At 71.8% G+C, this 46,674-nt stretch carries 47 protein-coding genes and 1 pseudogene; 27 read left to right on the top strand and 21 right to left on the bottom strand.

Annotated elements, in window-relative coordinates:
* Positions 1–85: gas vesicle protein GvpJ (gene gvpJ, locus ABZ318_RS18850; RefSeq protein WP_356903584.1), on the bottom strand; the 85-nt coding region annotated here is incomplete at its 3' end.
* A gap of 372 nt (positions 86–457) precedes the next feature.
* Between gvpJ and glyA the strand changes: the two genes are divergently transcribed.
* The 12 genes from glyA (at position 458) to ABZ318_RS18790 (ending at position 11,777) form a co-directional block, all read left to right on the top strand.
* The gene (gene glyA, locus ABZ318_RS18845) at positions 458–1,705 is read left to right on the top strand and encodes a serine hydroxymethyltransferase (RefSeq protein ID WP_356903582.1); all 1,248 of its coding nucleotides are present in this window, start codon (positions 458–460) and stop codon (positions 1,703–1,705) included.
* Positions 1,706–1,812: 107 nt separating this feature from the next.
* Positions 1,813–3,138, top strand: a complete 1,326-nt coding sequence (locus ABZ318_RS18840; RefSeq protein WP_356903581.1) for an MraY family glycosyltransferase — start codon at positions 1,813–1,815, stop codon at positions 3,136–3,138.
* 264 nt (positions 3,139–3,402) lie between these two features.
* On the top strand, positions 3,403–3,816 hold the full coding sequence (locus ABZ318_RS18835) for a hypothetical protein (RefSeq protein ID WP_356903579.1): 414 nt from the start codon (positions 3,403–3,405) through the stop codon (positions 3,814–3,816).
* A gap of 222 nt (positions 3,817–4,038) precedes the next feature.
* Positions 4,039–4,848, top strand: a complete 810-nt coding sequence (gene atpB / locus ABZ318_RS18830) for a F0F1 ATP synthase subunit A (protein WP_356903578.1) — start codon at positions 4,039–4,041, stop codon at positions 4,846–4,848.
* A gap of 89 nt (positions 4,849–4,937) precedes the next feature.
* Positions 4,938–5,171, top strand: a complete 234-nt coding sequence (gene atpE, locus ABZ318_RS18825; protein WP_010474382.1) for an ATP synthase F0 subunit C — start codon at positions 4,938–4,940, stop codon at positions 5,169–5,171.
* Between the two features lie 41 nt (positions 5,172–5,212).
* The gene (locus ABZ318_RS18820) at positions 5,213–5,758 is read left to right on the top strand and encodes a F0F1 ATP synthase subunit B (protein ID WP_356903577.1); all 546 of its coding nucleotides are present in this window, start codon (positions 5,213–5,215) and stop codon (positions 5,756–5,758) included.
* Positions 5,755–6,570 carry a F0F1 ATP synthase subunit delta gene (locus ABZ318_RS18815; RefSeq protein ID WP_356903576.1) on the top strand — a complete coding sequence of 272 codons (816 nt, stop codon included), beginning with the start codon at positions 5,755–5,757 and terminating at the stop codon, positions 6,568–6,570. The genes ABZ318_RS18820 and ABZ318_RS18815 overlap by 4 nt, the downstream gene beginning before the upstream one ends.
* 151 nt (positions 6,571–6,721) lie before the next feature.
* Positions 6,722–8,317, top strand: a complete 1,596-nt coding sequence (gene atpA / locus ABZ318_RS18810; protein WP_356903575.1) for a F0F1 ATP synthase subunit alpha — start codon at positions 6,722–6,724, stop codon at positions 8,315–8,317.
* Positions 8,318–8,337: 20 nt separating this feature from the next.
* A complete protein-coding gene (locus ABZ318_RS18805; protein WP_356903574.1) occupies positions 8,338–9,255 on the top strand; it encodes a F0F1 ATP synthase subunit gamma in 918 nt (305 codons plus the stop codon).
* Complete coding sequence (atpD, locus tag ABZ318_RS18800) at positions 9,255–10,697, top strand: F0F1 ATP synthase subunit beta (RefSeq protein ID WP_356903573.1); 1,443 nt, start codon at positions 9,255–9,257, stop codon at positions 10,695–10,697. The genes ABZ318_RS18805 and atpD overlap by 1 nt, the downstream gene beginning before the upstream one ends.
* A 112-nt stretch (positions 10,698–10,809) precedes the next feature.
* Positions 10,810–11,184 carry a F0F1 ATP synthase subunit epsilon gene (locus ABZ318_RS18795; protein WP_030688905.1) on the top strand — a complete coding sequence of 125 codons (375 nt, stop codon included), beginning with the start codon at positions 10,810–10,812 and terminating at the stop codon, positions 11,182–11,184.
* 146 nt (positions 11,185–11,330) lie between these two features.
* Positions 11,331–11,777: a DUF2550 domain-containing protein gene (locus ABZ318_RS18790; protein WP_030688906.1), complete on the top strand. Its 447-nt coding sequence runs from the start codon at positions 11,331–11,333 to the stop codon at positions 11,775–11,777.
* Positions 11,778–11,834: 57 nt separating this feature from the next.
* On the opposite strand, the gene ABZ318_RS18785 is transcribed toward ABZ318_RS18790, so the two are convergent.
* The 3 genes from ABZ318_RS18785 to ABZ318_RS18775 form a co-directional block, all read right to left on the bottom strand.
* The gene (locus ABZ318_RS18785; protein ID WP_356903583.1) at positions 11,835–13,595 is read right to left on the bottom strand and encodes a glycoside hydrolase family 18 chitinase; all 1,761 of its coding nucleotides are present in this window, start codon (positions 13,593–13,595) and stop codon (positions 11,835–11,837) included.
* A 209-nt stretch (positions 13,596–13,804) separates the two neighbouring features.
* On the bottom strand, positions 13,805–14,443 hold the full coding sequence (locus ABZ318_RS18780; protein ID WP_356903572.1) for a response regulator transcription factor: 639 nt from the start codon (positions 14,441–14,443) through the stop codon (positions 13,805–13,807).
* Positions 14,440–15,621, bottom strand: a complete 1,182-nt coding sequence (locus ABZ318_RS18775) for a histidine kinase (protein WP_356903571.1) — start codon at positions 15,619–15,621, stop codon at positions 14,440–14,442. Before ABZ318_RS18775 ends, ABZ318_RS18780 begins: the two co-directional genes overlap by 4 nt.
* A 162-nt stretch (positions 15,622–15,783) precedes the next feature.
* Here ABZ318_RS18775 and ABZ318_RS18770 point away from each other — a divergent pair, with 162 nt between their 5' ends.
* Entirely contained in the window at positions 15,784–16,407 is a 624-nt protein-coding gene (locus ABZ318_RS18770; RefSeq protein ID WP_356903570.1) for a hypothetical protein, read from the top strand.
* Here ABZ318_RS18770 and ABZ318_RS18765 read toward each other — a convergent pair.
* From ABZ318_RS18765 to ABZ318_RS18755, 3 genes are read right to left on the bottom strand one after another with little or no spacing between them, the layout of a single operon-like run.
* A complete protein-coding gene (locus ABZ318_RS18765) occupies positions 16,324–16,896 on the bottom strand; it encodes a cob(I)yrinic acid a,c-diamide adenosyltransferase (protein WP_356903569.1) in 573 nt (190 codons plus the stop codon). The two genes, ABZ318_RS18770 and ABZ318_RS18765, sit on opposite strands and share 84 nt — an antisense overlap.
* Positions 16,897–16,909: 13 nt before the next feature.
* Positions 16,910–17,659, bottom strand: a complete 750-nt coding sequence (locus ABZ318_RS18760) for an ABC transporter permease (RefSeq protein WP_356903568.1) — start codon at positions 17,657–17,659, stop codon at positions 16,910–16,912.
* Positions 17,660–17,681: 22 nt separating this feature from the next.
* Positions 17,682–18,455, bottom strand: coding sequence for an ATP-binding cassette domain-containing protein (locus ABZ318_RS18755; RefSeq protein ID WP_356903567.1), 774 nt, complete (start codon positions 18,453–18,455; stop codon positions 17,682–17,684).
* A gap of 71 nt (positions 18,456–18,526) precedes the next feature.
* Between ABZ318_RS18755 and ABZ318_RS18750 the strand changes: the two genes are divergently transcribed.
* The 4 genes from ABZ318_RS18750 (at position 18,527) to ABZ318_RS18735 (ending at position 23,418) form a co-directional block, all read left to right on the top strand.
* Positions 18,527–19,162: a TetR/AcrR family transcriptional regulator gene (locus tag ABZ318_RS18750; protein ID WP_356903566.1), complete on the top strand. Its 636-nt coding sequence runs from the start codon at positions 18,527–18,529 to the stop codon at positions 19,160–19,162.
* Positions 19,163–19,304: 142 nt separating this feature from the next.
* Positions 19,305–20,153, top strand: coding sequence for a 3-hydroxyacyl-CoA dehydrogenase family protein (locus ABZ318_RS18745; protein WP_356903565.1), 849 nt, complete (start codon positions 19,305–19,307; stop codon positions 20,151–20,153).
* A 126-nt stretch (positions 20,154–20,279) separates the two neighbouring features.
* Complete coding sequence (locus ABZ318_RS18740; RefSeq protein WP_030210572.1) at positions 20,280–20,603, top strand: STAS domain-containing protein; 324 nt, start codon at positions 20,280–20,282, stop codon at positions 20,601–20,603.
* A gap of 217 nt (positions 20,604–20,820) precedes the next feature.
* Positions 20,821–23,418, top strand: coding sequence for an ATP-binding protein (locus ABZ318_RS18735; RefSeq protein ID WP_356903564.1), 2,598 nt, complete (start codon positions 20,821–20,823; stop codon positions 23,416–23,418).
* A 79-nt stretch (positions 23,419–23,497) separates the two neighbouring features.
* Here ABZ318_RS18735 and nucS read toward each other — a convergent pair whose 3' ends face one another.
* Positions 23,498–24,169 (bottom strand): endonuclease NucS, encoded by a 672-nt coding sequence (nucS, locus tag ABZ318_RS18730; RefSeq protein ID WP_356903562.1) that lies wholly within the window; start codon positions 24,167–24,169, stop codon positions 23,498–23,500.
* 248 nt (positions 24,170–24,417) lie between these two features.
* On the opposite strand from nucS, the gene ABZ318_RS18725 reads away from it, so the two are divergent.
* Entirely contained in the window at positions 24,418–24,810 is a 393-nt protein-coding gene (locus ABZ318_RS18725) for an SCO5389 family protein (RefSeq protein ID WP_015036224.1), read from the top strand.
* A 115-nt stretch (positions 24,811–24,925) separates the two neighbouring features.
* Here ABZ318_RS18725 and ABZ318_RS18720 read toward each other — a convergent pair whose 3' ends face one another.
* Positions 24,926–25,960 carry an LLM class flavin-dependent oxidoreductase gene (locus ABZ318_RS18720; RefSeq protein ID WP_093874055.1) on the bottom strand — a complete coding sequence of 345 codons (1,035 nt, stop codon included), beginning with the start codon at positions 25,958–25,960 and terminating at the stop codon, positions 24,926–24,928.
* A gap of 198 nt (positions 25,961–26,158) precedes the next feature.
* Here ABZ318_RS18720 and ABZ318_RS18715 point away from each other — a divergent pair, with 198 nt between their 5' ends.
* Positions 26,159–26,485, top strand: a complete 327-nt coding sequence (locus tag ABZ318_RS18715; RefSeq protein ID WP_356903561.1) for an ATP/GTP-binding protein — start codon at positions 26,159–26,161, stop codon at positions 26,483–26,485.
* A 4-nt stretch (positions 26,486–26,489) separates the two neighbouring features.
* Here ABZ318_RS18715 and ABZ318_RS18710 read toward each other — a convergent pair whose 3' ends face one another.
* From ABZ318_RS18710 to mce, 7 genes are all read right to left on the bottom strand, one after another.
* Positions 26,490–27,323, bottom strand: coding sequence for an ABC transporter permease (locus tag ABZ318_RS18710; protein ID WP_356903560.1), 834 nt, complete (start codon positions 27,321–27,323; stop codon positions 26,490–26,492).
* On the bottom strand, positions 27,320–28,531 hold the full coding sequence (locus ABZ318_RS18705; RefSeq protein WP_356903559.1) for an ABC transporter ATP-binding protein: 1,212 nt from the start codon (positions 28,529–28,531) through the stop codon (positions 27,320–27,322). Before ABZ318_RS18705 ends, ABZ318_RS18710 begins: the two co-directional genes overlap by 4 nt.
* Before the next feature lie 121 nt (positions 28,532–28,652).
* A complete protein-coding gene (locus ABZ318_RS18700; protein ID WP_356903558.1) occupies positions 28,653–29,432 on the bottom strand; it encodes an ABC transporter permease in 780 nt (259 codons plus the stop codon).
* Positions 29,433–29,435: 3 nt separating this feature from the next.
* Complete coding sequence (locus ABZ318_RS18695) at positions 29,436–30,404, bottom strand: ABC transporter ATP-binding protein (RefSeq protein ID WP_356903557.1); 969 nt, start codon at positions 30,402–30,404, stop codon at positions 29,436–29,438.
* 76 nt (positions 30,405–30,480) lie between these two features.
* Positions 30,481–31,416: a cellulose-binding protein gene (locus ABZ318_RS18690; protein ID WP_030694501.1), complete on the bottom strand. Its 936-nt coding sequence runs from the start codon at positions 31,414–31,416 to the stop codon at positions 30,481–30,483.
* 114 nt (positions 31,417–31,530) lie between these two features.
* Positions 31,531–36,288 (bottom strand): polarized growth protein Scy, encoded by a 4,758-nt coding sequence (gene scy, locus ABZ318_RS18685; protein WP_356903556.1) that lies wholly within the window; start codon positions 36,286–36,288, stop codon positions 31,531–31,533.
* A gap of 185 nt (positions 36,289–36,473) precedes the next feature.
* The gene (gene mce / locus ABZ318_RS18680; protein ID WP_189799831.1) at positions 36,474–36,926 is read right to left on the bottom strand and encodes a methylmalonyl-CoA epimerase; all 453 of its coding nucleotides are present in this window, start codon (positions 36,924–36,926) and stop codon (positions 36,474–36,476) included.
* A 137-nt stretch (positions 36,927–37,063) separates the two neighbouring features.
* Here mce and ABZ318_RS18675 point away from each other — a divergent pair, with 137 nt between their 5' ends.
* The gene (locus ABZ318_RS18675; RefSeq protein ID WP_356903555.1) at positions 37,064–38,272 is read left to right on the top strand and encodes an acetyl-CoA C-acetyltransferase; all 1,209 of its coding nucleotides are present in this window, start codon (positions 37,064–37,066) and stop codon (positions 38,270–38,272) included.
* A 29-nt stretch (positions 38,273–38,301) separates the two neighbouring features.
* On the top strand, positions 38,302–39,258 hold the full coding sequence (meaB, locus tag ABZ318_RS18670; protein WP_356903554.1) for a methylmalonyl Co-A mutase-associated GTPase MeaB: 957 nt from the start codon (positions 38,302–38,304) through the stop codon (positions 39,256–39,258).
* Between the two features lie 74 nt (positions 39,259–39,332).
* Here the strand turns inward: meaB and ABZ318_RS18665 are convergent, their stop codons facing one another.
* From ABZ318_RS18665 to ABZ318_RS18650, 4 genes are all read right to left on the bottom strand, one after another.
* On the bottom strand, positions 39,333–39,809 hold the full coding sequence (locus ABZ318_RS18665) for a MarR family transcriptional regulator (RefSeq protein ID WP_356903553.1): 477 nt from the start codon (positions 39,807–39,809) through the stop codon (positions 39,333–39,335).
* 130 nt (positions 39,810–39,939) lie between these two features.
* Positions 39,940–40,725, bottom strand: a complete 786-nt coding sequence (locus ABZ318_RS18660) for an AIM24 family protein (RefSeq protein ID WP_356903552.1) — start codon at positions 40,723–40,725, stop codon at positions 39,940–39,942.
* Positions 40,722–41,372, bottom strand: coding sequence for an AIM24 family protein (locus ABZ318_RS18655; protein WP_356903551.1), 651 nt, complete (start codon positions 41,370–41,372; stop codon positions 40,722–40,724). The genes ABZ318_RS18660 and ABZ318_RS18655 overlap by 4 nt, the downstream gene beginning before the upstream one ends.
* Before the next feature lie 88 nt (positions 41,373–41,460).
* Positions 41,461–42,099: an AIM24 family protein gene (locus ABZ318_RS18650; protein ID WP_041662875.1), complete on the bottom strand. Its 639-nt coding sequence runs from the start codon at positions 42,097–42,099 to the stop codon at positions 41,461–41,463.
* A 114-nt stretch (positions 42,100–42,213) separates the two neighbouring features.
* Here ABZ318_RS18650 and ABZ318_RS18645 point away from each other — a divergent pair, with 114 nt between their 5' ends.
* From ABZ318_RS18645 to ABZ318_RS18625, 5 genes are all read left to right on the top strand, one after another.
* Complete coding sequence (locus ABZ318_RS18645) at positions 42,214–42,564, top strand: DUF3817 domain-containing protein (RefSeq protein WP_356903550.1); 351 nt, start codon at positions 42,214–42,216, stop codon at positions 42,562–42,564.
* Positions 42,561–42,854, top strand: coding sequence for an MTH1187 family thiamine-binding protein (locus ABZ318_RS18640; protein WP_356903549.1), 294 nt, complete (start codon positions 42,561–42,563; stop codon positions 42,852–42,854). Before ABZ318_RS18645 ends, ABZ318_RS18640 begins: the two co-directional genes overlap by 4 nt.
* Before the next feature lie 155 nt (positions 42,855–43,009).
* Entirely contained in the window at positions 43,010–43,729 is a 720-nt protein-coding gene (locus ABZ318_RS18635) for a hypothetical protein (protein WP_356903548.1), read from the top strand.
* Entirely contained in the window at positions 43,726–44,409 is a 684-nt protein-coding gene (locus ABZ318_RS18630; protein WP_356903546.1) for a DUF4166 domain-containing protein, read from the top strand. The genes ABZ318_RS18635 and ABZ318_RS18630 overlap by 4 nt, the downstream gene beginning before the upstream one ends.
* Positions 44,406–45,080 (top strand): TetR/AcrR family transcriptional regulator, encoded by a 675-nt coding sequence (locus ABZ318_RS18625; RefSeq protein WP_356903545.1) that lies wholly within the window; start codon positions 44,406–44,408, stop codon positions 45,078–45,080. The genes ABZ318_RS18630 and ABZ318_RS18625 overlap by 4 nt, the downstream gene beginning before the upstream one ends.
* Positions 45,081–45,083: 3 nt before the next feature.
* Here ABZ318_RS18625 and ABZ318_RS18620 read toward each other — a convergent pair whose 3' ends face one another.
* Positions 45,084–46,076, bottom strand: coding sequence for a DUF5937 family protein (locus tag ABZ318_RS18620; RefSeq protein ID WP_356903544.1), 993 nt, complete (start codon positions 46,074–46,076; stop codon positions 45,084–45,086).
* A gap of 82 nt (positions 46,077–46,158) precedes the next feature.
* Here ABZ318_RS18620 and ABZ318_RS18615 point away from each other — a divergent pair.
* A pseudogene (locus tag ABZ318_RS18615) lies at positions 46,159–46,674 on the top strand (hypothetical protein); the annotation flags it as partial.

Here is a 46,674-nt window from a genome sequence, read left to right as displayed (position 1 = left end):
CCAGGTCGACGTCCGCGACGGACAGGACGAGGTCGCCGGTGAGCACCGCTCCCCCGTTCAGGAGCCGGTCCAGGAGATCGATCAGGGCGACGGGCCGGCCCGGGTGGGCGCCTCGGCCGGCACTGACGGCCCGGGCCCCGGCCGCGTCCGGCGGTCGGAGGCCGCCGCAGCGTGCCGATGCCCGGGAGGCCCCTCGGGGCCGAGCGGTGCGAGGGGCGCGTCGGGAGTGGGGCTCAACCAGGCGCTGGACCCGGTGGTGACGGCTCTGACGGGCGTCTCGGCCAAGCGCTGACGGCCCGGGCGGGCGCCTCGGCCGGCGCTGACGGCCCGGGCCCCGGCCGCGTCGGGGAGGGGGTGGGCGCCTCGGCCAAGCGCCGAAGGGCGTCCGCGTCAACGGGCGGGGGCGCCGGGGCGCGCCTACATTGGTGCTGACATCCCTCCACGTCCGGAGTCAGCCATGTCCGTCACCGCGCCGCCCGATGAGGAGCTCGACGTCCTGCGTCGGCAGGACCCCGAGGTCGCCGACGTGCTGCTCGGCGAGGCGCGGCGGCAGGCCGACAGTCTGCAGCTGATCGCGGCCGAGAACTTCACCTCGCCCGCCGTCCTCGCCGCCCTCGGCTCCCCGCTCGCCAACAAGTACGCCGAGGGCTACCCCGGCGCCCGGCACCACGGCGGCTGCGAGTACGCCGACGCGGTCGAGCGGATCGCCGTCGAGCGGGCCATGGCGCTCTTCGGAGCGGACCACGCGAACGTGCAGTCCCACTCCGGCTCCTCGGCCGTCCTGGCGGCGTACGCGGCCCTTCTCAGGCCCGGTGACACGGTCCTGGCCATGGGGCTCGGCCACGGCGGGCACCTCACGCACGGGTCGCCCGCCAATTTCTCCGGACGGTGGTTCGACTTCGTGCCCTACGGCGTCGACGCCGAGACCGGGCTCGTCGACTACGAGCAGGTCGCCGCGCTCGCCCGCCACCACCGGCCCAAGGCGATCGTCTGCGGCTCCATCTCGTACCCCCGTCACCTCGACTACGCGGTCTTCCGCGAGATCGCCGACGACGTCGGGGCGTATCTGATCGCCGACGCCGCCCATCCCATCGGCCTGGTCGCCGGGGGAGCGGCCCCCAATCCCGTCCCGTACGCCGACGTGGTCTGCGCGACCACCCACAAGGTGCTGCGCGGGCCGCGCGGCGGAATGATCCTGTGCGGCGAGGAGCTCGCGGGCCGGGTCGACCGGGCGGTGTTCCCGTTCACGCAGGGCGGCGCGCAGATGCACACGATCGCGGCCAAGGCGGTGGCCTTCGGAGAGGCGTCCACGCCGGCGTTCACGGCGTACGTCCATCAGGTGGTCGAACACGCGAAGGTCCTCGCGACCGCGCTCGCCGCCGAGGGCTTCGCGGTGACCACCGGCGGGACGGACACGCATCTCATCACCGCCGATCCCGCGCCGCTCGGCGTCGAGGGCCGCACCGCCCGCGCCCGCCTCGCCGCCGCCGGCATGGTGCTCGACACCTGTGCCCTGCCGCACGGGGAGGGCCGCGGGATCCGCCTCGGCACCGCGGCCGTCACCACGCAGGGGATGGGCACACCGGAGATGGCAAGAATTGCCGCGCTGTTCACCGTCGCGTTGCGGGACGACCCCGGGGAAACGGCCCGGGTACGCGCGGAGGTACGGGAGCTGACCTCCCGATTTCCCCCGTATGGGCGCTGACGGGAGCCCGAGCGCAACCGTTCGGACGGCCCCGGTGTCTCAAACCACATGGACGGCACGGCTAGGGTGTGGGGCTGAGATGGCCAGCGATTCCTGTGGGGCAGCCCGTGCGTGATTACCTGCTGACGCTCTGTGTCACGGCCGCGGTGACCTATCTGCTCACCGGTCCGGTGCGGAAGTTCGCCATCGCGACCGGGGCGATGCCGGAGATCCGCGCCCGCGACGTGCACCGAGAACCGACTCCGCGGCTCGGTGGCATCGCCATGTTCTTCGGGCTGTGCGCGGGACTGCTCGTCGCCGACCACCTGCAGAACCTGAACAGCGTCTTCGAGCAGTCCAACGAGCCCCGCGCGCTGCTCTCCGGCGCCGCCCTGATCTGGCTGATCGGCGTCCTCGACGACAAGTTCGAGCTGGACGCGCTCATCAAGCTGGGCGCGCAGATGATCTCGGCGGGCGTGATGGTCGCGCAGGGTCTGACGATCCTGTGGCTGCCGATCCCCGGTGTCGGCACGGTCGCCCTCACCCCCTGGCAGGGCACGCTCCTCACGGTCGCCCTGGTGGTCCTCACCATCAACGCCGTGAACTTCGTCGACGGCCTCGACGGCCTCGCCGCCGGCATGGTCTGCATCGCCGCCGCGGCCTTCTTCCTGTACGCGTACCGCCTCTGGTACGGCTACACGATCGAGGCGGCCGCCCCCGCGACCCTCTTCGCCGCCATCCTCATGGGCATGTGCCTGGGCTTCCTGCCGCACAACATGCACCCGGCGCGCATCTTCATGGGCGACTCCGGCTCGATGCTGATCGGCCTGATCCTCGCGGCCTCCGCCATCTCGATCACCGGCCAGGTCGACCCCGACGTGCTGCGGCTCTTCGAGGGCTCGACCCGTGAGGCCACCCACGCCGCCCTGCCGGTCTTCATCCCGCTGGTGCTGCCGCTGACCATCATCGCGATCCCGATGGCGGACCTGGTCCTCGCGATCGTGCGCCGCACGTGGAAGGGGCAGTCGCCGTTCGCGGCCGACCGCGGCCACCTGCACCACCGGCTCCTGGAGATCGGGCACTCGCACAGCCGGGCGGTGCTGATCATGTACTTCTGGTCGGCGCTCATCGCCTTCGGCACGCTGGCCTACTCGGTCCACTCGACCTCGATGTGGATCGTCCTCGGCGTCGTCGCGCTGAGCGCGATCGGCCTGGTGCTGCTCCTGCTGCCGCGCTTCACGCCGCGCGCCCCGCGCTGGGCCCAGTCCGTGGTGCCGCCGCGCTACCGGCGCCGCAAGCCGGCCGCCGTGACGACGGAGTCCCTCGGCCCCGTCGACCCCGCCGGGTCCGCCGAGGGGGAGCGGGAGCCCGTGCCCGCCGGGGTCAACGGAGCGACCGCCCTCGGTCACCGTTCGCGCTTCACCGACAGAAGTAAGGCCGGGGCGCGCGGTTGACGAAAGCCCCAGTCGGGGCCAATACCAGACAAGGTGCCCTACTGTCGCGCACACACGCGCGGAGTAACTCTCATGTGTGACCACTGGCACACCTTCTGGGTAAAGACCTATTCAAATAGTTTGTGATACGGTTCACGAGACCCGGCGACAGTGCCGAAAGACCGTAGTGCGACGGTCTGTTGGCCCCGAGACCCACCTCGGACCGGGCTTACGCTCGTCCCTGACGACACCATCGCCCCCTCCAGAGCAAGCGGAGACACCGCCATGCCGTCGAACGACGCACGCATCCTTCTGCACGCCGCCGTACCCGCCGCGGCCGTCGGCGCCATCGCCACGGTCGTCGCCGGGGTGGTCGCCGGCGGCAAGGGTGCGATCGGTGCCGTCGTCGGCACCCTGGTGGTCCTTCTCTTCATGGGCATCGGGCTGGTGGTCCTGCAGCGGACGGCGAAGAAGTTCCCGCAACTTTTCCAGGCCATGGGGCTGATGCTCTACGCGGCCCAGCTTCTGTTGCTCTTCATCTTCCTGGCCTTGCTCAAGAACACCACGCTGTTCGACTTCAAGGCCTTCGCATTCACGCTTCTCGCGACGACCGTCGTGTGGGTCGCCGCACAGGCCCGGGCCTACATGAAGGCCAAGATCACGTACATCGACCCCGGAAACACGGGGTCCGGGTCGTGATGGGTAGGGCCGGGATAAAGCCGCGTTCGGCTTCCTGCTATCGTCCGGTGCCAACTGCGGCACTGCGGGCGCGGGCATCCGAGACGCCTGTCCCAGCGCGAGGCTCGATGCCGAACCGCCGCCCCCTTATCCGTAAGACCAGTCCAGTGCCGACCCGCGGCTGCGCGCCGCGCCGACACAACGAGGTTGCCGTACCTATGCGCCACGCTGAAGGAGCCCGCGGTGAGTGCTGACCAGACGCTTGCCTTCGACCCGGATTGCCACATCTTCAGTGGATGTGGCTTCCCGGCGCCGGGCCTGCACACGTTCATGTACGAGCCGATCGCCACGTGGGGAAGCTTCGAGTTCACGAAGCCCATGCTGCTCGCGATCCTGGGCTCGCTCGTGGTCGTCGGGTTCTTCTGGGCCGCCTTCAACAAGCCCAAGCTGATCCCCGGCAAGATGCAGATGGTCGGCGAGGCCGGTTACGACTTCGTGCGCCGCGGCATCGTCTACGAGATCATCGGCAAGAAGGACGGCGAGAAGTACGTCCCCTTCATGGTGTCGCTGTTCTTCTTCGTCTGGATCATGAACCTCTGGTCGATCATTCCGCTCGCCCAGTTCCCGGTCACCTCGCTGATCGCCTTCCCGGCGGCCCTCGCACTGATCGTCTACGTCATGTGGGTCTCGCTGACGTTCAAGAAGCACGGCTTCGCCGGCGGCTGGAAGAACATCCTCGGGTACGACAAGTCCCTGGGTGCGATCCTCCCGCTCATCATGCTGCTCGAGTTCTTCTCGAACCTTCTGATCCGGCCCTTCACGCACGCGGTGCGACTGTTCGCGAACATGTTCGCCGGTCACCTGCTGATCGTGATGTTCTCGCTGGCCACCTGGTACCTCATGAACGGCCTGGGCTTCGTCTACGCCGGCGCCTCGTTCGTGATGGTCCTGATCATGACTGCCTTCGAGCTCTTCATCCAGGCCGTCCAGGCGTACGTCTTCGTCCTCCTGGCCTGCAGCTACGTCCAGGGCGCGCTCTCCGAGCACCACTGAGCCGGCCCGGCAGCAGCACCACACCCCAAACCAACAGTCGTCCGGTGGCCAACCCCCACCGGGTCCTTGAAAGAGAAGGAAGAACCGGCATGTCCGCTCTCGAGACTCTCGCCGCCGTCAACGGAAACGTCGCGTCCATCGGCTACGGCCTCGCGGCCATCGGCCCCGGCGTCGGCGTCGGCATCATCTTCGGTAACGGCACCCAGGCCCTCGCCCGTCAGCCCGAGGCGGCCGGCCTGATCCGTACCAACCAGATCATGGGTTTCGCCTTCTGTGAGGCGCTCGCCCTCATCGGCATCGTCATGGGCTTCGTCTACAAGTAAGCCGGACCGACTGCCCGATTCTTTTTACGGAAGGCACTGATGTGAACGCTCTGCTTCTTGCGGAAGCGGCGGAGGAGCAGCCTCCGCTTATCCCGCATCTCGATGAGCTCGTCATCGGCCTGATCGCCTTCGTCATCGTCTTCGGCTTCCTCGCCAAGAAGCTCCTCCCGAACATCAACAAGGTTCTGGTCGAGCGTCGCGAGGCCATCGAGGGTGGCATCGAGAAGGCCGAGTCGGCCCAGATCGAGGCTCAGAGTGTGCTGGAGCAGTACAAGGCCCAGCTCGCCGAGGCCCGCCACGAGGCCGCGCGTCTTCGCCAGGAGGCGACGGAGCAGGGCACCGCGATCATCCAGGAGATGAAGGCGGAAGGCCAGCGCCAGCGCGAGGAGATCATCGCCGCCGGCCACGCGCAGATCGAGGCCGACCGCAAGGCCGCGTCCGCGTCGCTGCGCCAGGACGTGGGCAAGCTCGCCACCGACCTGGCCGGCAAGCTGGTCGGCGAGTCCCTCGAGGACGCCGCCCGCCAGAGCCGCACCATCGACCGCTTCCTCGACGAGCTCGAGGAGAAGGCCGAGGCTGTCCGATGAACGGAGCGAGCCGCGAGGCACTGTCCGCCGCCCGTGAGTCCCTCGACGCGCTGACCGACAACACCCCGGTCGACGCGAAGAAGCTCGCGGACGAGCTGGCCGCCGTCACCGTGCTGCTCGACCGCGAGGTGTCGCTGCGCCGGGTCCTGACCGACCCTGCCCAGTCGGGTGAGGCCAAGGCCGAGCTCGCGCAGCGACTCCTGCGTGGACAGGTGGGCGGCGAGACCGTCGACCTGGTCTCCGGCATGGTGCGTTCCCGCTGGTCGCGCTCGCGTGACCTGGTCGACGCGACCGAGGAGCTGGCGAACACCGCCGACCTCACCGCGGCGCAGAAGGCGGGCGCCCTCGACGACGTCGAGGACGAGCTGTTCCGGTTCGGCCGGATCGTGTCCTCCAGCACCGAGCTGCGCTCGGCGCTGACGGACAAGGCCGCCACGGCCACCGCGAAGGGCACGCTGCTGCGTGACCTGCTCGGCGGCAAGGCCCACGCGACCACCGAGCGTCTGGTCGTCCGTCTGGTGACCCAGCCCCGGGGACGTAGCCTGGAAGCGGGACTCGAGTCCCTGTCCAAGCTCGCCGCGGCGCGCCGGGACCGGATGGTCGCCGTCGTCACCTCGGCGGTGCCGCTGTCGGACCGGCAGAAGCAGCGCCTCGGTGCCGTACTGGCGAAGCTGTACGGCCGCGAGATGCACCTGAACCTGGACGTGGACCCCGCGGTCCTCGGCGGGATCACGGTGCGCGTCGGTGACGAGATCATCGACGGCTCCATCGCGGAGCGCCTCGGCGAGGCGACCCGTCGACTCGCCGGCTGACGGCAGCGACCACAGCAGCACAAGGCAGCACAGCAACACAGCATCACCAGCGGCCCGGTTGGGCCGTGCAGAGATTGCAGAAGATTCCTGGGGGTCGGCCCCCAGACCCCTTAAGAAACTTCGGGCCCAACAAGGAGAGCAGGGAACCCAGATGGCGGAGCTCACGATCCGGCCGGAGGAGATCCGGGACGCACTGGAGAACTTCGTCCAGTCGTACCAGCCGGACGCGGCCTCGCGCGAGGAGGTCGGCACGGTCAGCCTGGCCGGTGACGGTATCGCGAAGGTCGAGGGTCTTCCCTCGGCCATGGCGAACGAGCTGCTGAAGTTCGAGGACGGCACCCTCGGCCTCGCCCTCAACCTCGAGGAGCGCGAGATCGGTGCCATCGTCCTCGGCGAGTTCAGCGGCATCGAGGAGGGTCAGTCGGTGCAGCGCACCGGCGAGGTCCTCTCCGTAGGTGTCGGTGAGGGCTACCTGGGTCGCGTCGTCGACCCGCTCGGTAACCCGATCGACGGTCTCGGCGAGATCGCGACCGAGGGCCGCCGCGCCCTCGAGCTGCAGGCCCCGGGCGTTATGGCCCGTAAGTCGGTGCACGAGCCGATGGAGACCGGCTACAAGGCCGTCGACGCCATGACGCCGGTCGGCCGTGGTCAGCGTCAGCTGATCATCGGTGACCGTCAGACCGGCAAGACCGCGCTCTGTGTCGACACCATCATCAACCAGCGCGACAACTGGCGCTCGGGCGACGTGAACAAGCAGGTCCGCTGCATCTACGTCGCCATCGGCCAGAAGGGCTCGACCATCGCGTCCGTTCGCGGCGCCCTGGAAGAGGCCGGCGCGCTCGAGTACACGACGATCGTCGCCGCCCCGGCGTCCGACCCGGCCGGCTTCAAGTACCTGGCGCCGTACACCGGTTCCGCCATCGGTCAGCACTGGATGTACCAGGGCAAGCACGTCCTGATCGTCTTCGACGACCTGTCGAAGCAGGCCGACGCCTACCGCGCCGTGTCGCTGCTGCTGCGCCGCCCGCCGGGCCGTGAGGCCTACCCGGGTGACGTCTTCTACCTGCACTCCCGTCTCCTCGAGCGCTGCGCGAAGCTCTCGGACGAGCTGGGTGCCGGTTCGATGACCGGTCTGCCGATCGTCGAGACGAAGGCCAACGACGTCTCCGCGTTCATCCCGACCAACGTCATCTCCATCACCGACGGCCAGTGCTTCCTGGAGTCCGACCTGTTCAACGCCGGCCAGCGTCCGGCCCTGAACGTCGGTATCTCGGTCTCCCGAGTCGGTGGCTCCGCCCAGCACAAGGCGATGAAGCAGATCTCCGGTCGCCTCCGTGTCGACCTGGCCCAGTTCCGTGAGCTCGAGGCGTTCGCCGCCTTCGGTTCCGACCTGGACGCCGCGTCGAAGGCGTCGCTGGAGCGCGGTCAGCGCATGGTCGAGCTGCTCAAGCAGGCTCAGTACCAGCCGATGCCGACCGAGAACCAGGTCGTCTCGGTCTGGGCCGGCACCACCGGCAAGATGGACGACGTTCCGGTCGCCGACATCCGTCGCTTCGAGGCCGAGATGCTGGCGTACCTGCGCCAGAACCACTCGGGCCTCATGACCTCCATCCGTGAGGGCGGCAAGATGTCGGACGACACGCTGCAGTCCGTCGCCGACGCCATCGCGGAGTTCAAGAAGCAGTTCGAGACCTCTGACGGCAAGCTGCTCGGCGCAGACGCTCCCGCCGTCAACGTCTCGAAGTGACGACGGAAGGGACCTGACTCATGGGAGCGCAGCTCCGGGTCTACAAGCGTCGCATCAAATCCGTCACCGCGACGAAGAAGATCACCAAGGCGATGGAGATGATCGCCGCCTCGCGTGTCGTCAAGGCGCAGCGCAAGGTGCAGGCGTCGACTCCGTACGCGACCGAGCTCACGCGCGCGGTCACGGCGGTGGCCACGGGTGCGAACGACAAGCACCCGCTGACCACCGAGGCGGAGAACCCGAGCCGTGCCGCGGTCCTGCTCCTCTCGAGCGACCGCGGTCTGGCCGGTGCCTTCAACTCCAACGCCATCAAGGCGGCGGAGCAGCTCATCAGGAAGCTGGAGGGCGAGGGCCGGGCGGTCGACATCTACGTCGTCGGTCGCCGCGGTGTCTCGCACTTCAACTTCCGTGAGCGGAAGCTGACCGACACGTGGACCGGCTTCACGGACGAGCCCACGTACGCGGACGCCAAGAAGATCGCGGCACCGCTGATCGAGGCGATCGAGAAGGACACGGCCGAGGGTGGTGTGGACGAGCTCCACATCGTCTACACCGAGTTCGTCTCGATGATGACCCAGACGGCGATCGAGGCCCGGCTGCTGCCCCTCAGCCTCGACGAGGTGGCGAAGGAGGCCGGCGAGCCGGACACCCTCCGTCCGCTGTACGACTTCGAGCCGTCGGCGGAGGACGTCCTCGACGCCCTTCTGCCGCGCTACGTCGAGAGCCGGATCTACAACGCGCTGCTCCAGTCGGCTGCCTCCAAGCACGCCGCCACGCGCCGCGCGATGAAGTCGGCGACCGACAACGCGGGAGACTTGATCAACAACCTCTCCCGACTTGCCAACGCGGCCCGCCAGGCCGAAATCACCCAGGAAATCAGCGAGATCGTCGGTGGCACCGCAGCCCTGGCCGACGCGACCGCGGGGAGTGACAAGTAATGACGACCACTGTTGAGACGGCCGCCGCCACGGGCCGCGTCGCCCGGGTCATCGGCCCGGTCGTCGACGTGGAGTTCCCCGTCGACGCGATGCCGGAGATCTACAACGCCCTGCACGTCCAGGTCGCCGACCCGGCCGAGGAGGGCGCGCTCAAGACGCTGACCCTCGAGGTCGCGCAGCACCTGGGTGACGGCATCGTCCGCACCATCTCGATGCAGCCCACCGACGGTCTGGTCCGCCAGGCCCCCGTGGTCGACACCGGCGACGGCATCACGGTGCCCGTCGGCGACGTCACCAAGGGTCGCGTGTTCAACACGCTGGGCCAGATCCTGAACGAGCCCGAGGCGGAGGCGGAGGTCGGCGAGCGCTGGTCCATCCACCGCAAGGCCCCGGCGTTCGACCAGCTCGAGTCGAAGACCGAGATGTTCGAGACCGGCCTGAAGGTCGTCGACCTTCTCACCCCGTACGTCAAGGGTGGAAAGATCGGTCTGTTCGGTGGTGCCGGTGTCGGCAAGACCGTTCTGATCCAGGAAATGATCATGCGTGTGGCGAAGCTGCACGAGGGTGTTTCCGTGTTCGCCGGTGTCGGTGAGCGTACGCGTGAGGGCAACGACCTCATCGCGGAGATGGAGGACTCGGGCGTCCTCGACAAGACCGCCCTCGTCTTCGGCCAGATGGACGAGCCCCCGGGCACCCGTCTCCGTGTGGCCCTCGCCGGTCTGACCATGGCGGAGTACTTCCGCGATGTGCAGAAGCAGGACGTGCTGTTCTTCATCGACAACATCTTCCGCTTCACCCAGGCCGGTTCCGAGGTGTCGACCCTGCTCGGCCGCATGCCCTCCGCGGTGGGCTACCAGCCGAACCTGGCCGACGAGATGGGTCTCCTCCAGGAGCGCATCACCTCGACCCGTGGTCACTCGATCACCTCGATGCAGGCGATCTACGTCCCCGCCGACGACCTCACCGACCCGGCGCCGGCGACCACCTTCGCCCACCTCGACGCGACGACGGTTCTCTCCCGTCCGATCTCCGAGAAGGGCATCTACCCGGCCGTGGACCCGCTGGACTCCACGTCCCGGATCCTGGACCCGCGCTACATCGCGCAGGACCACTACGACACCGCCTCGCGGGTCAAGGGCATCCTGCAGAAGTACAAGGACCTCCAGGACATCATCGCGATCCTCGGTATCGACGAGCTGAGCGAGGAGGACAAGCTCGTCGTCCACCGCGCCCGCCGTGTCGAGCGCTTCCTGTCCCAGAACACCCACGCGGCGAAGCAGTTCACCGGTGTGGACGGTTCGGACGTTCCGCTCGACGAGTCGATCGCCGCGTTCAACGCGATCTGCGACGGTGAGTTCGACCACTTCCCGGAGCAGGCGTTCTTCATGTGCGGTGGTCTTGAGGACCTCAAGAACAACGCCAAGGAGCTCGGCGTCTCCTGAGCCCCGTGCTCGCCCGAGGGGGACGGGATCCGTCCCGTCCCCCTCTCCACGCCCCCTAGAATTGACCCCAACACCCGGCACGACCGCCGGGTGGTGACCCGAGGAGCCACCCTTGGCTGCTGAGCTGCACGTCGAGCTGGTCGCCGCGGACCGGAGTGTCTGGTCCGGCGAGGCCACCCTGGTCATCGCGCGTACCACCTCCGGCGACATCGGCGTCATGCCCGGCCACCAGCCGCTGCTCGGTGTGCTGGAGTCGGGCCCGGTGACCATCCGTACGTCGGAGGGCGGCACGATCGTCGCCGCCGTCCACGGCGGATTCATCTCGTTCGCCGACGACAAGCTGTCTCTGCTCGCGGAGATCTGCGAGCTGGCGGACGAGATCGACGCCCAGCGCGCCGAGCGCGCGCTGGAGCGTGCGAAGACGGATTCCGACGCCGCCGCCGAGCGGCGCGCCGAGGTCCGGCTGCGCGCGGTAGCGGTCCGCTGACGGTCCGCGCCGAGCAGGAGTGCCCTCAGCCGCGGCACGGTCCGGAATACTCCGGAGCGTGTCGCGGCTGAGGCGATGCAGATGCAGGTCGTATTCGGTTCTGCCGGCGGTGCCGGCTACGGGACGCAGCGAGGAGGTCGGTGAAGATGTTCCTCGCTCTGCTCGTGTGCGGCCTGGTCGTCGCACTGGTGGTGATCGGGCTCTTCGTCTTCGGCTTGCGCCGCAGACTCATCCAGCGCGCCGGCGGCACCTTCGACTGTTCGCTGCGCTGGGACGTCCCCGACGAGCCGGATCCGACCGGCAAGGGCTGGGTGTACGGCGTCGCCCGCTACAGCGGTGACGAGATCTCCTGGTTCCGTGTCTTCTCGTACGCGCCCCGCCCGCGCCGGGTCCTGGAGCGCTCCTCCATCGTGGCCCTGGAGCGCCGGATGCCGGAGGGCGAGGAGGAGCTCGCGCTGCTCTCCGACGCCGTGATCCAGCCCTGTATGTACGAGGGCGTCCGCCTGGAGCTCGCGATGAGCGAGGACGCCCGGACGGGCTTCATGGCCTGGCTGGAGGCGGCGCCTCCGGGGCAGAGGGTGAACGTCGCGTAAGGCGTGAAGAAGCGGGGGACGGCGTGCTGCGCCGTCCCCCGCTTCGTCGTGGGCCGCCTAGCTCAGGCCGCTGTTGATGGCGCCGACCAGCTCGCCGTTGCCGGTGTCGCCGCTGAACTCCCAGAAGAACGCTCCGCCGAGGCCCTGGTTCTTGGCCCAGCTCATCTTCGAGTTCACGGTGGCGGGGGTGTCGTAGCTCCACCAGTTGGTGCCGCAGTGGGCGTACGCCGTGCCCGCGACGGTGCCGTTGGCCGGGCAGGAGTTCCTGAGGACCTTGTAGTCCTCGATGCCCTGCTCGTACGTGCCCTGCGCCGGGCCGGTCGCCGTGCCGCCGGGGGCGGACTGGGTGACGCCGGTCCAGCCGCGGCCGTAGAAGCCGATGCCGAGGAGGAGCTTGTTGGCGGGGACGCCCTTCGCCTTGAACTTGGCGATCGCCTCGGCGGAGTTGAAGCCCGCCTGCGGGATGCCGGCGTAGGAGGTGAGCGGGGAGTGCGGGGCCGTCGGACCCTTGGCCGCCCAGGCGCCGAAGAAGTCGTACGTCATGACGTTGAACCAGTTCATGTACTGCGCGGCGCCCGCGTAGTCGGCGGCGTCGATCTTGCCGCCCGCGGAGGCGTCGGCGGTGACGGCGGCGGTGACCAGGTTGCCGGCGCCGAACTTGGCGCGCATGGCCTGCATCATGTTCTTGAAGGCGGCCGCGCCGCTGGTGTCGCAGGACAGGCCGCAGGCGTTGGGGTACTCCCAGTCCAGGTCGATGCCGTCGAAGACGTCGGCCCAGCGCGGGTCCTCGACCAGGTCGTAGCAGGACTGGGCGAAGGCGGTCGGGTTCTGCACGGCCTGGCCGAAGCCGCCGGACCAGGTCCAGCCGCCGAAGGACCACAGGACCTTGATGTTCGGGTAGGCCTTCTTCAGCTTGCGGAGCTGGTTGAAGTTGCCGCGCAGCGGCTGGTCCCAGGTGTCGGCGACGCCGTCGACGGACTGGTCGGCGGTGTAGGCCTTGTCGTAGTCGGCGTAGGCGTCGCCGATGGTGCACTTGCCGTTCTGGACGTTGCCGAAGGCGTAGTTGATGTGCGTGATCTTCGACGCGGAGCCGGAGGTCACGATGTTCTTCACGTGGTAGTTGCGCCCGTAGACGCCCCAGTTGGCGAAGTAGCCCATCTTCACGGCGTTCGGGAGGGGCTGGCCGCCGCCTCCGCCGGTGGTGCGGACGGCGACCGGGCCGGCGGCGGGGCCGGTCTGGTCGATGGTGTCGCGGGCGACGACGGTGTACGCGTAGTCGGTGCCCGCGGTGAGGCCGCTGTCGGTGAAGGTGAGGCCGGTGGTGGTGGTCACCTTGGTGCCGTCGCGCAGGACGTCGTAGTTCTTGACGCCCTTGTCGTCGGTGGCCGCGGTCCAGGTGAGCTTCGCCGAGGTGTCGGTGACGTTCGAGGCGACGGGGGTGCCGGGGGCCGAGGGCGGGTTGTCGCCCGGCTGGGTGGTGCCGTCGCAGGGAGCGCCGTTGATCTTGCAGCCGGTGGGCGCGCCGGAGCCGGTGCCGTTGTAGCCGAAGGAGACGGAGGCGCCGGGGGCGAGGGTGCCGTTCCAGCCGACGTTCTTGGCGGTCCAGTGGGTGCCGGAGCTGGTGACGGTGGCGTCCCAGGCGGAGGTGACGGCGGTGCCGGAGGGGTAGTCCCACTCGACGGTCCAGGAGCTGATGGTGGTGGTGCCGGTGTTCTTCACCGTCCACTTGCCCTCGAAGCCGGTGCCCCAGTCCTGGGGCTTGGTGTAGGTCGCGGTGGCCGAGGTGGCGGCTTCGGCGGGGGAGGCGAGGCCGACCATGGCGGCCAGGGGCAGGATCAGGGCGGTCAGTCCGGCGGCGGTCCGGTGTCTGAACCCTGCTCTGCGCGTCGGTGCTTGAGTGCTCAACGGTGCTCCTCAAGTTGCGGACGGACAAGGTGGGGGTGGTCCGAAGGGTGCGCGCGCCCCGCGAGCGTAGGAAGGTCTGGACCAATCGTCAAGAGGTCCAGACCAACGTCGGCAAAGTTCCGCTAAACCCCCAACTCCTGTGCCAGCACCGCCGCTTGGACCCTGCTCCGTAGCTCCAGCTTCCCCAGCACCTTGCTGACGTGCGTCTTCACCGTCGCCTCCGCCATGTCGAGACGTACCGCGATCTCCGCGTTCGACAGACCGAGCCCCAGCGCGGAGAGCACCTCCCGCTCCCGGGGCGTCAGCCGCTCCAGTACGGCGGAGTCCGCCGCCGGGCGCCTCGGGGCAGCGAACTCCGCGATCAGTCGCCGCGTCACCGCCGGGGCGATCAGGCCCTCGCCGCGCCCCACCGTCCGCACCGCCGTGATCAGGTCCTTCGCGTCCGTGTCCTTCAGCAGGAAGCCCGAGGCACCGGCCCGCAGCGCCCCGAAGACGTACTCGTCCAGGTCGAACGTCGTCAGGACGAGCACGTCGGCGAGCCCCTCCGACACCACCAGGCGGGTCGCCGTCACCCCGTCCATCCGGGGCATCTGCACATCCATCAGGACCAGGTCCGGGCGCAGCTCGCGCGCCAGCTCCACCGCCCGCTCGCCGTCCGCCGCCTCGCCGACCACCTCGATGTCCGGCGCGCTGCCCAGGATCAGCACGAGCCCCGCCCGCACCGCGGACTGGTCCTCGGCGACCACCACCCGCACCGTCATGCGTTCCCCGCCTTCTCTTCCGCGGGCAGCACCGCCCGCACCTGCCAGACCGCCCCCGAGGCCGCCGCGCGGAACTCCCCGCCGAGCAGCTCCGTGCGCTCCCGCATGCCCACCAGACCCGAACCCGTGCCGGGCGCCGACGGTCCCGGCCGCTTCCCGCACGGCGAGTCGACGGCCACGGTCAGGACCCCGTCACCGCGGCCGACCCGTACGGTGACCGTACCGGGGGAGGCGTGCTTGACCGCGTTGGTCAGCGACTCCTGGACGATCCGGTACGCGGCCAGCTCCACCGGCGCGGGCAGGGCGGCGCCGTCCGCGGGCCGGGTGTCCTCCAGGACGAACTCCAGGCCGCCGGACGAGCCGTTCGTACGGGCCCGGGCGAGCAGCCCGTCCAGCGCGTCGAGGCTCGGCACCGCACCCGGCTCGGCGTCCCCGCCGCTGTCCCGCAGCAGTCCGATGAGCCGCCGCATCTCGGCGAGGCCCGCCACGCTGTTCTCCCGGATCACCGTCAACGCCCGCCGGGTGGTGGCCGGTTCGTCGAGGGAGAGCGCGGCCGTGGAGTGGATCGCGATCGCCGAGAGGTGGTTCGCGACCATGTCGTGCAGCTCGCGCGCCATCCGGGCCCGCTCGGCCACCACCGCCTGCGCCCGGTCCATCTCGGCGAGCAGCGCCGTCTGTTCGGCCCGCAGCCGGGCGGCGTCCGCCGCCTCGCGGTGGTTGCGGACGATCGCGCCCGTGAGGGCCGGGAGGAAGGAGATCATGCCGGTGATCACGCCGACCAGCAGCGCGATGGCGTTCTGCCACCAGACGAGGAACCCGACCGTGACGCCGACGGTGATCAGGCCGGTGCTGTAGGGGACGCGACGGGCGGAGGAGGCGGAGCCGTACACCACCGCCGCGTAGACGACGTCCGTGAACATGAGGACGGTGGCGAGGTTCCCGTTGGTGAACTGGTCCGCCACGATCGCGACCGTGCCCACGGACAGGGCCGTCTGCGGCAGGGTGCGGCGCAGGGCCTCCATGGCGGCCATCACGGTCAGCGGGACGAGCGCGGCCCACTGCTGGTCGAACACGCGGTCGCCGGTCGTATAGAGCCCGAAGGACCACAGGAGCAGCCCGACGGCGAATCCGGCGACGGCGATGAGCAGGTCGTGGCGGTGCGGGCGGGGGAGCGTCACGCCCTCATCCAACACGTCCCCGCGCGCGTGGACCTCCTCGTCAGGGCCGATCCGCGGGCGTGCCGCCCTCCGTCGAAGGATGTAGACGGACTTCGTCACCGGCGACGACGAACCGGGCCCGGCCCCACGGGACGCTGAAGGGGAACCGAAAGGGGAACCGCCGTGATCGTCACGCTGATCGTGCTCTGCGAGGTCGGCTTCTGGGTCCTGCTGGCCGCCGGCCTCGCCACCCGCTACCTCCTGAAGATGCCCCGGACGGGCATGGCGCTGCTGCTCGCCGAGCCGGTCCTGGAGCTCGTGCTCCTCGTCGTCACCGCGATCGACCTCAAGAACGGCGCCGACCCCGGCTGGGAGCACGGCCTCGCCGCGCTGTACATCGGCTACACCGTCGGCCACGGCCACCGCACCGTGAAATGGCTCGACGGCCACGCCGCCCACCGCCTCGGCGGCGGCCCGCCGCCGCCGAAGCCGCCCCGGTACGGCATGGCCAGGGCCCGCCACGAGGGCGCGGTCTGGCTGGGCTCGCTCGTCGGCGGCGCCGTCGCCACCGCCCTGCTGCTCCTCGCCATGGCGTACGTCGGCGACGACGGGAACACCGACAGTCTGCGGAGCTGGATGTACGGCGCCTGGCGGGCCGTCGGCATCCACGGCCTGATCGCGCTCAGCTACCTCGTCTGGCAGAAGAAGGAGCCGGAGACCGGCTCAGCGGTCCCCACCGGGGACCCAGAGGACGTCCCCGACCTCCTTGTTCGCCGTCCGGGCCAGAATGAAGAGCAGGTCCGATAGCCGGTTGAGGTACGTGGCGGTCAGGGCGTTCATCGTCTCGCCGTGCACCTCCAGGGCCGCCCACGTGGAGCGCTCCGCCCGCCGGACCACCGTGCACGCCTGGTGCAGCAGGGCCGCGCCGGGCGTGCCGCCCGGCAGGATGAAGGAGCGCAGCTTGTCGAGCCGCTCCAGGAAGCGGTCGCAGTCGGCCTCCAGCTTGTCGACGTACGCCTGCTCGACGCGCAGCGGCGGGTACTCGGGGTTCTCCACCACCGGCGTGCAGAGGTCGGCGCCCACGTCGAAGAGGTCGTTCTGGATGCGGACGAGGACCTTCACGACGTCCTCGTCGAGCTGCCCGAGGGCGACGGCCGTCCCGATGGCGGCGTTGGCCTCGTTGGCGTCGGCGTAGGCCGAGATCCGCAGATCCGTCTTGGCGGTCCGGCTCATGTCACCGAGCGCCGTGGTGCCCTTGTCGCCGGTACGGGTGTAGATGCGCGTCAGATTGACCATGGGTCCAGCGTAGTTACGCGTGGGCCCTGCGGAACGTCCGTGTGCCGACCGTCACGGCGAGCACCGTGAGCCCGGCCGCGGCGAGGACGCCGTACAGCATCGTGGCGGTCGCGTAGTGCCCGGTGTACGCGTCCCGCACCGCGTCCACCAGATAGCGGAACGGCACGAAGTGCGACAGGACGTCGAGCCAGCCGGGCGCGAGGGCCATCGGCAGCATCAGGCCGGACAGCAGCATCGCGGGCATGGCCAGGGTGTTGACCGCCGGGCCGAACTCCTGCGGGCTGGGCAGCCGCAGTGCGAGCACGTACGACAGCGAGGCGAGCGAGAAGGTGAGCAGGGCGACGAAGCCGAAGCCGATGAGGATGCCGGTGAGCGGCGCCCGCAGGCCCATGAGCAGGGCGGCGAGGACGAGCAGCACGGCCTGGAAGAGGAAGAGGACGGTGTCCCGCAGCGTCCGGCCGAGGAGCAGCGCCAGACGGCTGACCGGGGTGACCCGCAGGCGTTCGAGGACGCCCCAGTTCTTCTCCATGATGACGGCGAACCCCGCGAACGAGGCCCCGAAGAGACCGAGCTGGAGCAGCAGTCCCGGGACGAGGACCTGCCAGGAGTCGCCCGCGCGGCCGAGCGGCAGCCCGGTGAGCAGCGGGCCGAAGAAGAACAGGTAGAGCAGCGGCATCAGCGCGCCGAAGAAGATCTGGAACGGCGAGCGCAGGGTCTGCCGGGCGTAGCGGCCGAAGAGGACCGCGGTGTCGTGGAGAAGCATCGCGTGGACTCCTGGAGGGCGACTAGACGGCGACGGGCGTGGTGTCGACGGGCGCGGGGCCGCGCCCGGTGATGGCGAGGAAGGCGTCCTGGAGGGTGTCCGCGCCGTGCTCGGCCTTGAGCGCGGCGGGGGAGCCCTCGGCGGCGACGACGCCCCCGTCGATGATCACGAGCCGTTCGGCGAGGGCGTCCGCCTCGTCGAGGTAGTGGGTGGTGAGGACGACGGTGGTGCCGTGGTCGTCGCGCAGCCGCCGGACGAGCGCCCAGAGGGCGGCCCGGCTGCCCGGGTCGAGGCCGGTGGTCGGCTCGTCGAGGAAGAGCAGCGCGGGGCGGTGGGTCAGGCCGAGCGCGAGGTCGAGCCGGCGCCGCTGGCCGCCGGAGAGCGCGGCGGTGCTCCGGTCGAGGAGCTCGGTGAGGTCGAGGTCGCGGGCGAGTTCGGCGGCGCGGGCCGTGGCCTCGGTCCGGGGGAGGCCGTAGAGCCTGCCCTGGGTGACCAGTTCGGAGCGGACGGTCTCCTGCGGGTCGACGCCGCCGCCCTGGGCGACGTACCCGATCTTCCGCCGTACCGCGACGGGGTCCCGCAGCAGGTCGTGGCCGCAGACGGCGGCGGCGCCGCCGGTGGGCGGCAGCAGGGTGCTGAGCATCCGCAGGGTCGTGGACTTGCCGGCGCCGTTGGGCCCGAGGAAACCGAGGATCTCGCCCGCCCGCACCGTGAGGTCGATGCCGCGGACCGCGTGCACCTCGCCCTGTTTCGTCCGGAAGGTCCGGGAGAGCCCGGACGTGCTGATGATTGCCATGGCGACTACAAAAACAGAGTCACTGAAAATTTGCAACGTCACCAAAATTTCAGGCCGTCTAGGATGGCGGCATGAGTGAAGGGCTCAGGGAGCGCAAGAAGCGGCAGACGAAACAGCGGATCTCGGACATCGCGACCGGGCTCTTCCTGGAGCGCGGCTTCCAGGCCGTGACGGTGGCGGAGATCGCGGAGGCCGCCGACGTCTCCGTCAACACCGTCTACAACTACTTCCCGGCCAAGGAGGACCTCTTCCTCGACCGGATGGAGGGCGTCACCCACCGCCTCGCCCGGATGATCCGCGGCCGCGACACGGGGGAGTCCGCTGCCCAGGCCGTGCTCCGCGAGATCCGCGGCCATGTCACCGCCGTCTCGCCCGCCTACGGACTGATGGACGGCTACGCCGACTTCATGCGGGTGATCGACGAGGCCCCCACCCTCCAGGCCCGGCTCATGGCCCTCCAGCAGGAGGTCCGCCGGACCACCGTCGCCGCCCTGCGCGAGGAGGTCGGCGCCGGGCCCGACGACCCGATGCCGCTGCTCGTGGGCGGCCAGATCGCCTGGATCCAGGACGCCGTCGTCGAGTTCATCAGCGACGGGATGACCGCCGGACGCAAGGCGACCACCGTCTCCCGCGAGACCCTCGTCCTCCTCGACGAGATCGAGGAGCTGCTGGGCGAGAAGGTCCTGACGTACGCCGTACGGGCCTGAGGACCCTCCCCGGGCCTGTCGCGAGTGTGACGTCCGTCAAAGAGGGCGTGACGCGCATTACTTCACGGTCACATGGCGCCCCGTGACCGCTAATCTCCGCCGGAGAGCCAGAAGTGAACAGGCGTTAAAGGGGTGGAACATCGTGGCCAGGAAGCTCGCCGTCATCGGAGCCGGACTCATGGGGTCCGGCATCGCGCAGGTCTCGGCACAGGCGGGCTGGGACGTCGTCCTGCGTGACGTCACCGACGCCGCCCTGACCCGCGGCACCGACGGCATCAAGGCGTCGTACGACAAGTTCGTCGCCAAGGGCAAGCTCGACGCCGAGGACGCCGAGGCCGCGCTCGGCCGGATCACCGCCACCACCGAGCTCGACGCCGTCGCCGACGCGGACGTCGTCGTCGAGGCCGTCTTCGAGAACCTCGACGTCAAGCACGAGATCTTCCGCTCGCTCGACAAGATCGTCAAGGACGGTGCCGTCCTCGCCTCCAACACCTCCGCGATCCCGATCACCAAGATCGCCGCGGTGACCGAGCGCCCCGAGGCCGTCGTCGGCGTCCACTTCTTCTCGCCCGTGCCGATGATGCAGCTCGTCGAGCTGGTCCGCGGCTACAAGACGAGCGACGAGACCCTCGCCACCGCCCGCGCGTTCGCCGAGTCCGTCGGCAAGACCTGCATCGTCGTCAACCGCGACGTCGCCGGCTTCGTCACCACCCGCCTCATCTCGGCCCTCGTCGTCGAGGCCGCCAAGCTCCACGAGTCGGGCGTCGCCACCGCCGAGGACATCGACATCGCCTGCAAGCTCGGCTTCGGCCACGCCATGGGCCCGCTCGCCACCGCCGACCTCACCGGCATCGACATCCTGGTGAACGCCGCCAACAACATCTACACCGAGTCCCAGGACGAGAAGTTCGCGCCGCCGGAGCTGATGCGCCGGATGGTGGACGCGGGTGACATCGGCCGCAAGAGCGGGCAGGGCTTCTACAAGTACTGAGCCGTACCCGCCACCCCGCCTCACTCCGTGGGGTGAATTTCGGTATCGGTTCGCTGACAAGGCGCAACGTATCTGCCGATGCGGCAGTCAGTTGTTGCGAAGACGGAGCACTCTCGGGGAGCGCATATGCACATCAGGGGCGACCACGTCGAGCTGGTCGTCGGGGGCCGCCTCGACGTCCGCAGCGCGGCGGACGCCCGTACGGTCCTGCACTCGGCCGTCGACGACGGAGTCGGCGACCTGGTGCTCGACCTGACCGGCCTCGACTCCTGGGACGCCACCGGACTCGGCGTCATCATGGGCGCCCACCGGAGGGCCGGCCGCTGCGGCCGGCGCCTCGTCCTGCGCGGGGTGCCGCCCCAGATGCAGCGGCTCCTCGTCGCCACCCGGCTCCACCGCATCCTCGCCATCGAGGGCGGCCTCGCCCTGGAATCCCTGCCCCGCGTGTGACCCGCCCCGGCCCCGCCGACTGTGAAGCAGCTGTGCGAACCAGGCGTCACGCTCAATCCTCACAAGACCGTGACGTCTTGGTCTCGGGGGCACCCCGGCTGTTCCCGAGCCGCTGACCACGGTCTAGGGTTCGGTCGCCCGCACATTGACGGACCCGCCTGCACATGGGGCGGACCCACCGGCGGGCACCGGACACCGCTTCTTGGGGGCTAGGACCATGGACCCGATCAACCCTGGGTCGGAGGAGTACGGTCACGACACCGAGGGCGAGGAAGCCCGCCAGGGCCGTGGCATGCCCGCGCCGACGCCCGCGCGCGCCCGCGTCGTCCGGCTCGTCTCCGGCGAACTGCTCCTCACCGTCAACCCCGTCGACGGCAGCGAGATCGAACCCTGCCCGCCCGGGCAGGAACCGGCGGCCCCCCGCCCCCGCACCCCCGAGGAGCGCGCCGAGGCCGCCCGCGCCGTCGCCCCGCCCCTCCCGCCCGGCCCTCCCGCACCCGAGCTGCCCCTCCTCGAACGCCAGGAGGAGCGCGAACGGCTCACCGGCATCCTCCGCCAGGGCCGCTGCGCCCGCCTCACCGGCGCCCCCGGCTCCGGCCGCACCGCCCTCCTCGACGCCGTCGCCGCCGACTGCGCCGACCTCGCCCCCGACGGCGTCGTCCGCCTCTCCGGCCGCCACCGCACGCCCACCGAGCTCCTCCACGAGCTCTTCACGGCCGTCCGGTACGCCCCCGGCCGGCGCCCCGACCGGGCCGCCCTGCTCGACCGGCTCCGCGACGTCGGCGCCGTGGTCGTCGTCGACGACCTGGAGTTCGGCGGCGCCGCCCTCGACGAGCTCCTCGCCGCCGCCCCCGAGTGCGCCTTCCTCCTCGCCGCGGGCCCCGACACGCCCGCCCCCTCCGCCGACGCCCACGTCGAGGAGGTCCTCCTCGCCGGCCTCGGCCGCGCCGCCGCCCTCGAACTCCTGGAGAGCGCCGCCGGCCGCACCCTCACCGAGGAGGAGGCCAACTGGGCCGGCGACCTGTGGTTCGAGTCCGAAGGCCTCCCGCTCCGCTTCGTCCAGGCCGGCGCCCTCCTCCGGCAGCGCGACCGGCTGCGCGTCACCCCCGCCGAGTTCGACGCCTTCGGCGCCCTCGAAGAAGCCTTCGGACCCGCCGACCCCGCGGCCGCGGCGACCGCCGCTGCCGCCGCCTTCGACGGCATCGACGACCCCGACGTCGAACTGCGCGACATACCGCTGCCCAGCCTCGGCGAGGGCGCCGCCCCCGCCGCCCTCCTCGCCTCCCGCCTCAGCCGCGCCGCCCAGTCCGCCCTGCGCTTCGCCGTCGCCCTCGGCGGCGAGGTCCCGCACCAGGCCCACCTCCCCGCCCTCGTCGGCGACACCCACGCCGACGCCGCCCTCGGCGAACTCATGGCCTGCGGACTGCTCTCCCCGGCCGGCCCCCGCTACCGGCTCGCCGCCGGCGTCCTCACCCAGCTCCTCGCCCACGGCTACGCCCACGAGGCCGCCGACCGCGCCCACACCCTCGCCCAGCACTACGCCTGGTGGGCCGCCCACCCCTCCGTCACCCCCGAACGGGCCGCAGCCGAGGCCGACGCGCTGCTCGCCGCCCTCACCGCGCTGATCCCCGGCACCGGCGAATCCGCCGCCGAACACCGCGCCACCGCCGTCCTCCTCGCCCGCGCCGCCGCACCCGCCTTCGCCGCCGGACTGCACTGGGGCGCCTGGGAACGCGCCCTGCGCGCCGGCCAGGAAGCCGCCCGGCTCACCGGCGACGTCGCCGAAGAGGCCTACTTCCACCACGAGCTCGGCATCCTCGCGATCTGCGCCGGAAACCTGGAACGCGCCCGCGCCGAGCTGGAGGCCTCCATCGGCATGCGCGGGGCGCTCGCCGACAAGCGCGGCACCGTCGCCGGCCGCCGGGCGCTCGCCCTCGTCTCCGACCTCTCCGGGGAGCACGCCGCCGCGGTCGCCCCGCGCGCCGACGAACCCCTCTCCCCGCCGCGCGGCACCCCCGCCCTGCGCGGCCCCGCCGCCCGCCCCGGCCCCTCGCGCCCGGAACCCGTCACGGCCCCGCTGCCCGGCGGGCCCGTCCGGACCCCGGTGTCGGCCCCGATCCCCGCGTTCCCCGACTTCGCCGACGGCGGCCCGACCGTCGTCACCCGCCCCGACACCGCCGGGAGCGGCGACCGCCGCCCCGGCCTCAGGGGCGGCATCCTCAGCGGCGCCCGCCGCAACCTCGTCGCCGTCGGCGCGGGCGCGCTCCTCGTCGCCGTCCTCGGCACCGTCGTCACCCTCGGCGCCACCTCGGGCAACGGCGAGAACCCCACCACCGACCGCGTCACCTCCGACAGCACCGCGAGCGAGAGCGGCACCGACGACGGCCTCGACGGCGAGGACCAGCCGGCCGACGGCGAGGCCGACCCGACGGAGACGGGCCGGGCGACCCGCTCGGACTCCCCGAGCCCGTCGGGCTCGGACGGCACGTCGCCGTCCGCGTCGAGGGACCCGTCCGCGTCGGGCTCGCCCTCGCCGTCGGACAGCCCGACGAGCACCGGTGCCCCCACGACGACCAAGGCGCCGCCGAGCCCGACGGTCACCACAGGTGGCCCGCGCCCGTCGATCACGCAGCCCCCGATCAAGACCCCGTCGGAGACGCCGTCGAGCTCTTCGTCGGGCCCGGGCCCGTCGGAGTCGTCGACTCCGGCGGAGGAGCCGACGACGCCCACCAGCTCCCCGGCGGCCGGCGAGACCACCACCCTCGGCGCCCCCTCCGCCTCCGAGACCGCCACCGCCACGGACTCGCCGGCCTGACCCCCGTACGACAACGACGACGGCCCCGGGCGCGCTCACCGCACCCGGGGCCGTCCCCGTATCCGTACTCCCGCCGCCGCTAGAACAGCCGCAGCTTGTCGTCCTCGATGCCGCGCAGCGCGTCGTAGTCGAGGACCACGCAGCCGATCCCGCGGTCCGTCGCGAGGACCCGCGCCTGCGGCTTGATCTCCTGGGCCGCGAAGACGCCCTTCACCGGGGCGAGGTGCGGGTCGCGGTTGAGCAGCTCCAGGTAGCGGGTCAGCTGCTCGACGCCGTCGATCTCGCCGCGCCGCTTGATCTCCACCGCGACCGTCGCGCCGTCGGAGTCCCGGCACAGGATGTCCACGGGGCCGATCGCGGTCGGGTACTCGCGGCGGATCAGGGTGTAGCCGTCGCCGAGGGTCTCGATGCGGTCGGCGAGCAGCTCCTGGAGGTGCGCCTCGACGCCGTCCTTGATGAGGCCCGGGTCGACGCCCAGTTCGTGCGAGGAGTCGTGGAGGATCTCCTCCATCGTGATGATCAGTTTCTCGCCCGCTTTGTTGATCACGGTCCAGATGCCTGCCTCACCGTCGACGCCTTCCTTCAGTGTGCACGGCGGGGACATCCAGTTGAGCGGTTTGTACGCCCGGTCGTCCGCGTGGATGGAGACGCTGCCGTCTGCCTTGACCAGGATCAGACGGGGTGCGGAGGGCAGGTGGGCGGTGAGCCGGCCCGCGTAGTCCACGGAACAACGGGCAATGACGAGACGCATGGTCGGCAACGCTACAAGACGGGTGCTCTTCCGCGCGATTCGGGCATCGCCCCGACGGCGCGTGGGGGCCGTCGTGAGCCGAACACCCGTCGGTTATCAGCCGGTTGTGTGCCCATTCTTCTGGTGTCGCCCGGACCGCGCGCTTACCGTGGAAGCTGGAGGTCGTCGTCCGTGCACGCTGCGTGGCGCACGGCGGCCTTCGCCCCTGCCCGCAAGACCCCGTCCGCGGGGTCGCGAGAGGAGAACCCATGTCGCTCGACGTCTCACCGGCCCTGTTGGAACAGGCCGAGCGAGGCGAGGTCGACGAAGCCGACTTCGTCGACTGCGTCCGGACCTCCCTGCCCTACGCATGGGAGATGATCAGTTCTCTGGTGGCACAGCTGAAGGTCGACGGCGGAGAGTTCGCCGACAACCAGACGCCGCCGCCGAATGAGCAGGCACGTGGTCAGCTGCTGCGCGCGCTCGCGAGCGACGCCATTCGCGGTGCGCTGCAGCGGCACTTCGGGGTGCGTCTCGCCTTCCAGAACTGCCACCGCGTGGCGGTCTTCCCGCTGGACCCGTCGGTGGACGAGCGACTCGCCCGTTTCACGTCCGTACGGGGACAGCTGCTGAACCAGTCGCCGGAACTGCGCGACTGCTGAGACATGGTGCTGCCGCTCCGCACCGCGGGAGAACGCGATCGATGCGAGCCGACGCGCATCGCCGCCGCAAGGCGCGGAAGCGGCAGCACAGTCAGCACCGCTCCCGTGAGGGCTCTCACACCAGGAGCGGCAGGACCTCCGCGCCCAGGCGCCGGACGTTCTCCTCGGTCGCCGCGAGGTCGCCCGAGCCTTCCGCGAGGAGGGCGAAGCGCGTGATGCCCGTGCGCTCCGCGGTCGCCGCGAGCCGGTCCGCCGCCAGCCGGGGCGTGCCCACCGGGTGCAGCCCGCACAGCAGCTCCGTGTACGCCACGGGGTCCCGCATCGCCCGGTGCCTGCCGTCCACCGTCACATGCGCGTCGAGCCCCTGCCTCAGCCACCCCGGCATCGCCTTGACCAGCGCCTCCGCCGCGTCCGCGCCCCGGTCCGCGAGCTGGGCCACCCCCGCCGAGACGTGGCCGGCGCCGATCCGCGCGATCTCGTCCGGGTCCCGCCCGGCCTCCCGCGCGCACCGCGCCCAGGCCGCGACCATCTCGGCCTTGTCCTCGTCGCCGCAGTGCATGCCGAGCAGCATCGGCAGTCCGCGCTCCGCCGCGAGCCGCACGCTCTTCGGCGAGGTGCAGGCCACCACCACCTCGGGGGCGGCCGCGCCGCCGATCAGCTCGTCGGGGCGGGGCACCACGGGCACCTCGCGGAAAGCGAATCGTTCCCCCTCGGCACCGACGCGCGGCTCGGTGAGCCAGCGCAGCAGCAGGTCGAGCGATTCGGGGAACCCCTTCTCGTACGCCGCGAGTCCCGCGCCGAAGACCTCCAGGTCCACCCAGGGCCCGCCCCGGCCCACCCCCAGGGTGAACCGGCCGCCCGAGGTGAGGTGCAGCAGCGCCGCCTGCTCGCCGAGGGCGACCGGGTGGACGGTCGGCAGCACGCTCACCGCCGTGCCGACCCGGAGCCGCCGGGTGCGGCCGAGGAGCAGCGCGGCCAGTGTCACGGCCGAGGGGCAGACCCCGTACGGCACGAAGTGGTGCTCGGCCAGCCAGACGGAGTCGAGCCCCGCTTCCTCCGCCACCTCGGCGGTCCGCACCGCCCGGTGCAGTGCCTCCCCCTGGCCCTGGCCCGGGAACTGGGCTGCCAGAACGAACGTACCCACGCGCATCGCCTTCTGCCTCCTTGCGGCCGACGCGTATCTCCCCTCGCACTGGCACCAACGTCTGACACGTGCCAAAGGCAACGGCCGTTCATGAAGTTCTTGCGATTTTCGGCTAAGCCGTCCCCGGAAGGGCCCGGGGCACCGTGTGGCGGCCCGTAGGCTGGAGGGAACGGTCCGTGTTCCCAGACCCCGTGAGGTGTGCCCGTGTCCCCGCGTCACAACCGCTCCCGAGGCGGCGAGAAGCCCGTACAGCAGGGCGATCACGGCGACCGGTACGGCGGTGTGCAGCGCACCGAGACCTGGCAGGACGAGGAGTGGTACGTCCGGCTCGTCGCCGGGGCGAGCGCACCGGGCAAGCGCTACCGCTGCCCGGGCTGCGACCAGGAGATCCCCTCCGGCGCCCCGCACGTGGTCGCCTGGCCGGAGTGGGGCGGGGTGGACGACCGCCGCCACTGGCACAAGGCCTGCTGGAACGCGAAGGACCGCCGCACCAGCAGGGTGCAGCGGTCCCGCAACGCGCCGAGGTACTAAGGGCCTACACGTCCCGGCTGTTCAGCAGGGCGTACGCGCCGCCCAGTGCCGCCGCCGCGATCGCCGCCATGATCAGCAGCGGCTCCCAGCCCGCCGGGCCCGAGTCGCCCAGCGGCGGCCGCTCGCTGTAGAGCGCGATCATCTGCGAGGGGATCGCGTAGGTGAACAGGAAGTCCCGCACCGACAGCAGCGCCTCGGAGAACATGAACATGCCCACCACCAGCGGCAGCAGCAGCAGGCCGATCATCACCGTGATCGCGCCGGCCGAGTGCCGGATGAGCGTGCCGACCGCCATCGCGAGCAGCCCGAGCGTCGCCAGGTAGGCGCCCGCTCCCACCGTCGCCCGCAGCCATTCGGAGGCCGTCGGCTCCGCCGCGTCCACCATGCCGACCTGGGCCACCGCCACGAGCGTCGCGACCAGCGTGGTGAGCGTGAAGACCAGCAGGAAGAAGACGATCGCCTTCGCCGTGAGCACCCGGGCCCGGCTCGGACAGGCCGTCAGGGTCGTCCGGATCATGCCCGTGCCGTACTCGGAGGCGATCGTCAGGACGCCCAGCGTGATCACGCAGATCGACGCCGGCAGCATCCCGAAGAAGCCGAAGCCGAGGACGGACTCCTCGCCCATCGGGGCCTCGGAGGCCGCGGCGATGGCGGCGACACCGATCCCGATGCCGACCATCAGCAGGACCATCACCCCCAGCGTCCACATCGTCGAACGCACCGAGCGGATCTTCGTCCACTCGGAGGCGAGCGCGTCGCCGAGGTGCGCGGCGCGGACCGGGATGGGGGAGACGTAGGCGTGCGGAGCCGGGGCGTGGTGGTGGGCGGGGGCGGTCATCGGGCGTCCTTCGGGGTGTCGCTCGGCTGCGGGCTGTTCGGCTGAGAGACGGCCGGCTGCGGGGCGGCCGGAGGGGCGTACGGACCGGGCGCGGGGGCCTGCGGGGCCCCGGCGTACGGGCCCTGCGCGGGGGCGTGGGGGCCCTGCGGAGCCGCGCCGTACGGGTTCTGTCCGGGCGGCGGCGGGGCGTACCAGCCCTGCTGCGGCACCTCCTGGACCGGCGGCTGCGGCGGCATCCCGTACCCCGGCTGTCCGGGCTGCACCGGCGGCTGGAGGTGGGCGAGGCGGTCGTCGGTGGAGCGGTAGTCCACGGCGCCCTGCGTCAGCCGCATGTACGCCTCCTCCAGGGACGCCTGGTGCGGGGACAGCTCCCAGAGCCGTACGTCCGCGTCGTGCGCGAGGTCGCTGATCCGCGGCAGGGGCAGGCCCGTCACGCGCAGCGCCCCGTCCGGCTCCGACAGCACCTGGCCGCCGGCCTCCATGAGCACCGACGTCAGCTTCTCCCGCTGCGCCGGCTCGGTCCCCGGCGTCCGCACCCGGGCGAAGTCGGCGGAGTTCGCCGAGATGAAGTCCTTGACGGGCATGTCCGCGAGCAGCTGCCCCCGGCCGATCACGATCAGGTGGTCGGCCGTCAGCGCCATCTCGCTCATGAGGTGGCTGGAGACGAAGACCGTGCGACCCTCGGAGGCCAGCTTCTTCATCAGGTTCCGCACCCAGAGGATGCCCTCGGGGTCCAGGCCGTTGACGGGCTCGTCGAAGAGCAGCACCTGCGGGTCGCCCAGGAGCGCCGCCGCGATGCCGAGCCGCTGGCCCATGCCGAGCGAGAAGCCCTTCGAGCGCCGCTTGGCGACGTCCTGGAGGCCGACCACGCCGAGGACCTCGTCGACGCGCTGCGCCGGGATGCCGGCCAGCTGCGCGAGCGACAGCAGATGGCTGCGCGCGCTGCGGCCGCCGTGCACGGCCTTGGCGTCGAGGAGCGCGCCGACCTGCCGGGGCGCGTTCGGCAGCTGCCGGAAGGGGTGGCCGCCGATCGTGACGTGACCCGCGGTGGGCCGGTCGAGCCCCAGGATCATGCGCATGGTCGTCGACTTGCCCGACCCGTTGGGCCCCAGGAACCCGGTGACGACACCGGGCCTCACCTGGAAGGAAAGGTTGTACACGGCCGTCTTGGCGCCGTAGCGCTTCGTCAGGCCGACTGCCTCGATCATTCTCCAGCCCCATCGACAGGTCGGTCGCATCCATGTCGGGGCGTGGCGGCCGACGGCCGGAGCCCCCCGTATGAGCTAGGAGCTTATCCAGCCGTTGACGGTTCCGGCCAAGCCCGGGGAATCAGGCGTCCCGCTTCTTCATCACCAGATAGCCGCCGACGAGCGCCGCCACCACCCAGAGCACCATGATCCCGAGCCCGCCCCACGGGCCGTACGGGGCCTCCTCCGAGTTCATCGCGTCCGGGACGATCCGCATGACCTTCGAGCCGGCCTGGTCGGGGAAGTACTGGGCCACCTCCTTGGCCTTCGGCACCTGCGAAAGGATGTTGGAGACCAGGAAGAAGAACGGCACGAGGATGCCGAGCGACAGCATCGACGAGCGCAGCATCGCCGCCACGCCCATGGAGAAGATCGCCATCAGGCCCATGTAGAGCCCGCCGCCGACCACTGCCCGCAGCACGCCGTCGTCCCCGATGGAGACCCGGTGCTCGCCGAGCAGCGCCTGCCCCAGGAAGAAGGAGAGGAAGCTCGTCGCGAGCCCCACCAGGAGCGCGAGCCCGCCCGCGACCGCGATCTTCGAGAAGAGGAAGGTCGCGCGCTGCGGCACGGCGGCCAGCGAGGTGCGGATCATGCCGGAGGAGTACTCGGTCCCCACCACCAGGACGCCGAAGACCACCATCGCCAGCTGCCCCAGGATCATCCCGGAGAAGCTGACCAGGGTCGGGTCGAAGGTGGCCTTCTCGACCTCCCTCATGTCGTCGAAGGTGGCGTTCGTCAGGGCGCACAGCGCCGCGCCCATCGCCACCGTGACGAAGAGGGCGCTCGCCAGCGTCCAGACGGTCGACGACACCGTCCGGATCTTGGTCCACTCGGACTGCAGTACCGCGGATGCCACTGCCATCGTTCAGGCTCCCTCGGAGGTCGTGCCCCAGTGGGGGCCGGGCGCCGCGGCGCCGCTGTGAACATCGGTGCCCTGCGCGTGGTACTCCACCGCGGCGGCCGTCATCTGCATGAACGCCTCTTCGAGGGAGGCCCGCTGCGCGCTCAGCTCGTGCAGCACCAGACCGTTCTCCGCGGCCAGTTCGCCCAGCTTCTCCGTCGTCGCCCCGTCCACCTCCAGGGCCCCGCCGCCGGCCTCGGCCACGACGAATCCGTTCGCGTGGAGCACGTCCCGCAGGCGTTCCTGCTGCGGAGAGCGCATCCGCACATAACTCCGGGAATTCTGCTGGATGAAATCCGCCATCGAGGTGTCGGCCAGCAGTTTTCCCTGACCGATCACGATCAGGTGATCCGCCGTCAGCGCCATTTCACTCATCAGATGGCTGGAAACGAAGATCGTCCGGCCCTCGGCCGCCAACGCCTTCATCAGATTGCGGATCCAGTGAATTCCCTCGGGGTCCAGACCATTGACGGGCTCGTCGAACATCAGGATCTCGGGATCACCGAGGAGAGCCGACGCGATCCCGAGCCGCTGCCCCATGCCGAGGGAGAAACCCTTCGACTTCTTCTTCGCGACCGCCGTCAGACCCACCAGGTCCAGCACCTCGCCCACCCGGCTCGCCGGGATGCGGTTGGACTGCGCCAGACACAGCAGGTTGTTGTAGGCGGAACGGCCGCCGTGCATCGCCTTGGCGTCGAGCAGCGCCCCGATGTACTTCAGCGGCTCGGCCAGGTCCCGGTAGTGCTTGCCGTCGATCCGGACCGTCCCGCTCGTCGGGTTGTCCAGGTCGAGCATCATCCGCATCGTCGTCGACTTGCCCGCCCCGTTCGGCCCGAGGAAGCCGGTGACCATGCCAGGACGGACCTGGAAGGACAGGTGGTCGACCGCCGTCTTCGCCCCGTAGCGCTTGGTCAGGCCCTCAAGCTCGATCATGCGTCCCAACCTACGGGCGCGCAAAACCCCCCGCCACCGGAATGACGGAGGGTTTTCTGCGCCTCTGGGACGACGGTCAGCGCGACTGCTGGGCCGGGACGCCGGCCGTGCGCTCGTCGTCGATCGGGGAGCCGGCCGCCGCCACCGCGGCACCGGTCAGCGTCGCCAGCATCTCGCGGACGTTGGTCAGCTGCGCGTTGATCGAGTCGCGGCGGTTCGTCAGCGCCGCGAGCTCGCGCTCCGATTCCGAACGGATCCGGTCGGCCTTGGCGTTCGCGTCGGCCACGATGTCCTCGGCCTGGCGCTGTGCGGTCTCCACCGTCTGACGGGCCCGGCGCTCCGCGTCCGTCCGCAGCTTCTCGGCCTCCAGGCGGAGCTGCTCGGCGCGGTGCTCGATCTCCGCGAGGCGCTTCTCGGCCTTCGCCTGACGCGAGGCCAGGTCCCGCTCCGACTGCTCACGGCGCTTCGCCAGGTTCGTCTCGAAGTCCGCGGCGGCCTGGGCGGCCTTGGCGCGGGTCTCCTCGAAGAGGGCGTCCGCCTCCTCGCGCTTCGACTGCGCGTCCTTCTGGGCCTCGGCACGCAGCGTGTTGGCCTCGCCCTGCGCCTTCTCGACGATCCGGACGCCCTCGTCCTCGGCCTTCGCCTTGCGCTCGGCCGCGAACGACTCCGCGTCGTTGCGCACCTGCTGGGCGGCCGACTCGGCCAGCTCGCGGTGCTGCTCGGCGGCGCGGCGGGCCTCCTCACGCAGGTCCTTCGCCTCCTCCTCGGCCAGCCGGAGGATCTTCTCGACCCGGGCGCCGAGCCCCGCGTACGACGGCTCGGCGTCGGTGACCTGCGCCTGGGCGTTCTGCGTCTCGAGGTGGAGCTCCTCGATGCGCTTCTCCAGCGAGGTGATGCGGGACAGGGCACTGTCGCGGTCGGCCACGAGCTTGGTAATGCGGTCGTCCACCTGACCGCGGTCGTAACCGCGCCGCACGAGCTCGAAGCCGAAGGGGGAGGAAGTGTCGCTCATGGGGTTCCTGTCGAATGAGACCGGTGAGGTGTTAGAGGGAATCCTAGGGGCCGAAGCGGCGTGTCATCGAGCGTATGCCCGTTTGATCTGGAGAATGTCCAGCCTTTTGAGTGGCTAGCCGTCCTGGGACTTGCCACCCGTCCGGGTGGAACCCGCCGAGGCACCCGCCTTGACCCCGTCCTTTCCGGCTGACGGCGTCTCGAAAGACTCCAACGCCTCCAGCACGTCCTGGACACGGGAGATCTCGGCATTGATGTCCTTGCGACGACGCGTCAGCACCTCCAGCTCGCGCTGCCCCTCCTGGACCGTCTTCTCCGCCTCGGCCTCGGCCTCCGCGCGGATCCGCTCGGCCTCCGCCTTCACGGCCTCGGCCTCGGCGATGATCGAGGCCTTCTTCTGCGCGGCCTCCTTGAGGAGCGCGTCCGCCTTGCGGACCGCGGCGATCCGGACCTTGCTCGCCTCCGAACTCGCCTCGGAGACCAGCTCCTTCGCCTTCTCCTCCGCCTCGGCGCGCTGCTCGGTCGCGGCCTTCACCAGCTTGTCGACGCGCTCGCCGGCCGTCTTCATCTGCTCGGCCGACTCGCGCCGCGCCCGCTCGTGCAGCTCCTCGATCTCGCCCTCGATCCGGCCCCGCAGCTCCTCGGCCCGCTCCCTTATGGCCGTCGCGTCGCTGCGCGCCCCGACCAGGAGCTCGTCCGCGTCCGTACGGGCCTTCTCCACCAGCGCGTTGCCCTCGACGGTCGCCTCGGCGACGATCCGCTCGGCCTCCTTGCGGGCCGCGCCGACCATCGTGTCCGCCTGCGACTCGGCCTCCGTGGTGGCGCGCAGCGCCTCCTCCTGGGCCTTGGCGATGAGCTGATCGGCCTGCTCGGCCGCGTCCGAACGCTTCCGGGCGCCGGCCTCCCGGGCCTCGTCGAGGGTCCGGTCCGCCTCCTCGCGGGCCTCCGCGCGCATCTGCTCGCCCGCGGCCGCGGCCTCGGCCTTGACCCGCTCGGACTCGGTACGGATCCGCTCGGCGTCCCGCAGGGCCTCCGCGATCGCCTCGGCGCCCTCGGCGCGCAGCCGCTCGGCCTCCTCCGAGGCCGCGGCGACGGTCCGGCCCGCCTCGGCGCGGGCGTCCGCGCCGACCGAATCGGCCAGCTCGGCCGCCTCGTTCACGATCCGCTCGGCCTCGGCCGTCGCCTCGCCGACGAGGGTGTCGGCCTGCGCGGCGGCGTCCGAACGGCGCTTGTCGGCGGCCTTGCGGGCCTCGTCCAGGATCTGCTCGGCGTCGGCCAGCGCGGCGTTGCGCAGGGCCTGCGCGTGCGCCTCGCCGTCGGCCTTGACCTGCTCGGCCTCGGCGCGGATGCGGGCGGCGTCCTGCTCGGTCGTCTCCATGAGCTCGACCGCCTCGGCGGTGAGCCGCTCGGCTTCGGCGGTGGCTTCGCCGATGAGGGTGTCGGCCTGTTCGGCGGCGTCGGAACGGCGCTTGTCGGCGGCCTTGCGGGCCTCGTCGAGGACCTGCTCCGCCTCGGCGCGGGCCTCCGCCCGCAGCGCCTCCGCCTGTGCCACGCCGTCGGCCTTGACCTGCTCGGCCTCGGCGCGGATGCGGGCGGCGTCCTGCTCGGTCGTCTCCATGAGCTCGACCGCCTCGGCGGTGAGCCGCTCGGCTTCGGCGGTGGCTTCGCCGATGAGGGTGTCGGCCTGTTCGGCGGCGTCGGAACGGCGCTTGTCGGCGGCCTTGCGGGCCTCGTCCAGGATCTGCTCGCCCTCGGCGCGTGCCTCCGCCCGCAGCGCCTCCGCCTGCGCTTCGCCGTCGGCCTTGACCTGCTCGGCCTCCGTGCGCAGCCGTTGGGCGTCGCGCTCGGTCGTCTCCCGCAGCTCGGCGGCCTCGGCCGCGATCCGCTCGGCCTCGGCGGTGGCTTCGCCGACGAGGGTGTCGGCCTGCGCGGCGGCGTCCGAACGGCGCTTGTCCGCGGCCTTGCGGGCCTCGTCCAGGACCTGCTCGCCCTCGGCGATCGCCGCGTCGCGCAGCGCCTCGGCGTGCGCTTCGCCGTCGATCTTGAGCTGCTCGGCCTCGGCGCGCAGCTCGGCGGCCTCGGCGGCGATCCGCTCCGCCTCCGCGCGCGCCTCGCCGACCGTCGTCTCGGCGCGCTCGGCGGCCTCCGAACGGATCCGGTTCGCGTCGTCCCGGGCGTCCGCGCGCGTACGGGCCGCGTCCTGCTCGGCAGAGGCGAGCGAGTCCGTCGCCTCGGTCCGCACCCGCTGCGCGTACTCGGCGGTGTCCGCCCGCAGCTTCTCCGCCTCGGCGAGCGCGTCCGTGACCGTTCGCTCCGCCAGCGCCTTCGCGGCCTCCGACTCCTCCTGGGCACGCGCCCGCGTGCGGACGGCGTCCTCGGACGCCCGCTCCCGCTCCTCGTACGCGTCGGCGCGGACTCGGTCCGCCTCCTCCTGCGCCTCGGTGCGCGTCCGCTCCGCCGCGTGCTCGGCGGCGCTGCGCAGCCCGGCGATCTCCTCCTCGGCCTGCTCGCGCAGACCGGCCACCGAGTCCCGCACCTCCTGGGCGGCTCGCGAGGCGGCGGTGACCATCTCGGTCGCCCGCGCGTCCGCCTCCTCGACCAGGCGCTGCGCCTCGGCCTGCGCCTCCTCGACCCGCTTGCGGGCGGCGGCCAGGAGCTCCTCGGACTGCTCGCGGGCGTGCTCGCGCTCCCGGCCGGCCTCGGAGCGGGCCGACTCGAGGGTCTCCTCGGCCTCCCGGCGACGCCGGTTGGCCTCGTCCCGCGCGGCGGCCAGGGCCTCGGCGGCCTCGGCGGCCACCCGCTCGGCGGCGGCGGCGGCCTCGGCCCGCACCCGGTCGGCGGTCTCCTGGGCCTCCGAGCGCAGCCGCTCGGCCTCCTCGGAAGCCTCCCTGCGCAGCCGTACGGCGGCGGACTCGGCCTCGGTACGGGTGGTGGACGCGTCCGACGCGGCCTCGGCGCGCAGCCGCTCGGCCTCCTGCTCGGCCTGCTCCCGGAGGGACCGGATCCGCTCGGCGGCCTCGGTCCGCAGCCGCTCCGTCTCCTCGGCGGCCTCGCGCCGGATCCGCTCGCCCTCGGCCCGCGCGTCGGTGAGCTCCTCGCCGGCGGCCGCGACCTTCGCCTCGGCGTCGGCGTGCAGCCGGGCCAGCTCCTCGGCGGCCTCCGCGCGGCGCGCCTCGGCGGCCCGCTCGGCGTCCGCGCGCAGCCCGGCGGCGGCCTCCTCGGCCGCGCCCTTGACCGACTCGGCCTGCTCCTCGGCCTCGGCGCGCAGCCGCTCGGCCTCGGCGCGGGTGCGCTCCAGGGTCTCCTCGGCCTGGGCGCGGAGCGTCTGGGCGCGCTCCATCGCCTCCGACTTGACCCGCTCGCTCTCGGCACCGGCCTTGGTGCGCAGCTCGTCGGCGTCCGTACGGGCCTTGGTGAGGAGCTCCTCGGCGGTCCTGGCCGCCTCCTCGATCTGCTGGAGGGCCTCGCGGCGGGCCTCGCCGCGGATCCGCTCGCCCTCGTCGATGGCCTCGGCGCGCAGCTGCTCGGCCTCGCCGCGCAGCCGGCGGGCCTCCTCCTGGAGCTCGACCGTCTTGGCGCGGTACTCCTTGGTGTCGTCCTTCGCCGAGCCGAGCAGTTCGTCGGCCTGCTCCCCGGCCTCGGCGCGCAGCCGGTCCGCCTCGGTCTCGGCCTCGCGGCGGACCCGCTCGGCCTCCTCGGCGGCCTTGCGGGTGGTCTCCCGGGCGTCTTCGGACGCCTTGGTGAGGATCTCCTCGGCGCTGCGGGCGGCCTTGGCGAGCGCGGCGGCGGAGTCCTCGGCGGCGGCCGCGAGGGCCTTCTCGGAGGCCTCCGTGAGGAGCTTCTCCGCCTCGGCGGTGGCCTCGCGGAGCTTCTCCTCGGCCTCCGCCTTGAGCGCCTCGGCCTCCTTGGTGGCCTCGCCGACGAGCCGGGCGATCTCCGTCTTGGCGGTGCGGGTGCGCTGCTCGTTGACCGACTCGGCGGAGGCGAGCTGCCGGGCGGCGGCCTCCTTGGCTTCGGTGAGGGCCTTCTCGGCCTCGATGCGGGCGAGCCGCAGCTTCTCCTCGGCCTCCTGCATGCGCTGTTCGGCGGCGCGGGAGAGCTCGGTGGCCTGCCGGCGGGCCTGGTCGGTCTCGACGGCGGTGGTCGAGCGGAGCTGCTCGGCGTGGCTGGTGGCCTCCTGCGCCTGGCTGGAGGCGGCGCTCAGGAGCCGCTCGGCGTCCTTGCGGGCACGCAGCAGAATCGCTTCGGCCTCGGCTCGGGCGGACTCCGCCTCGGCGCCGACGCGGCGGCTGGTCTCCTCGGCGAGCCGGGTGGCCTCGGCTCGGGCGGCGGCGAGCGACTGCTCGGCCTCCGCGCGGGACTCGTCGAGGAGGCGGCGGGCCTGGGACTCCGTGCGGGCGCGCAGCTGTTCGGCCCAGGCGACGTTCTCGTTGACGTGCGCCTCGACGGTCTGGCGGCGCTCGTTGAGCTCCTGGTCGAGCTGCTGGCGGCGCTGGACGGCCTCGTTGTGCAGCTCGGCCTGGAGCCGGGCCTGGTGCTCGGCGTGCTCCTGGAGGATGCGCTGGGTCTGGGCGCGGGCCTCGCGCAGCTCGCGCTCGGCGTCCTGACGGAGCTGCTCGGCCTGCGCCTGCGCGTTCCGCAGCAGCTGCTCGGCCTGGTAGCCGATGTCGGCGCTGTCGTACGCGGGCCGGGACGCGATGGTGCGGCGCGCCTCGTGGAGCTTGGCGCGCAAGACCTCGACCTGGTAGCCCAGGTCCTCGGCATGCTGGACGGCCTTCTCGCGTTCGGTCTTCAGCCGGTCCATCTCGGCTTCGAACCTGGCGAGATGGTCGTCTTCAGCTCGGTGGCTCTCCTGGCGTTCGTAGCCCCGCACTGCGCGGTCCCATCCGTCCCCTGGTCGCAACACTCCTACGAGCACGCCCTCACGGCCGAGGACGGACCCCCGGGGAATCGTGGCAGATCGGACGACCCCGACATCCCGACTTCGGTGTCGCACGGAGCGGCCCCGACCGGCCCCGGCCCGGAGCCGCCCACTCTACCGGGCCAGGAATCCGGTGGTCAGTGCTCCGCTGAGGAGTGGTCAGCGGACGGCTTCGCCGAGGTGACCAGTTCCGTGAGCACGCCGTGGCAGTCCTTGGGGTGGAGGAAGGTGATCCGGGAGCCCATGGAGCCGATCCGCGGCTCGTCGTAGAGGACCCGGACGCCCTTGCCCCGGATGGCCTCGGCGTCCCCGTCGACGTCGGCCGTGCCGAAGGCGATGTGGTGCACGCCCTCGCCGTTCTTGGCGAGCCACTTGCCCACCGCGGAGTCCTCCCGGGTGGGCTCCAGGAGCTGGAGGTAGGAGGCCCCGCCGTCGTCGGTGGAGTTGATCTTGAGCATGGCCTCGCGGACGCCCTGCTCCTCGTTGACTTCGGAGTGGAAGACCTCGAACCCGTACGTGGCACGGTAGAACTCGACGGTCTTGTCCAGGTCGAAGCAGGCGATCCCGATGTGGTCGATACGCGTCAGCATGGCTCCAGTGCACCGCCGAGGAGGTGGTTACGCAACGTGCGCGCCGTCACACCGGCTGCCCGGTGACCTGACGCGACGCCCCTCAGTACATTGGCGGTAAACCCTCGTTCACTCCTCATCCCAAGGGGCCGTGCCTCATGTCTGGAACGACCGGTACCACCTCAGTGATCGTCGCGGGCGCCCGCACGCCCATGGGTCGCCTGCTCGGCTCGCTCAAGTCCTTCTCGGGCGCCGACCTCGGCGGCTTCGCCATCAAGGCGGCCCTCGACCGGGCCGGCATCGGCGGCGACCAGGTGCAGTACGTGATCATGGGCCAGGTGCTCCAGGCGGGCGCCGGCCAGATCCCCGCCCGTCAGGCCGCCGTCAAGGCCGGCATCCCGATGAACGTCCCCGCGCTCACCATCAACAAGGTGTGCCTGTCGGGTCTCGACGCCATCGCGCTCGCCGACCAGCTGATCCGCGCCGGTGAGTTCGACGTCGTCGTCGCCGGCGGCCAGGAGTCCATGACGAACGCCCCGCACCTGCTGCCGAAGTCCCGCGAGGGCTTCAAGTACGGCGCCATCGAGATGCTCGACGCCATGGCGTACGACGGTCTCACCGACTCCTTCGAGGGCATCGCCATGGGCGAGTCCACGGAGAAGCACAACACCCGCCTGGGCATCCAGCGCCCCGAGCAGGACGAGATCGCCGCCCTCTCGCACCAGCGCGCCGCCGCCGCCCAGAAGAACGGCATCTTCGAGGCCGAGATCACCCCGGTCGAGATCCCGCAGCGCAAGGGCGAGCCGGTCGTCTTCTCCCAGGACGAGGGCATCCGCGCGGAGACCACCGCCGAGTCCCTCGGCAAGCTCCGTCCGGCCTTCGCCAAGGACGGCACCATCACCGCCGGCACCTCCTCGCAGATCTCCGACGGCGCCGCCGCGGTCGTCGTGATGAGCAAGGCCAAGGCCGAGGAGCTGGGCCTGGAGTGGATCGCCGAGATCGGCGCCCACGGCAACGTGGCCGGCCCGGACAACTCGCTCCAGTCGCAGCCGTCCAACGCGATCCTGCACGCCCTGAAGAAGGAGGGCCTGACCGTCGAGGACCTCGACCTGATCGAGATCAACGAGGCCTTCGCCGCGGTCGCCGTCCAGTCAATGAAGGACCTCGGCGTTACCCCCGAGAAGGTGAACGTCAACGGTGGCGCGATCGCCCTCGGCCACCCCATCGGCATGTCCGGCGCCCGTGTCGTGCTGCACCTCGCCCTGGAGCTCAAGCGGCGCGGCGGCGGCATCGGCGCGGCGGCCCTCTGCGGCGGCGGCGGCCAGGGCGACGCGCTGATCGTCCGCGTCCCCGGCAACGGCAAGTAAGAGCGGCATCCGACCGAGGAGCAGCGCAGATGGTGGACGTCCCCGAACTCGTCGCCCAGGCACGGGAGGGCCGACCGCGGGCCGTGGCCCGGCTGATCTCCCTGGTGGAGGGGGCGTCCCCGCAGCTGCGCGAGGTGATGGCGGCGCTCGCGCCGCTCACCGGCGGCGCGTACGTGGTGGGCCTGACCGGCTCGCCGGGCGTGGGCAAGTCCACGTCGACGTCCGCGCTGGTCTCCGCGTACCGCCGGGCCGGGAAGCGGGTCGGCGTGCTCGCCGTCGACCCGTCCTCGCCCTTCAGCGGGGGAGCGCTCCTCGGTGACCGGGTCCGGATGTCGGAGCACGCCTCCGACCCGGGCGTCTACATCCGCTCCATGGCGACCCGCGGCCACCTGGGCGGGCTCGCCTGGTCCGCCCCGCAGGCCATCCGCGTCCTGGACGCGGCCGGCTGCGAGGTGATCCTCGTGGAGACCGTCGGCGTCGGCCAGTCGGAGGTGGAGATCGCCTCCCAGGCCGACACCTCGGTGGTCCTGCTCGCGCCGGGCATGGGCGACGGGATCCAGGCCGCCAAGGCGGGCATCCTGGAGATCGGCGACGTGTACGTGGTGAACAAGGCCGACCGGGACGGCGCGGACGCCACCGCCCGCGAGCTCAACCACATGCTGGGGCTCGGCGAGGCGCGGGCGGCGGGCGACTGGCGGCCGCCGATCGTGAAGACGGTCGCGGCGCGCGGCGAGGGCGTCGACGAGGTCGTGGAGGCCCTGGAGAAGCACCGTGCCTGGATGGAGGAGCGCGGGGTCCTGGCGGAGCGCCGCCGGGCCCGTGCGGCGCGCGAGGTGGAGACCATCGCGGTCACGGCCCTGCGCGAGCGGATCGGCGACCTGCACGGCGACCGGCGCCTGGACGCCCTGGCGGAGCGGATCGTGGCGGGCGGCCTGGACCCGTACGCGGCCGCCGACGAGCTGGTCGCGAGCCTGACCGGAAACTGAGCTCCGGGGACGCTCCGGTACGTACGGAAGGGCCCCTCCGGGTGACCGGAGGGGCCCTTCCGTACTCTGTCAGGTCACGGCTTGCCGCGGCGGCCGCGGAGCTGCTCGGCGACCGGCTTCAGGGACTCGTGGAGGTCGCCGAGGGCCTCGCCGCTGAGCTGGTCGATGAAGTGCTTGCGCACCGACTCGACGTGGTGCGGGGCGACCTTGCGCATGGTCTCCATGCCGTCGTCGGTCAGGACGGCGTAGAGCCCGCGGCGGTCGGACTCGCAGTTCTCGCGGCGGACGAGACCGGCGTTCTCCATGCGGGTGATCTGGTGGGAGAGCCTGCTCTTCGACTGGAGGGTGGCGGCGGCGAGGTCGCTCATGCGCAGCCGCCGCTCCGCCGACTCAGAGAGGTTCACCAGGATCTCGTAGTCGTTCATCGTCAGGCCGAAGGGCTGGAGGTCCCGCTCCAGCTGGTACGTCAGCATTCTCTGGACGTCCAGGAAGGTGCGCCAGGCGCACTGCTCGCCGTCGGTGAGCCAGGGGGTGGCCGTCTCGGTGTCCATATATGGATTCTACCTAAGAAGTTGAATACTTGACGAAGTCTGGGAGTGTGACGCCGGGCACCACGCGTCGGGCGCCCCGAACCCGGCACGGCGCAGACGTTCGAGGACGTCACACTCCGCAGACTACCGGCTACAGGCCGAAGCGACGCTGGAGGTCGCCGAGCTGGCCGGGAAGGCGCGGTACCGAACCCAGCGGCCCCTGGCCGGAACCAGGCGCCCCGTGCCCGCCCGGAACGCCCGGCTGCGCCGGCGGCGCGCCGGTCGCCAGCTCCGGCATCAGCAGCTCCGTCGACTGGAGCAGCACCGTGCCCGCACCGACGAACTCGAACTGGTGCTCCTCGCCCGAGCTCCCGCCGATGCCCGTCAGCGCGCGGACGCCGCCCATCACGCCCGTCATGTAGCCGTGGTCGTAATGGTGGCAGGGCGAGGGGCAGTCCGCCCAGCCGACGAGCGCCTGCGGGTCCACCCGCATCGGCGGCTCCATGAAGACCACCGGGCCGTTCGACGCGGCCACGAACTTGCCCGTGCCGATCAGCGTCACGAACCCCGGCACGATCGACTGCTTCAGCGCCAGCGTCGGCTGGTAGGCCAGCAGGTTCCCCGAGCGGATCGTCAGGTTGCCGTCGTCCAGGTCGTACGAGTTCACGTCGAAGGCCCGGTCCGCGAGCAGCATCTTCCCGCTGCCCTCGGCCACCACCCAGTCGCTCGCGTGCAGCGGCGAGTGGAAGGACGTCCGCACCAGCCGGTCGAGCCGGCCCAGCCCGATGCCGTTGAACTCGATCCGCCCGTAGTAGGCGATCATCTTCCCCTTCTGCAGGAACCACTGGCTCCCCTTGAGCTCCACGCAGAAGGTGTACGGATTGACGTTGTCGTCCGACGGAAGGGTCGTCGGGTCGTGGATCACCGGGGTGCTCACAGCTTCTCCTCCGAGGCCTGGACGTACACCACGCCGTTGCCGCTCAGCTCCAGCTGGAACGCCTCGCCGGAGCCGCGCCCCACCATGTCGCGCCAGCCCAGCGCCGTGGAGAGCTTGTTCCGCACGTCGCCGCGGTGCGCCACGTACGCCTGCGGGTCCACGTGGACCGGGCGGGCCGGTGAGATCGGCAGCTCGATGACGCCGCCGTGCGCCATGACCGCCACCGAACCGTGCCCCTTCAGGGTCGTCGTGAACAGTCCCTGGCCGGTCACCTGGCCGCGGACCATGCCCATGACCCCGCCCTGCGAGCCCATGAACATCGTGCCCTGCTCCAGGGTCCCGTCGAAGGCGAGCAGCCGGTCGGCCTCCACGTACAGGGTGTCGCCCGCCAGCGCGATCACCTGGATGTGGTGGCCGCCGTGCCCGAACATCACCGTGCCGTTGCCCTCGACGGTCATCAGCGGGGTCGCCTCGCCGGCCACCCGGCGGCCGATCATCGACATCAGGCCGCCCTGGCCGCCCGCCATGTTCGGCGTGAAAGTGACGTCGCCGCGGTACGCGAGCATCGCGCCGCGCTGACTGAACATCCGCTGCCCGGGGACGACGGTCGCCTCGACCATCTTCGAGTTGATCTCGCGGAACGGCATCAGTCCTCCTCGTTCGCTTCTCCGCCCGCGCGGCGCAGAGGTGCGGTCATCGTCGTCGTCTGCGGCCCGGTGGCCGCGCGTGCGACGCTCACACGTCACCCCCGATCGTGTTCCGCTCGCTCGGCTGCACGTACACGAGGCCGTCGCCCTCGAAGCGGATCTGGAAGGCCTCGCCGCCGCCCTCGCCCATCAGGGTGCGGAAGGTCACCCCGGACTGGAAGTGCTGCTGGAGGTTGCCCTGGTGGGCGATGTACGCGCCGGGGTCCACCTGGAGCGGGTACTGCGGGGTCACCCGCAGCACCACCGCCGGGCCGTCCGACATGATCGCGGCCTGGCCGGTGCCCTCGACGGTCGTGGTGAAGAGACCGTTCCCGGTGGCGCCGCCGCGCAGGCCCGTGAAGGTGGTGCCGGTGCGCAGCCCCGCGTCGGTGCAGAGCAGATTGCTCGCCTCCACCCACAGCTTGTCGCCGTGCAGGGAGACCAGATTGATCTCGGAGGCCCGGTCGGCGAACCAGCAGGTCCCCTGACCGCGCACCTCCATCACCTCCATCTGCTCACCCGTGAGCCGGCGGGTCACCATGCCGCGCAGGCCCTCACCGCCACCGCTCATCTTCTTGAACGCCATCTGGCCGTCGTAGGCGACCATCGAGCCGTTCTTCGCCTTGACGGCGTCGCCGGTCATGGAGACGGCGAGCACTTTGCTGCCTTGGAGTCGGAACGTTGCCACCCCTGGAAGGTACTGGGCCCCCGGATAAAGAGACAGCAAAGTCGCCGTGCACAATGGACCGACGCTTGTGCGCCGATTCACAAGATCGCCCGCGAAACCCCGAAGGTGACCCCCGTGGACATCAAGACCGCCACCGCCCTGCACCGGCTGCGCCTCATCTCCGTGCCGGAGGCGCTGTCGTTTCCCGCGCTCCTGATCTTCGGCTCGCTCCTGAGCCGGATCTCGGACATCGACTTCCTGATGATGCCGCTCGGCGTCCTGCACGGCATCCTCTTCGTGATCTACGCGGTGCTGCTCCTCGATGTCTGGAGCAAGACGAAGTGGCCCTTCAAGCGGGTGGCCTTCTTCTTCGTGCTCGCGCTGCTGCCCTTCGGCGGTCTGTACGGCGACAAGGTCCTCAAGCGGTACGAGTCGGAGGCGATCATCGCCTCCCGTGCCCGTCGCGAAGGCGTGGTCAACGCATGATCGTCGCATTCTCGGTCACCCCGCTGGGTGTGGGGGAGGAGGTCGGTGAGTACGTCGCCGACGCCGTGCGGGTCGTCCGGGAGTCCGGGCTGCCCAACCGCACCGACGCCATGTTCACCTCGATCGAAGGCGAGTGGGACGAGGTCATGGACGTCGTCAAGCGCGCCGTCGCCGCCGTCGAGGCCCGTGCCCCGCGCGTCTCCGTGGTGATGAAGGCCGACATCCGTCCGGGCGTGATGGACGGCCTGACCTCGAAGGTCGAGACGGTGGAGCGCCACCTCGGCGCCTGACGCCCACCCGTACTCCGGAAGCCCCCGGTCCTGACGTCTCAGGGTCGGGGGCTTCTTCGCGTCCGCCGGTTGAGCGAGTGCTCAAAATCAGCTACCTTCCCTCCGGGGCAGTTTTGAGCGGTTGCTCAAAAAGCTGGACGAGCAGGGGGACGGCCATGGGTCTCTACATCGAGACGCGGGTGCGCGCGGACCTGGAGACGCTCTGGGAACGCACGCAGGAACCCGACCGGCACCAGCCCTGGGACCTGCGGTTCACGGAGATCGCGTACCTCCCGCGCGCCGAGGGCGAACCCCGGCGCTTCCGCTACGCGACGCGCGTCCTGCCCTTCCTGACCGTCGCCGGCACCGGTGTCTCCGCGGGGGAGCGCCACCGGGCCGGCGGCGACCGGGTCTCCGCCCTCCGCTTCGCCTCCCCGCACCCGCTCTCGCTCCTCGCCGAGGGCAGCGGCTACTGGCGTTACGTGCCCACGCCCGACGGCGTCCGCTTCCTCACCGGCTACGACTACCGGCCCCGCTGGGGCCGCCCCGGCCGGCTCGCCGACCGGCTCCTCTTCCGGCCCCTCATGGGCTGGGCCACCGCCTGGTCCTTCGACCGGCTGCGGCTCTGGTGCGAGCGGGGCATCACCCCCGAACGCTCCCGCGACCGCTGGCTCCTCGAACTCGCCGCCCGCGTCCTGCTCGTCGGCGCCCCGGCGCTCGCCGCCGCCCCGCCGCTCGGGTTCGCTCGGCTCGCCGCCGTTCCCCTCACCGTCCTCGGACTCGCCGCCGTCCTCGTACCGCCCTCCCCGCGCACCCCCGCCGCCCGCCGCTGTCTGCGCACCCCGCCCGCCCGCCACCGGGAGCCCCGGCTCCTCGCCACCCTGGAGGAGCCGTGACCTCGATCTTCCGCACCGCCATGGGCGACGCCGCGTTCGAGCGGCTCCACCCCGAGCTCCAGCGGCGCTTCTCGGTCGGGCTCGCGAGCGGCGAGCTGTGCGTCGGACGGGGGGTCATGGACCGCGTCTGGCACGGCCGGGCCTTCGTGAAGCCCTTCCTCGCGCTCGGCGGGCTGCGGAACATCCTGCTGCCCCGTACCGGCCGCGACGTCCCCTTCACCATCGAGAACGTGCCCTACGCCGACTCCTACGGACGGGAGACCGTCACCTTCGTCCGCACCTTCGCCCTGCCCGGCGGCCCCCGCCGCTTCGACGCCACCATGGTCCACAGCCCCGAGCGCGACTGCGTCCTCGACTACCTCGGCACCCACCAGCACCTCGCCAGCGACCTGCACCCCACCGCCGAACCCGACGGCTCGCTCCTCATCACCTCCGGCGAACACCGCTTCCGCGAGGGCCCCGTGGACGTGCGCGTCCCGGAGCTCCTGGCCGGCCGGGCCGAGGTGCGCGAATCCTTCGACGAGCGCACCGGCCGCTTCCGCATCGACGTCCGGGTCGTCAACCGCCACTTCGGCCCCCTCTTCGGCTACCACGGGTCCTTCACCGCCGCCTACGCCGACGTACGCTCCACCGGGGTGCGCGCGGGGCTGCGCCCGGTGCGCGAGGAGGTACGGGTGTGAGCGGGCGGACCGCGACGGGCGCGAAGGCGCAGGACGCCAGGAGCCGGGAGACCCGGGAGAAACTGCTCGACGGCGCCCTGCGCACCCTCGTCGAGCAGGGCATCGCCAAGGCCTCCGCACGCGCGATCGCGACCACCGCCGGGGTCAACCAGGCCCTGGTCTTCTACCACTTCGGCTCCGTCGACGAACTGCTCTCCGCCGCCTGCCGGCACGGCGCCGAGCAGCGGGTGGCCCGCCACCGGGAGCGGCTCCGCTCCGTCGGCAGCCTCTCCGAGCTGCTCGCCTTCGGACGCGAGATGCACGCCGAGGAGCGGGACGCGGGTCATGTCGCCGTCCTGGGACAGCTGCTCGCCGGCGCCCAGACCCACCCCCGGCTCGCCCCCGCCACCGCCGCCGGACTCGACCTGTGGATCGCCGAGATCGAGCAGGTCCTCGTCCGCGTCCTCGCCGGGACCCCGTTCGACGGGTTCACCGACCCCACCGGGCTCGCCCGCGCGGTCGCCGCCTCCTTCGTCGGCCTCGAACTCTACGAAGGGGTCGACCCGGCGGGCGCGGAGGCCGCACTCGCCGCGCTCGAACAGCTCGGCGCCCTGATGGCCGCGGTCGAGGAGCTGGGCCCGGTGGCGCGCAAGGCCGTCACGTACGCCCTGCGGCGCCGGCTGGAGCCCTGAGGCTCATCCCGCCTCCGGCTGCGACACCGCGATGCCCAGCGGGGTCCGCTCGTACAGCACCTGGTGGCCGTAGCGCCGCGAGGTCAGCAGCCCCGCGTCCCGCAGCACCGCCAGGTGCGACGAGACGGACGAGGGCGCCCGGCCCAGGAGATGGGCGAGCGCCGTGGTGCCCATCGGCTCGGCCAGGGCGCACAGGACGTCCGCCCGCACCGGGCCGAGCAGTCGGGCGAGCACCTCCGGGGTGCGGTCCCGGGGCTCCGACCACAGCCCGCCGATGCCGCGCGCCGGATAGACCACCGTCGGCTGCCACGGCGGGTCGAAACCGCTCACCACGTCCGGCCAGGTGAACACCGACGGCATCAGCACCAGCCCCTGCCCGTCCAGCGGACGGTCGTGCTCCCCGGGGTAGTCCACCCGGAGCGTGGCCGTCTCCGCCGCCCAGTCGAAGGCCGGGTGCAGCTCGCCCAGGAGCCGTTCGAGGCCGCCCTCCGCGAGCCGCCGCGAGTGGTACGCCACGTCCGCCTCCAGGAGCGCGCGCAGCCGGGGCCACTCGGGCGCGATCAGCGCCTCCCACGCGGCCCGGAGCAGCTCCGTGAGCCGCAGCAGCGCCCCGGCGGGATCGGCGAGCAGCCGCCGCCCCTCGGCCGTGTCCGCCGCGCCCGGCGTCTCCGCGAGCGCCCGCTCGAAGTCGTGCAGGGCCAGCGCCGGATCCGTCTCCCGTACGGCCGCGATCTCGTCCTCGAAGGCGGCGGCGGGGCCCAGCGGCGGCGGGTACAGGAAGTCCGGGCTGTGTCCGCGCAGCGGCATCAGCAGTTGCAGCGGCCCGAGGTCGAGCTCCCGCGCGGCGCCCGCGATCCGCCGCATCCACGGCAGGTGGTAGCCCTGCTTCGCGGGCCGCGCGAGCACCCGCACCGCGGAGTGCGTCTCCCAGAGCGGCGAGATCGCGAACCGGATCCGCAAGGGGTCGGCCTCGCCGAAACGCAGGTGGTACGGCACGGGCCCTCCGGAGGCTGGATCCGAACATTCGCCTGGAGCCGAAAGTCTAGGGCGCGGCCCCCACGCCCGGCAGGCTGCGCCCATGCCCGAGAACGACACCCGGACGCCACTCCCGGCGCCCGCGCCCACCCCCGCCCACCTCCCCCCAGGGCCCACCCCACAGCCCGGTCCCCCGCCTCCCACGGGGGCCACCGCCCCCGGCACCACCGAGCTCGGCGCCGCGCCTGCCGGTACCGCCGGGCTCGGCGCCGCGCCCGTCCCGGCCCCGGCCGCCGGCCTTGCGGCCGAGCCCGCGCGGGCCGCCGCACCCGGCACTGCCGCGTCCGTCCCGGCCCCGGCCCGGGCCGCCGGGTCCGGGCCCGCGTCCGTCCCGGCCCGGGTCGCCGGGTCCGAGCCTGTGTCCGCCCCGATCCGGGCCGCCGAGCCCGAGCCCGTGTCCGCCCCGTTCCGGGCCGCCGGGTCCGAGCCTGTGTCCGCCCCGCTCCGGGCCGCCGGGTCCGAGCCCGTGTCCGCCCCCGTCCGGGCCGCCGAGCCCGAGCCCGCGTCCGCCCCGGTCCCGGCCGCCGGGTCCGGGCCCGCGTCCGTCCCGGCCCGGGCA

The sequence above is a fragment of the Streptomyces sp. NPDC006197 genome, from assembly GCF_040613865.1.
Lineage (GTDB): Bacteria > Actinomycetota > Actinomycetes > Streptomycetales > Streptomycetaceae > Streptomyces.
Note: the sequence above shows the minus strand (reverse complement) of the source record. Positions and strands in the feature narration are given on the sequence as shown.

Bases quoted from the DNA above. Each gene is read 5' to 3' on its own strand.
- glyA (WP_356903582.1), top strand. From the start codon at position 458: ATGTCCGTCACCGCGCCGCCCGATGAGGAGCTCGACGTCCTGCGTCGG.
- ABZ318_RS18835 (WP_356903579.1), top strand. From the start codon at position 3,403: ATGCCGTCGAACGACGCACGCATCCTTCTGCACGCCGCCGTACCCGCC.
- atpE (WP_010474382.1), top strand. From the start codon at position 4,938: ATGTCCGCTCTCGAGACTCTCGCCGCCGTCAACGGAAACGTCGCGTCC.
- ABZ318_RS18815 (WP_356903576.1), top strand. From the start codon at position 5,755: ATGAACGGAGCGAGCCGCGAGGCACTGTCCGCCGCCCGTGAGTCCCTC.
- atpA (WP_356903575.1), top strand. From the start codon at position 6,722: ATGGCGGAGCTCACGATCCGGCCGGAGGAGATCCGGGACGCACTGGAG.
- ABZ318_RS18805 (WP_356903574.1), top strand. From the start codon at position 8,338: ATGGGAGCGCAGCTCCGGGTCTACAAGCGTCGCATCAAATCCGTCACC.
- atpD (WP_356903573.1), top strand. From the start codon at position 9,255: ATGACGACCACTGTTGAGACGGCCGCCGCCACGGGCCGCGTCGCCCGG.
- ABZ318_RS18790 (WP_030688906.1), top strand. From the start codon at position 11,331: ATGTTCCTCGCTCTGCTCGTGTGCGGCCTGGTCGTCGCACTGGTGGTG.
- ABZ318_RS18785 (WP_356903583.1), bottom strand. From the start codon at position 13,595: ATGGTCGGCCTCGCCTCCCCCGCCGAAGCCGCCACCTCGGCCACCGCG.
- ABZ318_RS18780 (WP_356903572.1), bottom strand. From the start codon at position 14,443: ATGACGGTGCGGGTGGTGGTCGCCGAGGACCAGTCCGCGGTGCGGGCG.
- ABZ318_RS18765 (WP_356903569.1), bottom strand. From the start codon at position 16,896: ATGGTCAATCTGACGCGCATCTACACCCGTACCGGCGACAAGGGCACC.
- ABZ318_RS18760 (WP_356903568.1), bottom strand. From the start codon at position 17,659: ATGCTTCTCCACGACACCGCGGTCCTCTTCGGCCGCTACGCCCGGCAG.
- ABZ318_RS18755 (WP_356903567.1), bottom strand. From the start codon at position 18,455: ATGGCAATCATCAGCACGTCCGGGCTCTCCCGGACCTTCCGGACGAAA.
- ABZ318_RS18750 (WP_356903566.1), top strand. From the start codon at position 18,527: ATGAGTGAAGGGCTCAGGGAGCGCAAGAAGCGGCAGACGAAACAGCGG.
- ABZ318_RS18740 (WP_030210572.1), top strand. From the start codon at position 20,280: ATGCACATCAGGGGCGACCACGTCGAGCTGGTCGTCGGGGGCCGCCTC.
- ABZ318_RS18735 (WP_356903564.1), top strand. From the start codon at position 20,821: ATGGACCCGATCAACCCTGGGTCGGAGGAGTACGGTCACGACACCGAG.
- nucS (WP_356903562.1), bottom strand. From the start codon at position 24,169: ATGCGTCTCGTCATTGCCCGTTGTTCCGTGGACTACGCGGGCCGGCTC.
- ABZ318_RS18725 (WP_015036224.1), top strand. From the start codon at position 24,418: ATGTCGCTCGACGTCTCACCGGCCCTGTTGGAACAGGCCGAGCGAGGC.
- ABZ318_RS18720 (WP_093874055.1), bottom strand. From the start codon at position 25,960: ATGCGCGTGGGTACGTTCGTTCTGGCAGCCCAGTTCCCGGGCCAGGGC.
- ABZ318_RS18710 (WP_356903560.1), bottom strand. From the start codon at position 27,323: ATGACCGCCCCCGCCCACCACCACGCCCCGGCTCCGCACGCCTACGTC.
- ABZ318_RS18705 (WP_356903559.1), bottom strand. From the start codon at position 28,531: ATGATCGAGGCAGTCGGCCTGACGAAGCGCTACGGCGCCAAGACGGCC.
- ABZ318_RS18700 (WP_356903558.1), bottom strand. From the start codon at position 29,432: ATGGCAGTGGCATCCGCGGTACTGCAGTCCGAGTGGACCAAGATCCGG.
- ABZ318_RS18695 (WP_356903557.1), bottom strand. From the start codon at position 30,404: ATGATCGAGCTTGAGGGCCTGACCAAGCGCTACGGGGCGAAGACGGCG.
- ABZ318_RS18690 (WP_030694501.1), bottom strand. From the start codon at position 31,416: ATGAGCGACACTTCCTCCCCCTTCGGCTTCGAGCTCGTGCGGCGCGGT.
- mce (WP_189799831.1), bottom strand. From the start codon at position 36,926: ATGCTGACGCGTATCGACCACATCGGGATCGCCTGCTTCGACCTGGAC.
- ABZ318_RS18675 (WP_356903555.1), top strand. From the start codon at position 37,064: ATGTCTGGAACGACCGGTACCACCTCAGTGATCGTCGCGGGCGCCCGC.
- meaB (WP_356903554.1), top strand. From the start codon at position 38,302: ATGGTGGACGTCCCCGAACTCGTCGCCCAGGCACGGGAGGGCCGACCG.
- ABZ318_RS18665 (WP_356903553.1), bottom strand. From the start codon at position 39,809: ATGGACACCGAGACGGCCACCCCCTGGCTCACCGACGGCGAGCAGTGC.
- ABZ318_RS18655 (WP_356903551.1), bottom strand. From the start codon at position 41,372: ATGCCGTTCCGCGAGATCAACTCGAAGATGGTCGAGGCGACCGTCGTC.
- ABZ318_RS18640 (WP_356903549.1), top strand. From the start codon at position 42,561: ATGATCGTCGCATTCTCGGTCACCCCGCTGGGTGTGGGGGAGGAGGTC.
- ABZ318_RS18635 (WP_356903548.1), top strand. From the start codon at position 43,010: ATGGGTCTCTACATCGAGACGCGGGTGCGCGCGGACCTGGAGACGCTC.